Genomic DNA, 54,662 nt, shown 5'->3' with positions numbered 1-54,662 from the left:
ACGGGGATTTTTGACCAAAAACACCGCCGTTGCGTTAATTGTCGGCAGACCCTAATATCACTATAAAAAAATGCCCGTCTGAAAAAACTTTCAGACAGGCATTTATCCATTCAAATAAAAGCAATCAATCTTCCTGCGCAGCACTTTGCAGGTAGTTCATCAATCCCAAGCTTTCTACCAATTCCTGCTGGGTTTCCAGCCAATCGATATGCTCTTCATTGATGTCTTTCTGCTCGGCCAACAACTGGCGGGAAACATAATCCTGCTTCTCTTCGCACACTTGAATAGCTTTTACCAACGCAGCGTGTTTATCCTGCTCTTTGGTCAAATCGCATTTAATCGCTTCTTCCACGCTCTCGCCGATTAAAAGCTTGCCCAATTCCTGCAAGTTCGGCAAACCTTCAAGCAAAAGAATGCGCTCAATCAGTTTGTCGGCAGACTTCATTTCCACAATCGACTGTTTGTAAAAATGCTCGCCCAATTCTTCAAAGCCCCAGTTTTTCAGAATGCGCGCATGCAGAAAATACTGGTTGATTGTAATCAGCAGCAAACCCAGATTTTTGTTTAACTCGCTGATGACCAAACGATCGCCTTGCATAGCTATTCCTTTCAATCAGTGAATTACAGCTGGCTTTGCAGATAATTTTGCAAGCCTACCATCTCGATCAAGCGCAATTGCTGTTCCAGCCAGTGTGCATGATCCTCTTCGGTGTCTTTCAATTGCTCGACCATCAATTCGCGGGTTACATAGTCCTGTGCCTCTTCGCACAATTTGATGCCTTTTTGCAAAGCCGCACGCACTTCGTATTCGGTATTCAAATCGGCTTTCAGCATCGCCACCACATCGGCACCCACATTAATTTTGGCCGGAACCATATTGGGCGTACCGCCCAGCATCAAGATACGGCGGATAAACGCTTCGGCGTGGCCGGTTTCGTCTTCCACTTCATGAGCGATGCGCTCGAACAATTTGTTGTAACCCCATTCGGCATACATACGGGAATGGATAAAATATTGGTCGCGTGCCGCCAACTCGCCCGCTAACAATTCGTTCATATAGTCGAGTACCGCCTGGTTACCTTGCATGGTGATTTCCTTTCAAATTTTTAAGTATTGTCAAAGTAGTGGTTTGTATTTCTTTTACGTTGTTTATGTATATATTCTAGCAAATTTTTTCAATAACGCAATTTTTCCATTTAAAATACAAACAATTATCAAAAAAAATACTGCTGATTCGTTCAAATAAAAATTATCAATTGCTTGTTTTTTCTGTTATTTTATTGCACACGATTTTGATAAGCTCTCTCAATCGAATTTACAATTTACATAAATTAACTAAAACAATCCCTATCCACCCACCCAACAATTCAGCCGATATAGTGGATAGAATCATGTTATAATTCGCAGTTTTCCCAATTTACAAGCTTAAGCACAACCATGAAATCAATCCGCAATATTGCGATTATCGCCCACGTTGACCACGGTAAAACCACATTGGTCGACCAATTATTACGCCAGTCCGGCACCTTCCGCTCCAACCAACAGGTGGACGAGCGCGTGATGGACAGCAACGACCTCGAAAAAGAACGCGGCATCACCATTCTGGCCAAAAACACCGCCATCGAATACGAAGGCTACCACATCAACATCGTCGACACCCCCGGGCACGCCGACTTCGGCGGCGAAGTGGAACGCGTGTTGGGCATGGTCGATTGCGTCGTCTTGCTGGTCGACGCGCAAGAAGGCCCGATGCCGCAAACCCGTTTCGTAACCAAAAAAGCACTGGCCCAAGGCCTGCGCCCGATTGTCGTCATCAATAAAATCGACAAACCTTCCGCCCGCCCGAGCTGGGTAATCGACCAAACTTTCGAACTCTTTGATTCGCTGGGCGCCACCGACGAACAACTCGACTTCCCCATCGTTTACGCATCAGGCCTCTCCGGCTTTGCCAAACTGGAAGAGAGCGACGATAGCAGCGACATGCGCCCGCTGTTTGAAACCATTCTGAAACACACCCCGCCCCCGGCCGGCAGCGCCGACGAAACCTTGCAACTGCAAATTTCGCAACTCGACTACGACAACTACACCGGCCGCCTCGGCATCGGCCGCATTCTCAACGGCCGCATCAAACCCGGCCAAGTGGTTGCCGTAATGAATCACGAAGAACAAGTGGCGCAAGGCCGCATCAACCAGTTGTTGGGCTTCAAAGGCTTGGAGCGCGTACCTTTGGAAGAAGCGGAAGCCGGCGACATCGTGATTATTTCCGGTCTCGACGACATCGGCATCGGTGTTACCCTGTCTGAAAAAGACAACCCCAAAGGCCTGCCCATGCTCAGCGTGGACGAGCCTACCCTCACCATGGACTTTATGGTCAACACCAGCCCCTTGGCCGGCACCGAGGGCAAATTCGTTACCTCGCGCCAAATCCGCGACCGCCTGCAAAAAGAATTGCTCACCAACGTTGCCCTGCGCGTAGAAGACACCGACGATGCCGACGTTTTCCGCGTATCCGGCCGCGGCGAATTGCACCTGACCATCCTGTTGGAAAACATGCGCCGCGAAGGCTACGAATTGGCCGTCGGCAAACCGCGCGTGGTTTACCGCGACATCAATGGCGAAAAATGCGAGCCGTATGAAAACCTGACCGTCGACGTACCTGATGACAACCAAGGCGCAGTAATGGAAGAACTCGGCCGCCGCCGCGGCGAACTCACCAATATGGAAAGCGACGGCAACGGCCGCACCCGCCTCGAATACCACATTCCCGCCCGCGGCCTGATCGGTTTCCAAGGCGAATTCATGACCATGACCCGCGGCACCGGCCTGATGAGCCATGTGTTCGACGACTATGCCCCGGTGAAACCCGATATGCCCGGCCGCCACAACGGCGTATTGGTGTCACAAGAACAAGGCGATGCCGTGGCTTACGCGCTGTGGAATCTGGAAGACCGCGGCCGCATGTTCGTATCGCCCGGCGAAAAAATCTACGAAGGCATGATTATCGGCATCCATAGCCGCGACAACGACTTGGTGGTCAACCCCTTAAAAGGCAAAAAACTCACCAACGTGCGCGCCAGCGGCACCGACGAAGCCGTGCGCCTGACCACGCCGATTAAGCTGACTTTGGAAAGCGCGGTCGAGTTTATCGACGACGACGAGTTGGTGGAAATCACCCCGAAATCCATCCGCCTGCGCAAACGCTACCTGCAAGAACACGAGCGCCGCAAACACTTCAAAAAACTGGATTAATTTAGTTTTTCCGATGTAACAAACAAAATGCCTGTCTGAATGTTTCAGACAGGCATTTTTATAGCGGATTTAATTAACTTTCGATACAAGGCAGCAAGCCGCAGACAGTACAAGTAGTACGGAACCGATTCTGTTGCCGCTTCAGCGGCTTACAAAATCGTTCTCTTTGAGCTAAGGCGCAGCAACGCCGTAGCGAAAGTTAAGTTAATCCGCTATAGTTTACCGCTATGTTTTTTTAAGCCTTGCCGGTACTGCCGAAACCGCCTTCGCCGCGCTCGCTGGCGGCAAATTCGTCCACCACTTTAAACGCCGCCTGCACCACCGGCACAATCACCATTTGCGCGATACGCTCCATCGGCTCAACAGTAAACGGCTCGCTGCCGCGGTTCCACAACGACACCTTCAATTCCCCCTGATAATCCGAATCAATCAGACCGACCAAATTGCCCAGCACAATACCGTGTTTGTGTCCCAAGCCCGAGCGTGGCAGCAGCACGGCGGCATAGGCGGGATTGTTCAAATGAATAGCGAGGCCGGTGGGCACAAGATAGGTATCACCCGGTTGCAAGGTTATCGCTTCGCTCAAACAAGCACGCAGATCCAAGCCGGCGGAGCCGGGCGTGGCATAGGCCGGCAGTTGGTCCGCCATCAGCGGGTTAAGAATTTTCAATTCGACTTCGGTTTGCATCATCATTAATCTTTCATTTTTTCAGACAGGCTATTATAAAACAGTTCCCGCCAAGTTTCTGCCCGCACCTTTTCAGCTACCCACGAACTCTGCTAACATAAGCAGCTTGCTTATTCTCTCAAAAAGGATTTCAGTCATGACCAAAGCCATTATCCATACCGATAAAGCCCCCGCCGCCATCGGCGCTTACAGCCAAGCCGTGCGCGCCGGTAATACCGTTTATATGAGCGGCCAGATTCCGCTGGATCCCGAAAGCATGACCGTGGTCGGCGACGGCGACTTCCGCGCCGAAACCCACCAAGTCTTCAAAAACCTGCAAGCCGTGGCCGAAGCAGCCGGCGGTTCGCTGGACGACATCGTTAAAATCAACGCCTACCTCACCGACCTAGGCAACTTCGCCACCTTCAACGAAGTGATGGCCGAATACTTCGAGCAACCCTATCCGGCACGCGCCGCCGTCGGCGTAGCCAGCCTGCCCAAAGGCGTACAAGTAGAAGCCGAAGCGGTATTGGTATTGGATATTTAAACACCGCTTTTAACGCTTGCCGATAAAATGCCTGTCTGAAAACACCTGCAATATCGTTTTCAGACAGGCATCTGCGGTTTTATAGCAAAAAACTTTTGCCCCTTTACCCACTTATTGCCAATAATCCAACCCCAACACTCCCTCACCTTTTGACTATGGCACACTACGCAATCGGCGACCTGCAAGGCTGCTACGACGAATTACAACATCTATTGCACAAAATCGGCTTTAACCACGGCGTCGATACCCTATGGCTGGTCGGCGACATCGTCAACCGCGGCCCCAAATCATTAGAATGCCTGCAATTTTGCATGCGGCACGAGAGTAGCGTGCAAACCGTCTTGGGCAACCACGACCTGCACCTGCTCGCCCTGATGCACGGCTACGGACGCCTCAAACGCAGCGACACCCTCGCCCCCATCCTCAATCATCCTCAGCACACCGTTATGCGCGACTGGCTGCGCCGGCAAGCACTGATGCTGGAACACCCGCGCTACCTCACCGTACATGCCGGTTTGTTGCCGCAATGGAGCAGCGAGACGGCCACCGCGCTGGCCCAAGAAGTCGAACACGAATTACAAAGTCCTGCCGTCGCCGACTATTTTGCCAATATGTACGGCAACACTCCAAGCGGCTGGTCGCCCGATTTGAGCGGCTACGAACGACTGCGCCTGATTACCAACGTATTCACCCGCACCCGCGTGCTCACCCTCGATAACCAGCTCGACTACGATTACAAAGGCGGTTACGACGACATTCCGTCTGACCGCCGCGCCTGGTTCGACGCACCCGGTCCGCAATATACCGGCCGTTCGGTGATTTTCGGCCATTGGTCGGCACTGGGTTATTACGACAACGGCCAAGTCATCGGTCTGGACAGCGGCGCCTTGTGGGGCGGAAAACTAACCGCTCTGAATCTGGAAAACCGCCTGATCAGCCAAGTCGATTCGCTGGGCGGATTGGATTGGAAAAAAGCGCTGCGCTAAAGCTGCTTTATCACCCGACATAAACTCTGATAAAATAAAGCCTTACCCACAATGCCTGTCTGAAAAACAACCAATATACCGCACATACAAAGCCATGAACAAAAACACCTCCGAAGTCACTCCCGTTGACCGCCCCGTACTCACCCCGCCGGGCGGTGAGAAAAAAGTATTGCTGCACTCCTGCTGCGCCCCCTGCTCGGGCGAAGTGATGGAGGCCATGCTCGCCAGCGGCATCGACTTCACCATTTATTTCTACAATCCCAACATCCACCCGAAAAAAGAATACGAAATCCGCAAAAACGAAAACATCGCCTTTGCCGAAAAACACGGCATTCCGTTTATCGATGCCGATTACGATGTCGACAACTGGTTCGAACGCGCCAAAGGCATGGAGATGGACCCGGAACGCGGCCGCCGCTGTACCATGTGTTTCGACATGCGTTTCGAGCGCACCGCGCTTTACGCACACGAACACGGTTTTCCGGTGATTACCAGCAGCCTCGGCATTTCCCGCTGGAAAAACATGAACCAAATCAACGATTGCGGCGTGCGTGCAGCCGAAAAATACCCCGGCCTCACCTATTGGGAATACAACTGGCGCAAAGGCGGCGGCAGCGCGCGCATGATCGAAATCAGCAAACGCGAACACTTCTACCAGCAGGAATACTGTGGCTGCGCCTATTCGCTGCGCGACACCAACCACCACCGCAAATCACAAGGCCGCGCACCGATTAAAATCGGCGTGAAATATTACGGAGACGAAGAAGAGTAATTGAGTATTCTCCTGAATAAATATTTATTTGCCAAACCCAAAGGCCTGTCTGAAACAGCAACCGCATTGTTTTCAGACAGGCCGATATCTTTGCAAAATTCTTTTCGATCTCTGAAAACATTTGTGTCATGCTCGGGCTTGACCAGAGCATCTTTTCGTTTTGAAAGAAAAAGCAGATACTCGGGGCAAGCCCGAGTATGACGAGATATCCATAAATTCAGGATTAAAAAGTTTTTTGCAAAGGTCTCAGGCCGATATCTTTGCAAAAAACCGTTTTAATCCCGAATTGATTAATGTTTGTCATGCTCCGACTTGGTCCGAGCATCTATAGCGGATTAACTTAACTTTCGCGAAGGCTCTGCTGCGCCTTAGCTCAAAGAGAACGATTTTTGTAAGCCCGCTAAAGCGGCAACAGAATCGGTTCCGTACGTGTGTACTTTCTGCGACTTGCGGCCTTGTATTCGAAAAAGTGTGAATCCGCTATATTCTGAATTTAAGTCACCATACTTGATACACTACCATTGCTGTAAAACATTAAAAAAAGGGCCTGCAGATTGCAGACCCTTTTTTGCTAACCTAATTTAAATCAGATTAGAATTTGTGACGCAGACCAACACCACCGGCAACGGTATCGGTTTTGTCGTCGCCGCTACCAGCTTTCAACCAACCGGCTGAGATCATAGCAGTAGTGCGTTTAGAGAAGTCGTAGTCAGCGCCCAAAACTACTTGTTTGTATTGAGTGCCATCTACATCGCCGTTGTTTGATTTAGCTTTGAAGCCGTGAGCATAAGTCAAACGCGGGGTAACATTACCAAAGGTGTAAGCACCGGTTACAGCCAATTCGTGGGTTTTCAAGCCAGCGCTAGTATCGGTATTTGCATTGTAAGTATCATCAGAAGCCAAAGCTGCTTTATAGCTGTTTTCGCTATCCCAACCATTGGTGTATTGGTAGCCACCGACTACGAACAAGTTGTTGGCATCATAACCTACTTGTACTTGGTGAGCTTGACCAGATTTGCTGTCGCCGTCAGCTACATAAGCAGATTTTTTGTAACCGATACCATATTGAGCGAAGAAGCCGGCATTTTCATAGTTTACGCCGCCGTAGTAAGCAGAAGTGTCGCTGGCATCATCAGTACGGCCGCTAGTCGGGTTAGAAGGTACGTTACGTACAGTTGTGCCGTTGTCACGCGGGGTAAATTGCGCGTTGAAAGAGAAACCGCCCCAAACCGGAGAGTCGTAACGTACAGAAGTACGGCGCTCGCCAGTACGGGTAAACATACCCAAGCCTAAGGCATTGTTGCTGTATTCCCAAGGATCAACAGAATCCATATCTTTCAGTTGAGTGCTCAGTTTACCGGCACGTACTTTACCGAAGCCGCCTTCCAAACCGATGAAAGAATCACGGCCAGCCCATTCGCCACCGCCAGCCAATGATACGCTGTTTTCAACTTGCCAAATAGCATTCAGGCCAGAACCCAAGTGCTCGGTACCTTTGAAACCGATGCGTGAACCGTAGTCGGCGATTTGGGTAGTGGTGTCAGAACGGTCTGTTGTTACAGTGCCATCATCAGCGGTTGCCTTTACTTTAGTTCTAGAAATTTCAACGCCGGCTTTAGCTTGACCGTACAGGATAACTTCAGCAGAAGCAGCACCAGACAGAGCCACCAGAGACAGAGCAATCAGAGTTTTTTTCATTGCTGTATTCCTTTTCTATGTTAAGAAAAACAAACTCAAACGGAGTGGGAAAGTTCCATCCAAGTTTTGAAGCGCTCGCTGTAATCAGCGATTCCATGACTGCTAATATAAATGCTTCGTTTGGAAAAAACAAACTTTATCGGCTTTCATGCCACACACCACTTAGCCATACTGTATGTTTTCTCCCACAAAAATTTTAATTAATTCTTATTTTTCAATATATTAAAAATCGCAATACAAACCTGTGCATGATTACAACAAATTAATGCCACCTGTTGTTTTTCAGATACTATCAGAACTGCCAAGCACTATTTCTTCTGCTTTTCGGTTGATGTTTCAAACAAACGGTAGCAATTAACACTCCCATCAAGCCTTGGTACATCAGGCCATGGTGGCAACCAATACCGCTTTAATCGTGTGCATTCTGTTTTCTGCTTGATCAAAAACGATGCTGGCATCGCTTTCGAATACGTCTTCAGTCACTTCCACCCCATCCAAACCAAAGGTTTGATAAATCCATTCGCCTACCTTGGTCTCTCTATTGTGAAAAGACGGCAGGCAATGCATGAATTTCACCTGGGGGTTACCGGAAGCCGCCATCAGTTGGCTGTTCACTTGATAAGGCTTCAATAAATCTATTCTCTCCTGCCAGGCTGCTTCCGGTTCGCCCATCGATACCCAAACATCGGTATGGATATAATCGACATCTTTTACGGCTTCTTGCGGATTTTCGGTTAACAGAATACGCGCACCGGTTTGGGCTGCCAAATCACGGGCTTTCTGAATGATGCTAGGGTTGGGCCACAAATTTTGAGGCGCGCCGATGCGGACATCCATGCCCAGCAGCGCACCAATCAGCAATAAGGAATTGCCCATATTGGAACGCGCATCGCCGACATAGGCATACGCGATTTGCGACAAGTGTTTATTACTATGCTCTTTCATGGTCAGTACATCGGCCAGCATTTGAGTAGGATGAAATTCATCAGTTAAACCGTTAAATACCGGCACGCCGGCATATTGGGCAAGTTCTTCGGCTATCTTTTGGCCAAAACCTCGATATTCGATGCCGTCGTACATGCGCCCTAATACTCGGGCGGTGTCTTTCATGCTCTCTTTATGACCGATTTGCGAACCGCTGGGGCCGAGATAGGTAACGTTTGCGCCTTGATCGTAAGCTGCCACTTCAAATGCACATCGGGTACGTGTACTGGATTTTTCAAAAATTAAGGCAATGTTTTTTCCGTTTAAGCGGCGCTTTTCTTTGCCTGCTTTTTTCTCTGCCTTCAATTGGGAAGACAAATTCAGCAGGTAATCGATTTCTTCGCGGCTGAAGTCAATCAATTTCAGAAAGTTTCTGTTTTTCAGGTTGATACTCATGGTCGGTTCGCTTTCGGCATCTGTGCATCGGGTAAGAGTAAAAGGTTTATTCTATACTATTGCCGGATAACTGAAAAATGCCCTGTCTTTATAAGTACCCTATACAAATATACTGTTTGCAAGATTCTTATCAAAAACATGCGGTTTTCCGCTTGTTATGACACTTAACCGTTATCACGCCCTCCCGTGATGCATATCAGGGATTTTGAAATTAAAGTATGGTATAGTAATTTCGATATTCGGATACAAATGAAATTTCAGACAGGCATAGGGTGTAACGCTTTGATACCGATACGCTATTTAAAAGATACTCTTCCATTTCGGCGTATGAATCGAAGTTAGGCTTTTATCCGGCAGGTCGAAACGAATTTCCAATAAATTTCCGCTTCACAATCATTTCAACAAAGGAATCTACAATGAAAATCACCAGCTTCGGAGAAGTTTTATGGGATGACTTCCCCACCGGAAAAAAATTAGGCGGTGCCCCTCTCAACGTTGTTACCCGCCTGCAATCGTTAGGCGTTGATACTTCTATTATCAGCCGTATCGGGGATGATGAAGACGGCCGGACGATTTTAAAAGAAGTCGAACAACGTAAGGTGCCCCATACTTTTATCCAAACCGATCCCGAGCAGGCAACCAGCTTGGTCACGGTAACGCTTTCGGATAAAGGCAGCGCAAGCTATGAGATTGTGTATCCTTGTGCTTGGGACCGTATCGAAGCCACCCAAGAAGCTTGTGAACGTGTAGCCGAATCGGATGCTTTTGTTTTCGGCAGCTTGGCCACGCGCGACGAGGTATCGCGTGCGGCTTTGGAAAAGTTACTGGAACACGCGCGGTTTAAGATTTTTGACGTAAACCTGCGCCCGCCCCATTATGATTATGAGCGTATCCGCCATTTTCTGAATAAGGCCGATGTAGTGAAGCTTAATGATTGTGAGTTGTATGAACTGGCCGAGGCATTCGGTTCCCCCTATCACTCGCTTGAACAAAACATCGGCTTTTTGGTAGACAATTTTGATTGCCGCAACCTGTGTATCACCATGGGCGAGCACGGTGCCATTTTCTATGACGACGGTACCTTCTATTACCACGGCGGCTACCGCGTAAAAGTAGCGGATACGGTCGGCTCGGGCGATAACTTCTTGGCCGGCTTCATCTATAAATTAATGAACAACGCTCCTGCCGATGAAACCTTATCGTTTGCTTGTGCGCTGGGCGCGATGGTGGCGTCCCACCACGGAGCCAATCCGGAAATCTCTTTGCAGGATATTCAGGATTTTATGTATCCCGCCTAAGATACGAACGCCATAGGCGGCGTTGTTTCAAGAAATCCGTAAACCAAAAGCCGGCATCCGCCGGCTTTATATATGAATAGGTTAATCAGCCGTTTTCTTGGTACACTATAAAATATTTACAGTACCGCACTTGTGATGCCGCCTCTCATACGCCATTTGGCATCTGTAGAAATTGTGCAAACTTCATTAACGAGGAATATTTCCATGAGAAAACCCAACCGGGGCTATGCCCGCGTAGATCGTATAAAAGAACAAATCATGCGCGAATTGGCCGAGCTCGTGCGTACCGGCCTGAAAGATCCGCGCGCCGGTTTTATTACTATTAATGATGTCGAAGTTACCCGCGATTACAGCCACGCTACGGTTTACTATACCGTATTGGATGATGCCACCCGCGAAGTAACCGCCGAAGCTTTGGAACACGCCAAAGGCTATTTGCGCAGCGAATTGTCGAAACGCATTCATGTTTTCCGCACGCCAGAATTGCATTTTATTTACGACGAATCGGTCGAGCGCGGCATGAGCATTTCGCATTTGATTGATAAAGTAGCGGCAGAAAAGCCGGTGGAAGACTAGGGCCTGTCGACAATTAACCCTAAACAACCGTTTTCAGACAGGCATTGTTAAAAATGAAATGCCTGTCTGAAAAATAATCTGCTTTAAATAGGGTTTTAAAAGCACGTTAAAACAAAATTTTATCTTTATGACCGCATCTCAGAAACCTGCCAAACGCCCCTTAAGCGGTGTTCTCCTGCTCGACAAACCCTTAGGCGTTTCCAGCAACCACGCTTTGCAACAAGCGCGTCGGCTTTATCGTGCAGAAAAAGCCGGCCATACCGGCGTACTCGATCCTTTGGCCACGGGCTTGCTGCCTGTTTGCTTTGGGGAGGCCACCAAATTCGCCCAATACCTGCTGGATGCCGACAAAGCCTACACCGCCACCCTTTGCTTAGGAGAAGCGCGCAGCACCGGCGATGCGGAGGGAGAAACAGTCGCAACCGGCCGCAGCGATGTTTCTCTTGAAGAATTTACCGCCGCCTGCCAAGCTTTGAGCGGACACCAACGCCAAGTACCACCGATGTTTTCCGCATTGAAACACGATGGCAAACCATTATACGAATACGCCCGCAAAGGCATCACCATTGAGCGCAAACCGCGTGATATCCAGATTTATTCTATTAACATCACCCATTTTGCCGCTCCCGAAGCGGTGATTGACGTGCGTTGCAGCAAAGGCACTTACATTCGCACACTAAGCGAAGACATTGCCAAGCATTGCGGCACCTTTGCCTATCTGAACGCATTGCGCCGTACCGAAACCGCCGGTTTCAACATCCGGCAAAGCCATACGCTCGCTGCATTGGCCGCTTTGAACGAAGCCGAGCGCGATGCATTACTGCTTCCTTGCGAGGTTTTGGTACAACACCTGCCCAAAATCGAATTAAACGATGTAGCGGTACGCATGTTGCAACAAGGCCAGCGTCCGCAGTTTAATGAGGCGCTCCCGTCCGACCAACCTTACCGCATCTATAATATTGCCGGCGAGTTTATCGGCTTGGCCGAATACCAATCCGATATCCGCCGTCTGAAAGCCTTGCGGCTGATGCAAACGGAAACGGCTTGATATTCTTTGTGCATTGAGGCGGTTTTGTGGCATAATGACGTTTCGCCCGAGGGCGTACCCGGAGTTTGCACAGGTTGCCAAGCAACTCGGCAAACTTGTCCGAACCGCAAGGTTCTTTATTTTTTGGAGTTTCATCATGGCATTGACCGTTGAACAAAAAGCACAAATCGTTAAAGATTTCCAACGCAAAGAAGGCGATACCGGTTCTTCAGAAGTGCAAATCGCACTGCTGACTTTCCGCATCAACGACCTGACCCCGCACTTTAAAGCCAACCCGAAAGACCACCACAGCCGTCGCGGTTTGCTGAAAATGGTGAGCGCGCGCCGTCGTTTGCTGTCTTACTTGCGCCGTACCGATGCGGAAACCTACCGCAACGTGATTACCCGCTTGGGTCTGCGCAAATAATCTGATTCGCATTCGTGCAAAAAACCGCTTCGTATTTCACGCAGCGGTTTTTTATTGCCTGAAACGGCACGGTATATTCCGCTATAATGGTTTACCGTATTCTTTGTTACGAGGAACCACCATGAAACTCTACCTCAGCCACACTTCGCCCTACGGCCGCCTCTGCCTGACACGTGCCCGCCTGCTCAATTTAAACGATTTGGAACTGCATTTCCTCGATCCCTGGCAAAATCCCGGCGAGCTGGAAGCTTTAAATCCGTTCAGCCAGATTCCGCTGCTGCTTACCGATAGCGGCGAAGCCATCTACAACAGCCATTTAATCTGCCAATATCTGGCTCCCGAAGAAGTGCCGAGTGCCGCCGAGCTGGCCGTTACCGCCTATGCCACCACTTTACTCGATACCGCCGTACAGGCTTTTAAATTGGAGAAAAAGGCGGGCGAAAGCCGGGAACATTTTCTAGTAAAACGTTGCTTGGAAGCGCTGGCCCGCGCTTTGCCGTTGGCACCTGCCTTGCATCCGGCCGCACGCGAGAGCTGGCCGCAAATGATGCTCGGCGTCTGCCTGCTGACCGTTAAACTGCGTTATCCCGAAATTTTCACCGCACACGCACGCAGCGATACCCAGCAAGCCGTATCGGTATTCGAACAATGGGATTTCGTTCAACGCACCCAACCGGAAGCCCTACAGACCCAAGCGCCCGCTACGTTGGCAGACTTGCCTTGAATGGCGGAATTAATGATTAAGGATTAAACATGACATCCATCTATGACTTCACCCTTCCCGACGCTCAAAACCGGCCGGTTTCTTTCGAACAATACCGCGGCAAAGTGCTGCTGATTGTCAATACCGCCACCCGCTGCGGCTTAACTCCGCAATATCAAGAATTGCAGGATTTATACGCGCAATTTCACGCGCAAGGCTTGGAAATTTTGGATTTTCCCTGCAACCAGTTCCGCGAACAGGCGCCCGAGAGCAGCGAAGAAATTGCGCAAATCTGCCAAACCCGTTTTGGTACCGAATTTACCGTTTTCCAGAAAACCAAGGTCAACGGCCCGGACGAATCGCCGCTTTACACTTGGCTGAAACAACAAAAACCGGAAGACAAAGGCGGCCATGCCTTTAAAGAAATGCTGCTCAAGCTGGCGAGCTTGGGAGAAAAGCGCGAAGGCAGCGACATCAAATGGAATTTCACCAAATTTCTGGTGAACCGCAACGGCGAAGTGGTCGAACGCTTTGCACCCAGCGTAAAACCCGCCGAAATCGCCGACGATCTGGCTTTGCTGTTATCGTAAATCCCTGCGCATCCACTACTATCATGCCATTAGCCCTGTTTTTATGGCATAATTCAAGCTTCGTTTTTTCAGACAGGCATTCTTAAAATTCTTAAATGCCTGTCTGAAAAATTCATTGTAACCCGCTGCAAATCTGTTGAGACCCTAACCATGCACATTCACTCAACAGCAGTGTGCATCATTAGCGTTTTAGCGGTTTGCAGCGTCATTTAAGGAAATCCGATGTTTGACAAACATATCAAATCGTTCCAATACGGCAACCAAACCGTTACCTTGGAAACCGGCGAAGTCGCCCGCCAAGCCGCCGCCGCGGTAAAAGTATCGATGGGCGACACCGTGGTATTGGTCGCCGTTACCGCCAATAAAGAGGTAAAAGCCGGCCAAGACTTCTTCCCGCTCACCGTAGACTATCTCGAGCGTACCTACGCAGCCGGCAAAATCCCCGGCGGCTTCTTCAAACGCGAAGGCAAACAGAGCGAAAAAGAAATCCTCACCAGCCGCCTGATCGACCGCCCCATCCGCCCGCTGTTCCCCGAAGGTTTCTATCACGATATCCAAATCGTGGCGATGGTGGTGTCGCTGGATCCCGAAATCGATTCCGACATCCCCGCCATGATCGGTGCCTCCGCAGCGCTGGTATTGAGCGGCGTACCGTTTGCCGGCCCGATCGGCGCGGCGCGCGTGGGCTATGCAGACGGCCAATACCTGTTGAATCCGACCAAAACCCAACTCGAAACCTCGCAAATGGATCTGGTGGTGGCCGGTACCGCCAAAGCGGTATTGATGGTGGAATCCGAAGCGCAAATGCTGCCGGAAGACGTGATGTTGGGCGCAGTGGTGTACGGCCACGAGCAAATGCAGGCCGTTATCAGCGCGATTAATGAATTCGCCGACGAAGTGAACCCCGAAGTATGGGATTGGCAAGCGCCGGAAACCGACGGCGAGCTGGTGGCCAAAATCCGCGGCATCGCCGGCGAATCCATCGGCGAAGCGTTCAAAATCCGTCAGAAACAGGCACGCACCGCCAAGCTGGACGAAGCGTGGAGCGCGGTAAAAGAAGCGCTGATTACCGAAGAAACCGATACCTTGGCCGCCAACCAAATCAAAGGCATCTTCAAGCAATTGGAAGCCGATGTGGTCCGCAGCCAGATTCTCGAAGGCCAACCCCGTATCGACGGTCGCGACACCCGAACCGTGCGCCCGATTAACATTCAGACAGGCGTATTGCCGCGCACCCACGGTTCGGCTCTGTTTACCCGCGGCGAAACCCAAGCCTTGGCCGTTGCCACCTTGGGCACCTCGCGCGACGAGCAAATCATTGATGCTTTGAGCGGCGAATACACCGACCGCTTTATGCTGCATTACAACTTCCCGCCCTATTCCACCGGCGAAGTCGGCCGCATGGGTGCACCGAAACGCCGCGAAATCGGCCACGGCCGTTTGGCCAAACGCGCACTGGTAGCCGTATTGCCAGAGCCGGAAGATTTCAGCTACACCATGCGCGTGGTTTCCGAAATCACCGAATCCAACGGTTCCTCATCGATGGCTTCCGTATGCGGCGGCTGCTTAAGCCTGCTCTCTGCCGGCGTACCGTTGAAAGCACATGTGGCCGGCATCGCCATGGGCCTGATTCTGGAAGGCAACAAATTCGCCGTGTTAACCGACATTCTGGGCGACGAAGACCACTTGGGCGATATGGACTTCAAAGTTGCCGGTACCACCGAAGGCGTTACCGCGCTGCAAATGGACATCAAAATCCAAGGCATCACCAAAGAAATCATGCAGATCGCGCTGGCGCAAGCCAAAGAGGCACGCCTGCATATTCTGGCGCAGATGAAAGAAGCGGTGGAAGGCCCGCAAGAGCTGTCGCAACACGCGCCGCGCCTGTTCACCATGAAAATCAACCCCGATAAAATCCGCGACGTTATCGGCAAAGGCGGCGAAACCATCCGCGCGCTGACCGCCGAAACCGGTACCGAAATCAACATCGAAGACGACGGCACCGTAACCATCGCCGCGATTACCGGCGAAGCGGGCGAAGAAGCCAAACGCCGTATCGAAGCGATTACCGCCGAAGTGGAAGTGGGCAAGGTTTATCAAGGTACCGTGCTGAAACTGCTGGACAACAATGTCGGCGCCATCGTATCGGTAATGCCGGGCAAAGACGGCTTGGTACACATCAGCCAAATCGCTCACGAGCGGGTAAAAAATGTCAGCGATTATCTGCAAGTCGGCCAGAGCGTAAACGTGAAAGCGTTGGAGGTTGACGACCGCGGCCGCGTGCGTTTGTCCATCAAAGCGCTGCTGGAAGCGCCGGTTAAAGACGAGCCGGCTGCCGAGTAAATATAGCGGATTAACTTAACTTTCGCTACGGCGTTGCTGCGCCGCCTTGTCGTACTACTTGTACTGTCTGCGGCTTGCTGCCTTGTATCGAAGTAATTAAATCCGCTATAACAGATAGTTTACGATTGATACTCTTACAAATGCCTGTCTGAAAAGTTTTCAGACAGGCATTTTTCTGCTTGGATGCAAACCGCACACCATACGGCAATATAGCGGATTAACTTAACTTGCGCGAAGACGTTGTTGCGCCTTATCGAAAGTTAAGTTAATCCGCTATATCAGCCGCTGAAGGCGGGCAATTTGCCGAACATATGCAAAAAATGAAAAGCGGCAACAGCGATGCCGAAAATAAGGGTAACGATAATCAACAGGTTGCCGCCGGGAGTCACGAACCGGCCCGCACGGCCTTGCCGGCGCGTTTTCCAAGCGAGAAGCGCCGGGATCATGCATGTCCAAATGGTGGCGATTGCACCGGCATAACCGATGGCCACCAAGAAACCCAGCGGGAAAAGCAAAGAAAGGATGAGCGGCGGCAAAAAGGTAACGGCCCAAGTTTGACTGCGGCCGGAGCGGTTGTCGGCAAAACCGAACAGATCGGCCAGATAGTCGAACAGCCCCAGCCCCACGCCGATAAAGGATGAGATCACGGCCGCCGCAGCAAAAGCGTCAAGGGTGCGCTTGACCATGCCGGACTCCACCACGCTGCCCAAGGTTTGCAAAAGCACGCTTACCGCTCCGTCGGCAGCGATAACCGGGGCAAACTGATGGCGCGGCAGGTTGCCGAAGATGCTCCACAACCACAAGAGGTAGATCGACAACGCAATCAGCATGCCGAAAAAAATGGCATGCGAGGCCTTCTTCTCTTCGCCGTAGTAGGCACGCATGGAAGTGACTGAGTGGTGGTAGCCGAAAGAAGTGAGCGCGGCTGGCATAAACATCATGGCGTATGGCAGGTAGCTGCCTTGGTTATTGCCTTGGTCGAAAAGAGTGCCGATATTGATGTTCACGGTCAGGCCGGAGATGGCGAAAACGAAACTTAGCGCCATAAACAGGATGAGCACGACGGAAATGCGGTCTACCGCACGGGCGGAATGCCAAACAAAAGCGCCGAATGCAAGGCAGGAAAGGACGGACCAGATTTTCATGCTTACCGCCGGCATCATGCCGTGGAAGATACCGCCCAGGCTCGTGATATAAGCATAGAGCAGAATGCCGCCGACGAAATACACAGCGAGGTTGTTAATGATGTTGGCTACTGACCCGAGCACGTCGCGCGTGACGGTATTGAAGGAAGCCCGGTGATCGTAGTGCTGATAGCTTTCCAGAAGCAACCAGCCGGATAAGGTCATCACGATCATGGTGAGCACGAGAATGGCGGTAGACCATATCGTCCACGCACCCGCTCCGGCGCTGGGCAGAGCCAACATACCGGCGCCGACACAAACACCGGCAATAATGCAGGCGCCTCCGAATACGGAAGGTTGTTTTTTCATGTTTTTCCTTTAAATAGGCAAAGCAGCGCAAGAATCGCTGCTTTGCCAATGGTTCAGACCTCTTTGAGCCTCGCCGTAAAATGGCGCAGCACTTTGGGTTCGTAAGTAAAGGCTAGGCCTTTGATACTGGCTGCGTTTTCCTTCACTTTTTGGAAGGCTTCGATGATAAAGTCCATGTGGGTTTGCGTATAGGTGGCGCGCGGTATGGTCAAGCGCAACAGTTCTGCCGGGCTGATAAGCTGTTTGCCGGTTTTCGGATCCCGCCCAAGTAGGAATGAGCCGATTTCCACGGCGCGGATACCAGCCACTTTATACAGCTCGCAAGCAAGTGCCTGTGCCGGAAACTGTTCGGCAGGAATATGCGGCAGCAAACGGCCGGCATCGACAAAGGCCGCGTGCCCGCCTGCCTGCTGGCAATAAACACCAACCGCTTCCAAACCGTTAACAAGATATTCGATTTGCGTGATGCGATAATCCAACCATTCTTGACGCATGCCCTCATGCAAGCCGACGGCGAGGCGCTCTATGGCACCGCCCTCCAGGCCGCCGTAGGTGGGGAAACCTTCCTGAGCAACACACAAGGTGCGGCATTCGGTATAAACGTCAAACATATCTTTGTTTTTGAAACACAAAAGCCCGCCCATCGGCACCATGGCATCTTTCTTCGCCGACATCGCGAGCAAATCGGCATATTGGTAAGTTTCGCGGGTGATTTCTTCGATGCTCTTGTTGCGGTATCCCGGCTCGCGCTGCTGGATAAACCAAGCATTTTCCGCAAAACGCGCCGAATCCATGACCACCGGAATATCGTGCTTGCGCGCAATGGCATACATAGCCTTAAGATTGGCAAGGGAAACCGGCTGCCCGCCCGCAGAATTGCAGGTGATGGTAGCAACAATATAAGGCACGTTGGCCGCGCCCACTTCAGCAATGCCTTTTTCCAGCGCCTCAAGATCAAAGTTGCCTTTGAAGTCGGCTTTCACACTGGTATCAAATGCTTCCGAGGTATAAACGTTGCGCACCACGCAGCCGTTGATTTGCGTGTGCCCTTGGGTGGTATCGAAGAAATAATTGGAGAAGGCCACCATTTTTTCGCGGTTCAGCCCCTTTTCTTGTTCTCGTTTATTGATAAGCACCGGAATATAAATTTGTTCGGCTCCGCGCCCCTGATGGGTGGGTATGGTGTAATCGTAATCAAAAATATCTTTAACGGCTTTGCACAGCGCATAATAACTGCGGCTGCCGCTATAGGCTTCGTCGCCGCGCAACATCGCCGCCTGCATTTGCTGCGTAACGGCGCCGGTGCCGCTGTCGGTGAGCAAATCGATGAAAACATCCTCGCTGTCAAGCAAGAAAGGGTTCATGCCTGCTTCCAGAATAGCGGCATCACGGTGCTCGCGCGTGGTGCGTTTAACCGGCTCGATAACACGGATGCGGAAAGGTTCGGGCAAATGTTTGAAAGTGTTCATGTTGAAATCCTCTTTTATTCAAATAAAACCATGCCGCCGTTATGGCAAGGCAACAGCGGAAAACAACCAAAAAACTGCCTATAGGCGCGGGCAAAGAGGATGGGCGACTACGGAAAGAAAAAGGATAACTTGTGATCGATATTAAACCAGCGGGCGCGGGGAAGAAGTGCATATACCATAACCATTTCCTCATAACAAACAGCAATGGAATGAAAAGAGCCAACAAACATCATCGGCCGTGGCTTAAATGTAATACGGCTCATGCAAAGCCGCAAGAGTAATGGAGCGGATTAAGTTTCGACCGTGGCCTGTTACATTAGGGTCGGTTGACAATTGACCCTAGCAAAAATAAGTTACCGCTCAAGATAATCCTAATAAAATGCCTGTCTGAAAACTTTCAGACAGGCATTGTTCTATCTGGTAGACAATTCGTATATAGCGGATTAACTTAACTTTCGCTACGGCGTTGCTGCGCCTTAGCTCAAAGAGAACGATTTTGTAAGCCGCTGAAGCGGCAACAGAATCGGTTCCGTACTATTTGTACTGTCTGCGGCTTGCTGCCTTGTATCGAAAATTAATTGAATCCGCTATATCTATGAAGAAACGGCAATCTTCTATAGCGGATTTATTTAATGTGCGATACCAAGCCGCAATAAAAGCGCATTTTTTTACCTACGTTCACCCGTTTGCCTATGTCTTTCAATTTGGAGAACTCCTCCAGCAAACGCGGCCCGTCGTCCAATGCCATGGCAAACGTCCACAAATACGTCATCACTGCATAAATATGCCGCGCGCTTACCGTGCGGCTGCCCAACTGCACCACCGCCGTGCCGAACACCGCCGCCATCGCCACGCCTATCCATAAAAAGCCCCGCGCTTCCCGGTTAGACAAACGGATGCGCAAATGCGCCGTATGCCGGTAGTGCCGTTGCAGCTGCCGGTGGTTCGCCCCTTCAATCAGGCTCACTTCCTTTTCCAAGCGGTTGTTTAAGCGGGCATACAAACCGTCGTTGATTCGGGAATAGCGCGGCAGCATCAGGCCGAATACCAGCAACACGGCCGTAGCCGCCACCCCTGCCCAAAATTCCAAAACCAACAGCATAAACCCGCACCCACTAAAGAGAAACCGGACATAATCAACGTAGGCAAATGAATTTCAAAGAAATTGACCAATTCGCGCGACAGCATCACCCGCGCACTAATCGCCGAAGTATCGCTACCTTGCGCGCGTTGGCGCACAATCACGGGAACGGTCAAATCGGCATACATTTTGGCGAACACGCGCGTATCCACGCTGCGCCGCAACGCCCCCAAGCCCCATACAACCAACACAAACACACTGTATAACAATGCTTTAAGCACCTCCCCGCGCACCATTGCGTCGATGGCGAATGCGGAAAACAAGGGGTAGGTCAGATACAGGGTGTTTTCCGCCGCCACCAGGCCGAATGTGAACAGCAGGCGTTTTTGGTTGTGCCGGGCAAGATAGTTTGAGCGCCTGCCAGTTATCGCTTGCTCTGATTTCCATGATTCAATTTTGCCTGTCGGGTAAAAACAAGTTGCAAATGCTGCAATTGCTGGATTAATGAGTTGAGTTTTTCCAAACCGAACCATTCGGCCGTCTGCGCTTCCAGCGCGTGCAATTCGGCAACCATCGGCAAGGCATGGCTTGCGCCCGCCTCGCTTAAAAACAGCCGCTTGCCGCGCTTGTCGTACTCGTCGGCCTCGATGCGCAGCCAGCCTTTTTCCGCCAACTGCTTGCAGACAAACGACACGGTTTGCTTGGGCAAACACCATTCTTCGCCGATTTCCTTGGGCGTGGCCGAGCCGTGCCGGCCGATTTGGTACAACACGAAAAACTCATTGGCGCTCAAACCGCGCTGTTTCGCCCATTGGACGTAAATATCCAATAATGCGGCACAGGTTTCGGCAAGCTCGTCGAAGGGGGATATGTGCATGATGATTTGTATAAAGTACAATATAATACCATATTAGTCTTATATTGTACTTTATACAAGAAAAATCTATTGTCAGACCCCATAAAAAACGATGTAAATTTTTTTGAACGGATATCAATAAAAGGAAAATATCAGGCCGTCTGAAAACGTTTCAGACGGCCTGTTTGATTGGATACGCTATTTCAAATAATCCGGCAACAGCCCTGCTTGTTCAAACAATAAGCGGCCGGGCAGCAATTCAAACCGCCCGTCGCGTTCCGCCGCCAATTGCGGCACGCCCGATGCGCCCAGCCGCCGCGCCAGTTGTTGCCCGAAGTTTATTCTCGCCAATAACGCTTGTTCGGTTTGTGGCTCGTGCAATTTCGGCACCGCATCGCCCAAACCTTGCGATTGCATCACATCGTCAATCACGCCCCAATCGGCGTTATCGCGCCCGTCAACATAACGTGCGGTTTGCAAGGCGCCAAGCAGGGCCAGTTCCTTCTCCGGTGCGGTTTGGCGCACGGCGGTCAAGGCCAGCAGGCTGTTTTCGGAATCGAATCGCCCGCCGCCTTGCAACACATTTTCACGATAAGCGGTGCTGAATGGTTGCCCGGTTAAGCGTTCGATACGCTCATCGTTGCCCCATGCGTATTGGGCAAAATCCGCATCCATTACCCGGCCGCTGCGGTAAAACAGGCCGGTGGGCACGAGTTCCACAGGAAAACGGGCGGCAACGGCTTCAATGGCGGGTTTTGCTCCGTAACACCAGCCGCATAAAGGGTCAAACAGATAATACAATTTCATTTTTTACTCGCTTGTTCAATCAACCGCACCACCGCTTTGGGCCGGGACAACATAGACAGATGGCCGCTATTCACCGTTTGCGTTGTGGCGTTCATCATTTTGGCAAACGATTGTTGCACCTTAAACGGCAAGGCGTTGTCTTGCTCGGTTAATAAATAAAAACTCGGTTTGGATTGCCACGCAGGCGCCGCTACCGCTTGGCTAAACGCCACCGCATGAATAGGCGTTTGCGTTGCCCACAATACAGACGCTTTGTTCAGTGGCAAATCGTTTGCCATAATCTGTTGATAAACTTTGGCATTCGGCAACCAAATCACGCCTTTTTCATCAGGTGTTAAACCTTCGCTAGACGCACCATGACGGCTCAACGCTTGCCCTGCATTTTCATTGCTATCCGGCACAATCGCCGACAAATACACCAAGCGTTTTACTTTTTCATGCCTGCCCGCCTCGCTGATAACCACCCCGCCCCACGAATGCCCGACCAACACCACATCGCCATCTTGACGGTCTAACACCTGATTGACTGCCGACACATCAGCGTCCAGCGAAGCGAGCGGATTTTGTACCGCCGTAACCTGATAACCTTTTTTCTGCAAACGCTCAATGACCTTGTGATAGCTCGAGCCATCGGCAAATGCACCGTGTACCAATACAATATTTTTAATCATCGTTTCACCTGCTTGTGCAAAAGGTGCAAGGCTAATCAAAGCCAAACACGCTAATTTTTTCATAAAGTTAGACATTTTCTGTAAGATAAAAGTGATTGATTGGTGTATTATAATGGAATAATAACAAAGAAAAAGTGCGGTTTTAGAATAATATTGTTTCTTAAAATGAAATGATAAGTATTTAGAATACACAATAACACCGCCACACATTCGCCTTATATTTGGTAGATTGGCGGAAATTGGCGATATAGAAAATGCCGTTTGCATGTGGAGTTCAAACGGCATTTTTTATTTTCAGCCTGCCTGAAAATGCTTCAAATCGGCATGGCTCGCAATGGAATAATGTTTTTCATCACTAATGTAGAAGTAATCCCTGTAATATGCGGTAATTGCGTTAAACGGCGGTCATATAATTGCTGAAACGACTTCATGTCTTGGGTAACAATGTGCAAAATAAAATCAGGGTCGCCTAACAGACTTTGAGCTTGAATAATTTCAGGAATATCCATTAAAGCTTGTTCAAATTCACGGATATTATCGCCACTATTATTTTTCATTTTCACAAACACAATGGCAGAAAAATTCAAGCCAATCCGTTCGGGATTGACTTCGGCACGATAACCGCTAATCACGCCATCTTCTTCCAGTTGCTTTAATCGTCTTTGACAAGGCGAGATGCTCAACCCCACTTTATCTGACAATTCCGTGAGAGAAATTCGCCCATTTTCTTGAATATAAGCTAAAATTTTCTTATCCAAATTATCCATACGCAAAAATTTTCCAAAAATAAGATAAATTATAGCAAAAAAACGCAAACTTTTTTATGGCAAAACCGGTACAATTATCTTATCAATTTAAACAACTTCTTTGGAGAGAATGATGAATTTTGATACAAAAATCAAAGTGATTTTGCGTGATGATTTGGCAACGTGGCAAGCATTAAATGTAACCGCCTTTTTGATGAGTGGCTTGGGTGCAACGCAAAATATTGTGGGCAAACCTTATCAAGATGCAAGTGGCATTCAGTATTTACCGATGAGCCAACAGCCGATTATGGTACATCAGGCAGACCGTGCGACATTGTTGGAAATTTTGCAAAGTGCCAATCAAAAAGAAATGGCGGTGGCAATTTATACCGAAGAATTATTCAAAACATACAATGATGTAGATAATCGTGCAGAAGTTGCCAAACATGAAACAGGCAATTTGAATTTGGTGGGTATTGCCATTCGTGGCAAGAAAAATGCGGTGGATAAATTAACCAAAGGCATTGCATTACACCCTTAAATTATCATGAAAAATGCCGTTTGAATTTGAGTTCAAACGGCATTTTTTATTGCAATAACCCTTTCAACCTTCCTGAAATGATTTTTCGGACTGGTTCAATGCGTGATCCAATGAAAATTTGCCTGCCCCAGCATGCCACAACAATAAAAACACCATGCAAAACAACGCTGCCGCCTCGCCTTTATTGCCCATCGGATTAAAAATACCGCCCGATGCCGCATGAAACATAAAATACGCCACCGCCATTTGTCCTACCAAAACAAAGGCAGTCAAACGGGTAAACAAACCCAAAATCAACAAGATACCGCCCACAATTTCCAGCACCCCCGCCACACCAAACATAGAAAATAATGGCACAGAACCATTACCTTTGGTCATAGACACAGGGAACTCAAAAAATTTCGCCGTGCCGTGCAACAAAAACATATAGCCCACCGCCACACGCGTCAGCAACAAAACGAACGGGTTGAATTGATGGGCTAATTTTTCAAATAAAGCATTCATGATGAATCCTAAAAAAGTTAAAAATAAAGAATGTATGCATTATAATGAAATAAAATCAGCGAAAAATACCGATTTTCGAATATCATTATTTCCTAATCTAAAACAATCCGGAAAAGCGTATGGACAAATTAACCGCCATCAAAGTGTTTTTATCGGTTGCCGAAACCGGCAGTTTTACCGCCGCCGCCGACCGTTTGGATATGTCCAAACCGATGATTACGCGCCACATTGCCCTGATGGAAGAATGGCTCAACGCCCGCTTGTTCCAACGCACCACACGGCAAGTCAGGCTCACGGATGCCGGCGAACAAGCCTTGGTGTTTTGCCAAAAAATGCTGGCCTTAAGCGGCGAAATGGAACAGGAATTGGCGGCACAGCAAGGCGATTTGCGCGGCAATATCCGTTTGAGCAGCAGCGGTTCGTTTGGGGCGGTGCATTTGACGCAAGCGGTCAATGTGTTTTTGCGCGAACATCCGAATTTAAGCATTCATTTGGAATTAAGCGACAAATTGCTGGATTTGGTGGCTGAGCGCATTGATCTGGCGGTGCGCATTACCAACCACCCCGATCCGAATTTAGTGGCGCGCAAATTGGCCCCCTGCCGCTCGCTGATTGTGGCTACGCCCGAGTATTTGGCTCGCTTCGGCACGCCCAAGCACCCCGAAGATTTGCGGCACCATCGCTATTTGACCCACGCCAACATTAACCGCAAAGAATGGTATTTTTATCAAGAAAATCAGGAATTGGTATTGGAATTAACCAGCCAGTTAACCACCAATGAAACCACCGTGCTGCTCAACAGTGTGTTGTCGCACAGCGGCGTGGCGATGCTGCCGAAATATTTGCTTGAAGATTATCTGCAAAACGGGCAACTGCAAGCGGTGCTCACCGATTGGCAGTTGCCCGAGTTTACGATTTATCTGCTTTATCCCTCCCGGCATAAATTGCCGTTGGCGGTGCGGGCGCTGGTGGATTTTTTGGCGGGGTATTTTGCAGATAGGGATTGGTAGAATGCTTTCAGACAGGCATAAAACTGCCTGAGGCTGCCTGAAACAAAAAAGCATTTCGCCACAAGGTTGAGCGTGCCGATGGATCGTATCTTTAATTCTTTCCACACCGTAAATCGCAAAATGCACGGTATGGCCGTTTCGGACACCAAAAAGTAGGCTTTTGGCGGAAGCCGTTTTTGGCTCACCAAAGCAACCAAAGGATTTCATCATGCGTTGCGTACCGCTTGAGTTATACCCAAATTTGATCCAAGTATCTTGCATTCACCAAATTACTGATAAATAAAAATAATTAATAAATATCGAGTATCAAGTTGTATCATGTTTTTAAATTTGATTGGCTATCGCGAATCCGGCGCCGGTTAACAAAATGCCTGTCTGAAAACATTTTCAGACAGGCATTTCTCTATAGCGGATTCAATTACTTCGATACAAGGCAGCAAGCCGCAGCAACGACGTAGCGAAAATTAAGTTAATCCGCTATGAATAAAAACATCCATCAAAAGCGGAATATCCGCTTATTTCCACACCAGCAAAGCATGGTTGCGTTTACCGCGGCGCAGAATGGTGTATTTGCCGAAGCGTTTGTGCGCATCGGTTAACAGATAGGCATCGTCGGGTTTTTCCGGTGCATGATCAGGGTTGTTTAACGCCACCGCGCCGCCGTTGGCCAGCACCGCCTTGCTGTTGACAAAGCCGCGCGCTTCTTTGTTCGACTGCGCCAAACCCGACAACACCAGCGCTTCCACCACGTTTACGCTGCCGGACACTTCAAACGCAGGCAAACCGTCGAGCGCGAGCTGCCCGAAATCGGATTCGGTAAGGCTGCTCTGATCTTCGGCAAACAGGCTCTCCGAAATACGCTGCGCCGCCTGTAAAGCCGCTTCGCCGTGAATCAGGCGGGTCATTTCTTCGGCCAAAATACGTTGCGCTTCGGGTTTGGTGCCGCTCTCTTTATCTTTCGCTTCGATGGCATCAATCTCCTCAACCGATAAGAAAGTAAAATATTTCAGAAATTTATACACATCGGCATCGGCCACTTTCAGCCAGAACTGGTAAAACTGATAGGGCGAGGTTTTTTCCGCGCTCAGCCACACCGCGCCGCCTTCGGTTTTGCCGAATTTGGTGCCGTCGGATTTGGTAACCAGCGGCAGGGTCAGGCCGTACACCGTGGCTTTGTTGAGGCGGCGGGCAAGGTCGATGCCGCCGGTGATGTTGCCCCATTGGTCGGAGCCGCCGATTTGCAGCCGCACGCCGTGGCGCTTGTTTAACTCGGCAAAATCATAGCCCTGCAACAGCGCATAGGCGAACTCGGTAAACGAAATGCCCGCATCGTCGCGCTCAATGCGCTGCTTCACCGATTCTTTGTTCAGCATCGCGTTCACCGAAAAATGCTTGCCGATGTCGCGCAGAAAATCCAGGCAGTTCATGCCGCCGAACCAATCGTAATTGTTGGCCATAACGGCGGGGTTTTCGCCTTCGAAACTTAAAAACGGCTGCAACTGGCCGCGGATTTTTTCCACCCAGCCCGCCACCGTTTCCGCCGTGTTCAGGCTGCGCTCGGCGGCTTTGAAGCTCGGATCGCCGATCATGCCGGTTGCTCCGCCCACCAGCGCAACCGGCGTGTGGCCGGCCAGTTGGAAACGGCGCAAAGCCAACACCGGCAGCAGATGGCCGATATGCAGGCTGTCGGCGGTGGGGTCGAAACCGCAATAGAGCGCGATTTTTTCTTCGTTTAACAAAGCGTCTAAGGCTTCGGCATCGGTGGTCTGCGCGATCAGGCCGCGCGCTTGGAGGTCTTGGATAACTGAGGTCATGTGGTTTCCGTTGTTAAGCTGCTGCCGGCCTAAGATGGCCGAATCGATAAAAATAAACGCGTATTTTACACCAAGCTCTATATAAACGGGCAGCGCCACCGACAAACATCAAGCCAAATATTGCCTGAGACCTTTGCAAAAAAGTTTTTAATCCTGAATTTATTGATATCTCGTCATACTCGAGCTTGAGGCCAGTGTTTTCAGGTATCGAAAAGAATTTTGCAAAGGTCTCTGCCTATCAAGAATTTAATCCGGCAAAAAAGAGAGCCTAAGCTCTCTTTTTCTGCAAAACATATCGCCCGCCTATTAATGACGGCCATGCCCTCGACCGCCACCGCGACGCTCCTCGTAACGAGCATGTCGTTGTACGCCACGGCGGTTATCGTACCGCGCTTGCTGACGCGCACCGTCTCTGCCACCATGGCCGATATAGTAGCGGTTATTATTATTGCGCTTGCTGGCGTGTTCGCGACGGTAATCCCGATAATTGGCATAACGGCGCGCTTCTTTGCCGCGCAGCATATCGCGGTTCACCGCTTCGCGGTAGGCTTCGTAGTCCTTACGGTTACGGAATTCGCGGCCGCCGTAGTAATAGCGGTTGTTGTGATAGCCTTCGCGGGTGTAATTGGCGTTGTTTTTCGCCAGCAGATTACCCAGCAGGCCGCCGGCTGCCGCGCCCAACAAAGTCGATTCCAAATTATTGCCAATCATGCTGCCGGCCACGCCGCCCACCGCCGCGCCCACGATGGTACCTTGGGTACGGTTCATTTCCGCCATCGCCATCGGGCTGGCTACCAATGCAACCGCTGTTAATAAGCCGGTTAAGCGAGTACTGATTTTCATTGTGTCTGCTCCTTTTTTGGTTTTAATGTTTATGCGCCGGTAGCCGAAGCCGCCTGACGATGGCTTGATTATGCGGCGGAACCTGAAAATCCGCCCCGCTCTTAGCATAAGTTTAATTTTGGTTTACGCAAAAAATGGCTTGTACGTTGCATTTTACCTACAACCATGAATGTAAATATTTCAGACAGGCATTAATAAAGCCGGCAATTGCCGGCTATTTGAAAATATCCTTTCACAGTTGATGCTACAAAGTCAGTGCTAGCTATAAATAACTGATTGCACACAACGATCGAAAAAAACACAATAGAGCCTGATCTTTTATTCATTTGATAAAACACAGCTAAGGCTTAAGCGCTAGTGGCTTGCAAGATTAAGCCGCGCGACTGGGGGTTTTGGAGAACGGTCATTTCTATCTTCCTTTACACATTACGCTTTTATAATCTTTGGTATTTTTCAAGTTTGATTTTGTTGGCTTTTATCTATCAGCCATTGCATCATAGAGGTACAATCAATTACTTGCTTTTTGTATTTATTCCAATTGCCGACATACTTGTTTCCGTGAAACATATTATTTCGATAACGGATAATGACGCAAAATGTAAACTTAATGACGTCAGATGGAGTTGACTTGAATTGATTAAAATCATTTTCCAAAAAGCATCGAAATAAATATTCTTCAGAGCTTTTTCGATTACCGTGAAAAAGAGCTTTTACGTATTTGTCATTACCTTTGTATCGGTCAAAAAAGGTTTGAACTGTTTCGGTAAACTCATCATCGATAAACCCAGATAATCGATTGATTTTATCATTATTTAAAGCACTTCTTAACTGGCAATTTTTTTCAAATAGGCAAATTTCAAAGATGTTCCAAGTCATAAGGAAGTATAAAGCGAAATCATATTTAATGATTTCCTCCATATCAGCATCATTTGCTTTGAATCTAGATTTTAACCAATCTTTGACTTGTTCGAGTGATTCTGTATTTTCCATTTTTTAGGTAACGGTTCATGAAATAAAACCATTTTTCAGACGGCCTTTCTTTTATTAATAGCAGGCCGTCTGAAAGTGATTACACATTAAACAAGAAATGAATCACATCGCCGTCCTGCACCACATATTCCTTGCCTTCGGCGCGCATTTTGCCGGCTTCTTTGGCTTTGGCTTCGCCGCCGAGACTAACGAAATCGTCGTAGGCAATCACTTGGGCGCGGATAAAGCCGCGTTCGAAATCGGTGTGGATCACGCCGGCGGCTTGCGGGGCGGTGTCGCCTTTGTGAATCGTCCACGCGCGCACTTCTTTTACGCCGGCGGTGAAATAGGTTTGCAGGCCGAGCAAATCGTAGCCGGCGCGGATTAAGCGGTTCAAGCCCGGCTCTTCCAAGCCCATTTCGGCGAGGAATTCGGCTTTTTCTTCGTCTTCGAGTTCGGCGATTTCGCTCTCCAACGCGGCGCACACGGCCACCACGGGGGCGTTTTCTTTGGCGGCCAATTCTTTCAGGCGGTCCAAGTGCGGGTTGTTTTCAAAGCCGTCTTCGGCGACGTTGCCGACATACATGGCGGGCTTGGCGGTAAGCAGGAACAGCGGGCGCAACATGGCCAGATCTTCGGCATCGAGGCCGAACGAGCGCACGGGTTTGCCTTCGTTGAGGTGCGGCAGCAGTTTTTCGCACAGGGCAACCAGTTTTTGCGCATCTTTGTCGCCGGATTTGGCGCGTTTGCCTTCGCGCACGATGGCTTTTTCCACACTGGCCAAGTCCGCCAGCGCCAGCTCGGTGCCGATGGTTTCGATGTCGGCAATGGGATCGACTTTGCCGGAAACGTGCACGATGTTGTCGTCGTCGAAACAGCGCACCACGTTCACGATGGCATCGGTTTCGCGGATATTGGCGAGAAACTGGTTGCCCAAGCCTTCGCCTTTGCTGGCGCCGGCCACTAAGCCTGCGATGTCAACGAATTCGACGATGGCGGGCTGCATTTTCTGCGGGTTGACGATTTTCGCCAGCGCATCCATGCGCGGGTCGGGCACTTCGACGATGCCGACGTTGGGTTCGATGGTGCAGAAGGGGTAGTTGGCCGCTTCGATGCCCGATTGGGTGAGCGCGTTGAAGAGGGTGGATTTGCCGACGTTGGGCAGGCCGACGATGCCGCATTTTAAGCTCATGGGTATTCCTGAAATAGGTGAAATTTAACGCGCGATTGTAGCATATTTCGATTCCCTTTTGCTGGCATGCCGCCCTCTCCTATCCGCTATTCAATCTGTTAAAAAGCCTGTCTGAAAATCATGTTTTTTCAGACAGGCATTATCCGTGAGCCGATTATTCGCGCGTTATTTCACCAAGCGGTTTTTTCTTTTTCCTCATTAATAAGAAGCAACCGATCAATAACTGTATCCATGTTGAAATCAAAGACATGTATTGATCTTGCAAAACTTGGGTCATTAACGGGTAAGCGGAAATCGCATAAAGAATAATATAGAACTCATTGCCTCGGCATGCTTTTTTGTATAAATACCAATGTATGGGTAAAAACAATACGGGAATAAAAAAGCCGGCTATGGCAAAGTCTCGAACGTATACTTCATAAACGGTATAGAGATTGGTGGGAACCGGCGTAAATTCGTAGCCCCGAACCAGCGATATGGGCGGATTGGTCAGCCCGAAAGCGGAAAGTACGCTGAAGAAAAAGCGCAAAGAATAATCACCGAAAGCCGGCGAATTAAAATCACTCATCTGAAGCGATAGCGCAACAAAAGGGGCAATTAAATAGTTATGCACACTATCGATAAAACTCAAGATATTATCGCCGAATGATGCATCGGCCGAAGCTCCTTTGGAAGTTAACAAGGCCACCAGTAAAAACATACTCAATAATCCTCCGCTTAACACCAGCAAACTTTTTGCCTTTATCTTGCCCAACAAAGCCAAAGGAATAACGGTGAAAAGGAAAATCATCAAAAAGAATGTACGCCCGGTAGTCAGAAAAGCATAAAACAATGCAAGCAGTACCGCCAATACCGCTTGCCATTTATTTAATTGTTTTTTCGCCGCATAAAACACGCCGATGGCCGCACTCAAAAACGCAAAGGTAAACAGATAACCCAATCTGCCCATATCTTTGCCCTCATTATTAAAGGCATAGCGTAATCGTGTATAACCGGTGCTGGTAAAAATATTCTGCCCCGCATAGCCGACCACCATTTGGTAAAACTCAGGCAATGCCAGAATCAAAATAATTTGCACCAACGTAAACAGCTTTTTATTCAATACATATTCGTAAGGCAGCTCTTGCGACTTGGCGATCGGCTTACCTAACTGAGTCGCGACCATAATGCAAAAGGCAAATAGATGCACACATATCTGGATCAGCAGGTATTCTTCCGAAACGGCATAATAAACATCTTGAAAGAGCATATAGATGATAAAAATAGCCGCCCACACACCGAAATACAGCGTGAAAGGGTTGAAGGGGCCATACCTGCCTAATTTGGCTACAAATAAGCCAAATAGAGTAATTGCAATCAGAATACAAAGTATAAAAATCGTTAGCATATTGCGTACTTATCAAAGTCAAATCGAGTAAACCAAATCTAATATTTGGTTGCATTATAAAACTCAATTCACTTAATTGTAAGCAAAATAGCTATTTTATGTAATGATTTGTTCATGCCAAATTCATTATTACCGCCGTTATTAAATTATTTAAACAGCAAAATCAACACCAGCGCCACCGCAATCACGGCCAGCCACAGGCTTTGCCGCTGTTGGATTTTCACCAGATGCAGATAGGCGTCGCGCATTTCCTGCTGGCGGGTTTCATCAACCAGCGCGTTGATTTTGCGCGGCAGCGCGGGCAGGATTTGCGCCCAGTCGGGCGCTTCGTTTTTCAGTTGTTGGATAAACGCTTTGGGGCCGACCTGCTCGTTCATCCATTTGGTTAAAAACGGCTTGGCGGTGTCCCACAAATCCAAATCGGGGTCGAGCTGGCGGCCCAAACCTTCGATATTGAGCAGGGTTTTCTGCAACAACACGAGCTGCGGCTGGATTTCGACATTAAAGCGACGGCTCACTTCAAACAGGCGCATCAGCACCAGGCCGAACGATATTTGCGACAGCGGCTTGTTGAAAATCGGTTCGCACACCGAGCGCACGGCGGCTTCCAGCTCTTCGGCGCGGGTGTCGGGCGGCACCCAGCCCGATTCGATGTGGGCGGTGGCCACGCGGTGGTAGTCGCGGTTGAAAAAGGCGAGGAAATTGATTGCCAGATAACGTTTGTCGTAATCGGTGAGGCTGCCGACAATGCCGAAATCGAGCGCGATATAGCGGCCGTCGTCGGCCACCAAAATATTGCCGGGGTGCATATCGGCATGGAAAAAGCCGTTGCGGAACACTTGGGTAAAGAAAATTTCCACGCCGTAACGGGCGAGTTGCCGCAAGTCGATGCCTTTGGCTTTCAAAGCGGCAATATCGGCTACCGGCGTGCCATCCATCCATTCGATGGTGAGCACGTCGCGGCTGCAATAGTCGTAATACACTTTGGGCACGATCAGCATGGTGCTGTCTTTAAAATTGCGACCGAGTTGGCTGGCGTTGGCCGCTTCGCGCATCAGATCGAGTTCGTCGTGCAGGTATTTGTCGAATTCGGCCACCACTTCGCGCGGCTTTAAGCGCTTGCCGTCGGCAAACAGCCGCTCCACCCAGCCCGCGCCGAAGCGCAGCAGCGCCAAATCCTGCTCGATTACCGGCACCAAATTGGGGCGCAGCACTTTCACCGCCACCTCTTCGCCGCTGTGCAAACGGGCTTTGTGCACCTGCGCAATCGAGGCGCTGGCCACCGGCACGGTTTCAAATTCGGCATACAGCGCCTCAATCGGCTGCCCCAGCGAGGCTTCGATCTGGCGGCGCGACAATTCGGCATCAAACGGCGGCACGCGGTCTTGCAGCTTGGCCAACTCCTGCGCGTAATCGTGCGGAATCAGGTCGGGGCGGGTGGAGAGTACCTGTCCGAACTTCACGAATATCGGCCCCAAACTCTCCAGCGCTTCGCGCAGGCGAACCGGCAAAGCCTTATCACGCTCCTGTTGCGATTGCGGTAATTTCTGAATCAGCGCGCGCAGCCAGCCTTGGCGGATGTGGCCGGCAAAAATATCCGTCAACCCATAGCGGTAGACGGTTTTGGCAATCACGGTAGAGCGTTTGAGCCATTTCATGGTAAGTAATCTGTAACAATCGGAAAAGCCGTATTATAGTATAAAGTCACCAACGGCATGCCTACTTACTGTTTGCCGTTTGGCCGAATATGCCTGTCTGAAAGTGATCAGACCTATTTTCCGCCAAACAAAAATTTTCCTTTTAAATCAAAATACAGCAATATTATTCATAAAGAAAAAGAATATTTTTCACAAAATAAATCATTTTTCATCTTGATTTCAATAGCTTAAGCACATACCCTATATCAAACTCATTCATATTTTTTCAGACAGGCATCCATCCGTGCCTGCCAAACCGTTTTCCGAGACCGCTTTCATGATTGCCCCGCAAAAAAAACTCAGCTTCGAATTCTTCCCCACCCGCACCCCGGAAGGCCGCGCCAAACAAATCATCACCCGCAAGCAACTTAGCCAATACAATCCCGAATTTTTCTCCTGCACCTCCGGTGCCGGCGGCTCCACCAAAGAAGGCACCATGCAGGCGATTACCGATATTCTGAACGAAGGCATCGCCGCCGCCCCTCACCTGCCCTGTATCGGCGAAACCCCCGAAGAAATCAAAGAATTGCTCAACACCTATAAAGACATGGGCGTACGCCATATCGTGGCACTGCGCGGCGATATACCCTCCGGCGTCGGCGTCGGCATGAGCGGCTTGCGTTATGCCAACGAATTGGTCGAGCTGATTAAAAACGAATACGGCGACTACTTCCATATCGAAGTGGCCGCCTATCCCGAATACCACCCGCAATCGCGCAGCGCAGAAGACGATTTGAACAATTTCGTACGCAAAGCCAAAGCCGGTGCCGATTCGGCGATTACCCAATATTTCTACAACCCGGACGCTTATTTCCGCTTTGTGGACGACGTGCAGGGCCGCGGCGTCGACATCCCGATTATCCCCGGCATCATGCCGATTGCGAGCTTTTCCAAACTGGCCCGCTTCTCCGACACCTGCGGCGCGGAAATCCCGCGCTGGCTGCGCCTGAAGCTGCAATCCTATGCCGACGACACCGCTTCCATCAAAGCGTTGGCACTCGATGTGGTTACCGAAATGTGCGAACGCCTGCTGCGCGAAGGTGCGCCCAGCCTGCATTTCTATACCCTAAACCAAGCCGGCTTGGTATCCACGATTTGCCAGCGCCTAGGGTATTAAGCAGCGGTCCGAATGGTTTTTTATCCATTCTTTTCCCTATGCCTGTCTGAACAAATGCCTGTCTGAACTATTTTTCAGACAGGCATTACCGTTTGCCAAACATAGGCCTAAAAACGATTCTCCATCCGCCCTATTCAATCCCCGCCCATTTATGCGTCTGCACACTCAATTGCCAATGCACGGCGGCATCGGGGCGGCTGTTTAACAGGCCGATTTGGCGGATAGTGTCGTAGATATTCATTTCACCGTTTCGTTCGCAAGGCGAAAGATAATAATGTTCGGCGCGGATTTTCTGCTCCATCGTCGCGCAAAACGCCAGCACATCGCCGTCGGCCACGATGCGCACTTCGTCTGCCGTTTCAATGCACTGCTGTTCATACTTGGCCGCGTAGCAGGCTTTCGGGCTGGCGGCCACATAATCGATTTGCGGCGGCGCGGGATTCAACCCATTGGTTTCCAAATAAAGGCGGTAGCCGGCCGATTTCAAGGCATCGAGCAACACTGCCAAATGAGGCTGTATGGTCGGTTCGCCGCCGGTGATGATGATGTTGCGGGCGGTATAACTTTTCAGACGGCCTAAAATGTCCGCTAGGTTCATCATCGTGAACGTGAGGTAATCGGTGTCGCACCAAGCGCAGGCGAGATTGCATTTGCCCAAGCGGATAAACACGGCGCTCATGCCGGTGTTGTAGCCTTCGCCTTGCAGGCTCTCGAAAATTTCGACGATGCGGTATGCGGGGTTTTCGGGGCGGATTTCGGTCATGCTGCGCCCCACACGGCCAAAAACGCCAACAGCGCGGGCAAGCCCTGTTTGATGAGAATCCCTTTGTTTGAGGTAACGGCCCCCCAAAGGGCGGCGGTTATCACGAAGCCGAGAAACAGCAAGGTGGCTTCGGTGCCGGTGTTTTCCGGCGCGAAAAACTGCGCCCATACGATGCCGGCGGCCAGAAAACCGTTATACAACCCCTGGTTGCTGAACATCACCTGCACGCGCTTTTGCTGCATAAATTCTTCGGGCAGACCGAAAATGCGGGCGGCCTGCGGGCTGGGGATTTTGCACATTTCGAGATACATAATATAAAAATGTTCGGCGGCCACGATTAAGGCCAATATGGTTGCTAAGGTTTGCATGGTTTAGTTTCCTTCATATTCGGCGCACGAGGTGGGTGTTTCCCACAGTTTGACGCTGCACACGGGCAGTCCGGCGCTTTTCAGACGGCCAAAGATTTCCACACTCAGGTTTTCGGCGGTGGTGCGGCGGTTTAGGCGCAGGGTTTTCATCTGCCAGCCCTCCAGCAAGGCGGCGATTTGGCTTTCGCGCGCGTTGCCGCCGTGGTAGATGAAGGCGTGGTCGAACGGCTCGATAACGGTTTGTTTGACAATGGTTTTCAAGTCGGCAAAGTCCATCACCATGCCCGCTTTGGCGCCTGCTTCGATCAGGCCGTCTGAAACGGTGATTTCGAGCGAATACGTGTGGCCGTGCAGGTTTTGGCATTTGCCGTCGTGGCCGTCGAGCATATGGGAGGAATCGAAGGTGAAGATTTTGGTGATTTTCATGCTGTTTTGCCCGCCAAGTATTCTGTTAAACCGCGCTCGCGCAGCACGCAGCTCGGGCATTCGCCGCAGCCGCCCGCCACGCCGTGGTAGCAGGTGTGGGTGTGTTCGCGGATATAGTCCAAACAGCCTAATTCGTCGGCCAGTGCCCAGGTTTGCGCTTTGGTGAGGTACATCAGCGGCGTGTGGATTTGGAAATCGTAGTCCATCGCCAGATTGAGGGTGACGTTCATCGATTTGATGAAGATGTCGCGGCAGTCGGGGTAGCCGGAAAAGTCGGTTTCGCACACGCCGGTAATGAGGTGGCGGGCGTTACGGCTTTTGGCGTAGATGGCGGCGTACAGCAGAAACAGGGCGTTGCGGCCGTCGACGAAGGTGTTGGGCACACCGCCTGCGGGGGCTTGGATTTCGGCGGTTTCGTCCATTAGCGCGTTATGGGTGATTTGCTGCATCAGGCTCAAATCGAGCACGGTTTGGCGTACGCCCAAATCTTGGGCGATCCAGCGGGCGCGTTCCAGCTCGATGGCGTGGCGCTGGCCGTATTGGAAGGTGATGGCTTCAACGTTGTCGTTGCCGTATCGGCGGATGGCCTGAATCAGGCAGGTGGTGGAATCCTGGCCGCCTGAAAAGACGACCACGGCTTTTTGAGGGTTCATGGCGGGTTCCTAGTTTTGTTGTCGCGGGATGGATTGCGAACCGCGTATTGATTGAAGCGGCGATTATACAGGATTTGCGTACAACGGTTTCCCTGCTGCTTATGCCTGTCTGAAAACTTTCAGACAGGCATTTTCCATTGTATTTCGACCATAAAAAGCTTGTGAATTCATGACAATAAAATAAAACAGCTCACCCTTTATCACCTTAGCCAAACAATTAATCCAGCCTCTATTGCCAATATCGTAAATTTATGTAAGATTCACGTTTGAAAACTATTTTAAACACATTAAAAAAACTCAAACTACTCATTATGACCAACACCACTTCGGGGCCTGCCGACCATCCTTCGCGTTTCCAGCGCTTTATCCGCTGGCTAAGCCAGAGCGAGCGTATCCTGCCTTACCAGCTCATCTGGCTGGACATTATTTTCTCCGCCTGCGGCGCTTATCTGCTGATACACAGCCAAGAAAGCATCGCGCTGATCGGTTGCGCGTTATTGATTCAATTGCGTTTGTTTTGCAATTTGCTGGAAAACGGCATCCGCCGCGAGCAACAACTGTTTACCCCGCTATCAGAGGTGTGGCGTGATTTAACCGACCGCTTCTGCGACAGTGTGTTAATCGTTGCCTTGGGGCATGCCATCGGCCAGGCGTGGCTGGGTTGGCTGGCGGCATTGCTGACCTTGTTTTCATCCTACGCCCGCCTGCTGCTTCACAATTCCGGCTTGGCCGACAACAGCAACCACCTGCGCGATACCTACCCGCGCCTGCTGCTGCTTACCGCCACCTGCCTGCTGGGCGCTGTCGAACATCACTTTATGGCTACCAATTTCCTGCTCGGCATGGCCTTGGTGCTGATTACCCTCGACAGCCTGTGGACTTTCTGCCGCCGCATCCGTCATTTGGTCAAATCCTTGCAAACTTAATATCCTCTTTATCGTGTTCAACGTTTTCTTACCCACCGTATGCCTGTCTGAAAACCGCATACGGCCGCGTTCGTTTTTCCGACCGTTTTCCGCTAAAATAGTATTCTTTTGATTTTCATTTTTCGAGTATTTTCATGTTAGTCCTCGGCATCGAATCCTCCTGCGATGAAACCGGCGTCGCGCTTTACGATACCGCACGCGGCCTCATCGGCAACCAGTTGCATACCCAAATGGCCATGCACGCCGAATACGGCGGTGTGGTGCCGGAATTGGCCAGCCGCGACCACATCCGCCGGCTGGTACCGCTAACCGAAGCCTGTCTGAAAGAAGCCGGCGTTTCCTATGGCGACATCGATGCGGTGGCGTTTACCCAAGGCCCCGGCCTCGGCGGAGCCTTACTGGCCGGCTCCAGCTATGCCAATGCACTGGCGTTTGCCTTGGGCAAACCGGTGGTGCCGGTGCACCATCTCGAAGGCCACCTGCTCTCGCCGCTGCTGGCCGACGAGCAACCGCCCTTCCCCTTTGTCGCCCTGCTGGTTTCCGGCGGCCATACCCAATTGATGGCGGTACGCGGTATCGGCGACTACACCCTGTTGGGCGAAAGCGTGGACGATGCCGCCGGCGAAGCCTTCGATAAAACCGCCAAACTGCTCGGTCTGCCCTATCCCGGCGGCGCACGCTTATCCGAGCTGGCCAAACTCGGTCGTCCCGATGCCTTCAACTTTCCGCGCCCGATGCTGCATTCGCACGATTTGCAAATGAGCTTTTCCGGTTTGAAAACCTCGGTATTAACCACCGTACAGAAAACGCGCGAGGCCCACGGCGGCGAGTTGCCCGATTCCGTCCGCAACGACATCTGCCGCGCCTTTCAAGATGCTGTGGTCGACGTATTGGCCGCCAAAGCCGCCAAAGCGATGCAACAAACCGGTTTTGGCACTTTGGTGGTCGCCGGCGGCGTCGGCGCCAACTGGAAGCTGCGCGAAACGCTCGGCAAACTGCACATCCGCCGCAGCCCGCGCGCCAAGCCGGAGCCGGTAAAGGTTTACTTTCCGCCGCTGCCGCTGTGTACCGACAACGGCGCCATGATTGCCTTCGCCGGCGCCATGCGTCTCGACGGTGCACAAACAGCCGGCGCTTTTAACGTACGGCCGCGCTGGCCGCTGGCCGAAATCGTACGCAGCGGCGATACGCCGGTATCAGCCGTTTAACCATCGTTTTCAAGCCATCGCGTTTGCTGCGATTGGTTTCCATGTGAAAAGTCCAACAAAAATGCCTGTCTGAAAATCTTTTCAGACAGGCATACTTTATATAACAACAGCGTTATTCCTTAATCAAACGCTTGGACAACTCTTCCAAAGGCACGCCTTTGGTTTCCGGCATCATAAATTTCACGAACAACAGCTGCAACACCATCATACCGGTAAAGATCATAAAGACCGAGCTGGCGCCGATGGTATCAAACAAAAACGGAATCATCGCCGGAATCGCCGCCGCCAATACCCAGTGGGTACTGCTGCCCAAAGCCTGCCCTTGCGCGCGCAGGTGGCTGGGGAAAATTTCCGAAATAAACACCCAAATCACCGCCCCTTGGCCAACCGCGTGCGCCGCGATAAACAGGAAGAACAGGAAAGGTACGATGGTACCGCTCCAGCTTTGCAAAAACGCCAACGAAATCAGGCCGAGCGAAATAATATAGCCGAAAGAGCCGATATACATCAAAGTACGGCGCCCCAATTTATCGATCAGCAACAGGCCCAGCAGCGTGAAGACCAAATTCACCACGCCCACGCCTACGCTGCTGAACAAAGCGGCGTCCTTTTCCAAACCGGCGATTTCGAAAATCCGCGGTGCATAATAAAGGAAAGCATTGATACCGGAGAACTGGTTGAAAAACGCCACCAAAACCGCCAACCACACCAGCAAACGGTATTTGCCCAGCCAGATGCTTTCGCTGCCGTGGCTCGCATCTTCTTTGCCCGCTTCGATCAACTCATTCAAATCGCGGGTAGGGTCAATCTGGCGCAACACCGCACGCGCCTCGTCGTAACGACCTTTCATCATCAGCCAACGCGGCGACATCGGCACCGTCATCACCATCAAGGTGTAAATAAAGGCCGGCAGTGCCTCGATACCGATCATCCAACGCCAAGCCATATCACCCAAACCGGCATTGGCAAACAGATAATTCGACAAGAAAGCGATCAGAATACCGAAAACGATATTGAACTGATACATCGCCACCAAGCGGCCGCGGCGCTCGGCAGGCGCAATTTCCGAAACATACGCCGGTGCCGCAATCGTCGACGCGCCTACGCCCAAGCCGCCGATAAAGCGGAAAAAGGCAAACGACCAAGGATCCGACACCACCGCCGAACCGACCGCCGAAACGGTATACAGCACGCCGATAATAATCAGCGTTTTTTTACGGCCCAGCGCATCGGTGGGCCAGCCACCGAACATCGCACCGATTACCGTCCCCCATAGCGCGGAAGACATCACCACCACACCATGGAACAAACTGGCACTGCCAAAGAGCGTATAGTGCCCCCACATTTCGGAAAGCGATTTCTCGGCACCGGAAATCACCACCGTATCGAAGCCGAACAGAAAGCCGGCCAGCGCGACCGTAATCGACCAAAACAGGATTTTAGACTGATTCATTATGAAGCGACCTTTTGGTTCATTAGAGACAAACCGGCACAGGCGTAGCCAACCGGTCGGAAACCGAGCAGACATCTTACGATTGTAGGTGCTTGAAGAGAAAGGCCGGGCATCACTAAGTTGAGGCTGCTCAACCCGGGCAGATGGAAAAACAGTGCCGGTTTTTTTAACCTGCTTATTATGGTCGGGAAAACGCATACGGCTGCTTATCCCGTTAAATATTCTAGGGTCTGTCGACAATTAACCGGCGAAGCGGTTTTTTGAGACAAAAACCGCGTATGCAAGGCAAAAAGCACAGCAAGGTTGAACACCTTGCGAGCATTTTTAACGCCGCAGACGGGTTTTTTTGACCCAAAACACCGCCGTTGCGTTAATTGTCGACAGACCCTAGTGTCTTTACACTACGCTAAAATTCGCAACACTTCCTTACCCAATCGATTATTCGGTTACATTTCAAGATATCCGGTAGCTAATCATGCCCTTATTCTGGTTTCTGCAAAATTGCCGATAAATGGGGAAACTTTGCCAATGCCTGTCTGAAAACAAATCTGCCTCTTTTCAGACAGGCCTGCCCCTTTTTGTAACGGCCCAAGCGCTTATGATAAAATAGCGCACTTCGTACCGCCGTTTGTTGCGCTTTGCACAGCCGCCGTACCCGTTTTTGAGTATCCGGCGCCCGCTGCGGCGTACCGGATAGCGCACACCCACCCCGTTAATAGACTGTTAAGGAAATCACATGGCCGGCCATAGTAAATGGGCGAATATCCAACACAAAAAAGCCCGAGTCGATGCCAAACGCGGCAAAATCTTCACCCGTCTGATCAAAGAAATCACCGTCGCCGCCCGCTTGGGCGGCGGCGATCCCGCCTCCAACCCACGCCTGCGCCTGGCGATGGACAAAGCCTGGGATGCCAATATGCCCAAAGACAACGTACAACGCGCCATCGACAAAGGCACCGGCAATTTGGAAGGTGCCGACTACATCGAGCTGCGTTACGAAGGCTACGGCATCGGCGGCGCGGCGCTGATGGTCGACTGCATGACCGACAACAAAACCCGCACCGTCGCCGATGTGCGCCATGCGTTCAACAAAAACGGCGGCAACTTGGGCACCGACGGCTGCGTGGCCTTCCAGTTCCAACACCAAGGCTATCTGGTGTTTACCGGCGCTGATGAAGACGCACTGATGGAAGCGGCGCTGGAAGCCGGCGCGGAAGACGTATTGGTCGACGACGAAGGCATCATCGAAGTGATTACCGCCCCTGCCGACTGGGCGGGCGTAAAAGCCGCGCTGGAAACGGCCGGTTTCCGTTCCGAAGACGGCGACGTCACCATGCGCGCGCAAAACGAAACCGTATTAAGCGGCGAGGATGCGGTCAAAATGCAAAAACTGATCGATGCGCTGGAAGATTTGGACGACGTACAAAACGTTTACACCTCTGCGGTACTTGAGTTACCCGAATAAACCCCTTATCTTATCCGCAGCGGCAAACCGCCCGATAACTTCGCAAAAAGGATACCCCATGACCCGTATGGTTCACTGCATCAAATTGGGCAAAGAAGCCCCCGGCATGAAATTCGCGCCGCTGCCCAACGAATTGGGCAAACGCATTTTCGAAAATGTTTCCCAAGAAGCCTGGGATGCTTGGACGCGTCACCAAACCATGTTGATTAACGAAAACCGCCTAAGCCTGGCCGATCCGCGTGCGCGCCAGTATCTGGCGCAACAAATGGAAAATTATTTCTTTGGCGACGGTGCCGACAGCGTACAAGGTTATACGCCCGAAAATTAAGCCGCACCATTTGCTTTTCAGACAGGCATATGCCTGTCTGAAATCATATTGATTAGAACATATTGCACAGTATGTACCTTTTATTTCCCCTGGCAACACTTTAACGGCGGATTAACATTCTTCGGCCGTCCAACTGATATACTGCTTATTCCTCAACCATGCAGAAAGCTTCCATGGAGCAAAACCGCTTCAACCAAACGCCGCCCACCATCGGTATCAGCGTGCGTCTTGCAGAAACACCCGACGAAATCCGTGCCGCACAAAAACTGCGTTACCAAGTATTTGCCCAAGAGCTCGGCGCCGATATTCAAAGCGAAGACGGCCTCGACACCGACGCTTACGATGCCCATTGCCGCCACCTGCTTGCCTTCGATATGGCCACCGGCGAAGTGATCGGCTGCTACCGCCTGCTAACCGCCGAAGGAGCCGCCGCCGTCGGCAACTGGTACAGCGCCTCCGAATTCGACCTTACGCCCCTCAAAGACATTCTGCCGCAAACAGTGGAGCTTGGCCGTGCCTGCATTCATCCCGATTACCGCAACGGCGGTACCGTCATGCTGCTGTGGGCCGGTTTGGTAAAATTTATGCGCGATACCGACCTGCGCTTTATGACCGGCTGCGGCAGCATCAGCACCCGCGACGGCGGCCACGAAGCAGCGGGGCTGTACCAGATGCTGAAGAAAAAACACCTCTGCCCGCCCGAATGGCGCGTACGCCCGCTTCATCCACTCAACTGGCCTGCCCTTACGCCGAAAGAAAACCCCGAGTGCCCGAGTCTGATCAAAGGCTATCTCAAAGCCGGTGCCTGGATTTGCGGCGAGCCTTGCCTAGACGAAGCCTTCAACTGCGCCGACGTATTGATCCTGATGGACATCACCCGCCTGAACGACCGTTATCTGCAACGCTTTATCCACGATTAACCGCGCACACTTAAATTCATGATGAACAATCCTTTGCGCTTTCCCCTACGCTTGGCCGGCATCGGCGGCTGCCTGATTTACGGTGCGCTAGAAATTTTCTTCCTGTTTCCGCTCTACAGCAAAACACGCAAACTGCGCGCCATCCAGCTGTGGTCGCACCGCGTACTGGCCGCCTGCGGGCTGCGCCTGCAAACCTACGGCCGCTTACCCGATCGCAGCCGCGGCCAAATGATGATCTGCAACCATATCTCCTGGCTCGACATCATGGCCATCAACGCCGCCTTTCCCGGCCGTTTCGTCGCCAAAGACGACGTGGCCAAATGGCCGCTGATCGGCTATCTGGCCACCCAGGCGCAAACCGTTTATGTGGCGCGCAACAGAGGTACCGGCAACAACCAGCAAAAAATTTCACAGGTTACCGAAGCGCTGAAAAACGGCGATACCGTTACCCTGTTCCCCGAAGGCACCAGCACCGAAGGACGCGATATTCTGCCGTTTAAAACCAGCTTTTTTCAGGCACCGCACGAAGCCGGCGTACCCATCATTCCGGTACTCTGCCGCTATCCCAACCCCGACGGCTCCAGCCCCAACCCGCACATGGCTTATTACGGCGACATCTCGCTGTGGCAATCCATCTGCATGATTGCCCGCCAACCCAAAGGCGTGGCCGAACTGCATTTTCTCGAACCGGTCGCAGCCTCCGAAGACCGCCGCCAATCCGCCGAAAACGTACGCCGGCTGTTGCAGGAAAAACAGGCGCAGCTGGAAAATGCATCACCCTAAACCCGTTCCCACACGGCCCCTAACGCCGCTGGGACTGTTGTTTTGCAAAACATTCAATAAACAATCCTCTGTACACGATGCCTGTCTGAAAAAACAACATGGTAAGATACAGATAAACTTCCCATAAATATAGTGATTTAAATTCAGAATCGGACAAGGCGCCGAGCCGCAGACAGTACAAAACAGTACGGCAAAGAGAGGCAACGCTGTACTATTCTGAATTTAAGTCACTATATGATAAAGCTTCACACATCAAAAGAAAGAACATCCCCATGTATTACGATACCGTGATTATCGGCGGCGGCGCCGGCGGTTTGGAACTGGCCTCCAAACTCGGCCGTGCACTCGGGCGCAAAAACGGCCCGGAAAAAGTGCTGCTCATCGACCGCTCTCCCTTTCATATTTGGAAGCCCACCCTGCACGAAGTAGCCGCCGGCACCCTCAATCCGCAGCAGGAAGGCCTCTCTTACAGCATTTTGGCGCGCGCCAACCATTTCAGCTTCGTACTCGGCGAATTGGTAAAATTCCAGCCCGAAAACAAAACCCTCAGCCTACAGGCGGTTTACCACGAAAACGGCGAAATGATCATTCCCGAGCGCCTTATCAGCTTTAACCGCTGTGTATTGGCACTGGGCAGCGGTTCCAACTTCTTCGGCACGCCCGGCAGCGAACACGCTTATGTATTGGAAAACGCACAAGATGCGCAAAACTTCCACACCCACCTGCTCAACCTGTTTGCCAAAGCCGCTTATTCGGCAGACAAAAGCCTGAATGTCGTGATTGTCGGCGGCGGCGCAACCGGCGTTGAGCTTTCCGCCGAAATGATGGAGGCCTACCACGAAATCCAAAACAATGTCGGCACCGAGCAACGCTTCCGCATCCAAATCACCCTGATCGAAGCCGCCCCGCGCATACTGGCCGGCTTGCCGAAAAAAGTATCCGAACAAGCCACGCAAGCCTTGCGGCAAAAGCAAATCAAAGTATTATCCGGCACCAAAGTCTCCGAGATCCTGCCCGATAAAGTGGAAACCGACCAAGGCAGCATTCCCGCCGATGTGGTGGTATGGGCGGCCGGCATCAAAGCAGCCGACCGTAACCGCGAATACGGCCTGCCGGTCAACCGCATCAACCAGTTTGAAGTGAACGATCAGCTGCAAACCCCTTTCGACGGTGTTTACGCACTGGGCGACTGCGCGGCCTGCCCATGGGAAGAGGGCAAACTGGTGCCTGCCCGCGCACAAGCCGCCCACCAGCAAGCTGATTTTTTGTGCAAACTGCTGCTGGCCCAAATTGCGGGCAAACCGTTCGACCAAACCTTCCGCTACAAAGATTCCGGCTCACTGGTTTCCTTGGGCAACAATCACGGCGTCGGCAACCTGATGGGCAGCCTCTCCGGCGGCAGCTTCTTTATCGAAGGGCTGATCGCCAAATATATGTATATGTCGCTGCACCTGTTGCATCACAAAACCATATTGGGCTACGGCAAAACCGTATTACTGGCGCTGGCGCGCATCATGCAAAAACGCGTCTCCGGCCGCTTGAAACTGCATTAAACTTTCCGCATTTCCGGGTTATTTTATGAGCAAACACATCCTTCTGGGCATTAGCGGCGGCATTGCCGCCTATAAATCCTGCGAACTCGTGCGCCTGTTGAAAAAGCAGGGTCACAGCGTAACCGTGGCAATGAGCCGCGCCGCAACAGAATTCGTTTCGCCGCTCACCTTTCAAGCCTTAAGCGGCAACCCCGTGCTGACCGAAACCCACAGCGGCGGGGCCGGCGGCAACGGTATGGCGCACATCAACCTCACCCGCGAGGCCGACGTGTTTCTGATTGCGCCCGCCAGTGCCAATACCATCGCCAAAATCGCGTGCGGCATCGCCGACAACCTGCTCACCAATCTGGCCGCCGCGCGCAAATGCCCGCTGACCGTGGCACCCGCCATGAATGTGGAAATGTGGTTCAATCCCGCCAACCAGCGCAATATCGCCCAACTGATTTCAGACGGCATCACCGTGTTCCAGCCTGCTGAAGGCGAGCAGGCCTGCGGCGAAACCGGCGTGGGCCGCATGCCCGAAGCCGCCGAGCTGGCAGATTTGCTGCCCGATATGTGGACCGACAAATTATTGCAGGGCAAAAAAGTGCTGATAACGGCAGGCGCAACGTTTGAAGCCATCGACCCCGTGCGCGGCATCACCAATATTTCCAGCGGCCAAATGGGCATGGCGCTCGCCCGCGCCTGCCGCGCCGCCGGAGCGGAAGTCAGCCTGGTTTACGGCCAGATTCAGACAGGCATTCCCGCCGGTTTGGCGCACACCGAGCAGGCCGTGAGCGCCGAAGCCATGTACCGTGCGGTGATGAACCGCATCGGCGGCCAAGACGTTTTCATTTCGGTGGCCGCCGTGGCCGACTACAAAGTGAAAAACAGCAGCCTGCAAAAAATTAAAAAAGACAGCAACGGCACCCCGCCGGTTATCGAATTAACCGAAAACCCCGACATTCTGGCCTCAGTGGCCAAGCTGGCTCACCCTCCGTTCTGCGTAGGTTTTGCCGCAGAGAGCGAAAACGTGGCGGAATACGGCCGTGCCAAACGGATTAAAAAAGGTATCCCGATGCTGGTGGCCAACGATGTGGCGGTGGCGATGGGCAAAGCCGTCAACCGCATCACCGTCATCACCGAAGCAGGTGAAACCGCCTTTCCCGAAACCAATAAAAACCAAGCGGCCGCCGAGATTGTCACCCTGCTGGCCGCTCAATTGGTTAAATAATTGGATTGTATCGCCGCTCTTATTTATTCTCAGGCATGGCCGAAGAATGATGCTGGCTGATCAACCAGTTTTTACCGTCCCACTGATAATTAAAGCTGTAACGCGCACGTACTTTCTGGCCGGTTTTGCCGAAAGTGAAAGTATAAATACCGGCATCGGAAGCGGTGTTACAACCAATATCGATGTGGCTGTAATCAATTTTACCGACAGGTTGGTTTTCCAAGAAATGATGGAAATAATCTTCTCTCTGCGCGTGAGTAACTCGCAATTGATTGGAAACCGTCGGCAGCAGAATGGAATTTTCCATATAATTGGCCGCTACTTTAGCCGGATCACCGGTTTGCAAGGATTGGTTCCAGCGGTCGAACAATTTCGCCACTTCTTCTTTAGAAATCTTTTGGCAAGTTGCCTGGCCTGGCTTGCGCAGCCTGATTAGCAGAGACACTCGAACAAGCAGCCAATAACAAAACCATAGGGAAAATAGAGAATCTTGTGATATTCATGATATAAACCTCCAATATTAATTACTATTGCCTTACCCTTGCCCAATCTTAAAAAAAGCGTTGTGGCTGCTAACTTGGTTAAAACCATGCGCACCACAACATATTATTAATTGAGTAACAAAATAAATTCTCAATCATATTTTTGATTTAAGTTATTATTCTAACACGAAATGCCAAATGAAACCCCTTTACCGTCAATCAAACTAAGCCATTGTTAATAAAAAATAAATTAAATCTTCACTAATTGCCGATTCAAACCCGTTTTTGCCTAGGGTCTGTTGGCAATCCCTAACACAAATCTATTTTTCAATCTTTTCAGACAGGCATTCTCCCATGGAACCGCGCAAAATCATCCACATCGATATGGACGCGTTCTACGCCTCGGTCGAACTGCGCGAACAGCCGCACCTGAAAAATCTGCCGGTAGTCGTAGCTTGGGACGGCCCGCGCTCGGTCATTTGCGCCGCCTCTTACCCGGCCCGCCGCTTCGGCCTGCATTCGGCGATGCCGGTGGCCACCGCCAAACGTTTATGTCCGCAAGCGGTGTATATTCCGCCGCATTTTGCCCTTTACCGCGAAATATCGCAGCAAATCCACACGATTTTCCGGCGCTATACCGATTTAATCGAGCCTTTGTCGCTAGATGAGGCCTATCTCGACGTTACCCGCAATTTCCGAAACATTCCCTACGCCAGCCAAGTCGCCAAAGCCATTCGTGCCGATATTCTGGCCGAAACCGGCTTAACCGCCTCCGCCGGCGTAGCGCCCAATAAATTTCTCGCCAAGATCGCTTCCGATTGGAACAAGCCCGACGGCCAGTTCGTGCTGCCGCCGGAAAAAGTCGCCGCCTTTCTCGCCACTCTACCCGCCGGCAAAATCCCCGGCGTCGGTAAAGTTACCCAGCAGAAAATGCAGCGCTTGAGCGTGCACACCGTCGGCGATTTATTGCGTTTCGAACGCGGAGAATTGGTGAATTTATTCGGCAAATGGGGTTACCGCCTCTATGATCTGGCGCGCGGCATCGACAACCGCAGCGTCAAACCCAGCCGCGAGCGCCTGCAGATTTCCACCGAAATCACCCTGCCCGAAGATTTGCCGCTGGCCGGCATCCTGCAACAACTGCCGCATCTGGCGGAAGACTTATGGCAACAGGCCGAGCGCAAAAAAATGCAGTTCCGCAGCATTACCCTCAAGCTGAAAACCGCCGACTTCCGCATTCTCACCCGTTCGCAAACCTTCTCCTCCGCCCTGCCCGACGCCGCCGCACTGCTGGCCGCCGCCCGTCAAACCGCCATCCGCATGCCCGCCGGCGACGCCACCTACCGCCTGATCGGTTTGGGCATAAGCCATCTGGAACCGATCGGGCAACAGATTGCCTTGTGGCAAGAAAACGAATAGTCTCGAACAGTATATGCCTGTCTGAAAAAACCTGAGACCTTTCAGACAGGCATATAAGAAATAATGTTATGCCCGGGCATGAACCGGGCATCTCGATACTTTTCAAAGCCGACTGTGTTTCATCCGTTCACCAACAGCAACACGATGCGCACTCCAGCACAATATAGCGGATTCACTTAACTTTCGCTACGGCGTTGCTGCACCTTGCCGTACTACTTGTACTGTCTACGGCTTGCTGCCTTGTATCGAAAATTAATTAAATCCGCTATAACAACTCTCTTGTGCTTGCCGCAACCAAAATGCCTGTCTGAAAAAAGCTTTTCAGACAGGCATTCCCGACCTCCCTACTACTTGCGCAATCGCAAAGCATTAGCCAATACCAGCAGCGAACTTAGGCTCATACCCAATACCGCCACCCAAGGGTTAACAAAACCGGCGGCGGCCAGCGGCACCGCAATCAGGTTGTACACGGTAGACCAAATCAGGTTTTCGCGGATGATGGTGTGCGTACGGCGGGCTTGCGCCACCGCCATCGGTACCACAGCCAAACTGTCGTTCAGCAACACCACATCTGCGCCCTCGCGCGCCACGTCGGCGCCTCCGGCCACCGCCATCGACACCTCGGCCGCAGCCAATACCGGCGCATCGTTGATGCCGTCGCCGATCATCAACACCTTCGCACCCTGCCGTTGCAGGGTTTCCACATAAGCCAGCTTGTCTTCCGGCGTCGCCTCGGCGCGCGCGGCGTCCAAGCCCAGCGATTGGACCAAGGCCGACACCGCCGCCTGCCTGTCGCCGCTCAACACATGCAGGCGCAAACCGGCTGTGCGCAACTGTGCCAGCATCTCGGCCACCCCTTCTTTGACCTGGTCTTGCAACACAAACAATGCGGCAAAACCCTGTTGGTTGCCCAAAGCAATCACACTGCCTTCGCCTACCGCATCCCGCCAAGCATCCGGTAGTTCGCCGGCAATTTCGGCGACAAACTCCGGCCGCCCGATGGCCCACAACATTTCTTGTCCGCCAATGCTCAAACGAGCACTGACGCCGTGGCCGACCCGGTTAATCCGCTGTTCGCTTGTGATGTTTCCATCCGATACCGAGGGCAGATTGAGAATGGCGCGCGCAATCGGATGTTCCGACTGCCGCTCCAAAACCTGCGCCACCGCCACCGCCTGCGCTTCAGTAATCCCACCGTGCAACAGCATACGCTGCACCGCCAGCTTGCCCTCGGTGAGCGTACCTGTTTTGTCGAACACCACATCGGTGATTTCCGCCAGCGTTTCCAGCGCATGGCCGGCGGAAATCAATACCCCTTCGGAAGCCAATTTGCCGGTAGAAGCTGCCAACGCGGTCGGTGTGGCCAGCGACAACGCGCAAGGACAGGTAATCACCAACAGCGCCACGGTAATCCACAAGGCCTTATGCACATCTGCATACCACCACCAACCGAGAAACACCGGAACGGCGAAAACAATCAACCCCAACACAAACGAAGAAGCATAGCGATCGGCCAACACCGCCAAGCGCGGTTTTTGCGACAGTGCGCGGTCGAGCAATTTCACGATGTGCGACAGCCGCGTGTTCTTACCCACCTCTTCCACCTGCACCACCAACGGGCTGGCTGTGTTCAAAGTACCGGCAGTCACTTTATCGCCCGCCGCTTTGGGCACCGGCAAATTCTCACCGGTCAGCATCGCCTCGTCCACTTCGCTTTCACCCGCCAGCACTTGGCCGTCTACCGGCAACACTTCGCCGGCACGCACGGCAATCACATCACCCGGCTGTAGCTGCACCACCGCCGCTTCTTCACTGGTTTCGTCGGGATAATGCGGCAAACGGTGGCAGAATGCCGGCACCAGCTTCACCAACTGCTCGGCCGCATCGCCGGCTTTGCGCCGCGCACTCTGCTCCATAAAACGCCCCAACAGCAGCAAAAACACCAGCATGGCGATGCCTTCGAAATACATACCCTCGCCGGCATGGGTCAGCAAAGCGTACAAACCGGCTACAAAAGAGAGCACGATTCCCAGCGAAATCGGCGTGTCCATGCCGGTGCGGCGGTTTTTCAAATCGCGCCAGGCACCACGGTAAAAAGGCACTGCCGAATAAAACATCACCGGCAGCACCAATAAAAACGAAGCCCAATGCAGAATGTTCAGAAACTGCGGCTCGATGTCGTCGTAAAGATAAGTCGGCGCGATAAACATCATGGTCTGCATCATCGCCAAACCGGCCACCGCCAGCCGGATCAGCGCCTGCTTGCGCTCTTTCTGCGCCTGCACTTCAACCTTCTGCGCATCATAAGGCGCAGCGGTATAACCACTCTGGCGGATGCGCAACAAGATATCGGAAAGCTTGGCGCGGCCGTCATCCCAGCTTACCCGGGCGCGGCGGGTACTGTAATTCAAATCCACCGACAACACGCCGTCCAAACGCAACAATTGCTGTTCAATCAGCCACACGCAGGCCGCACAGGTAATGCCGCCGAGCATCAAAACCGCTTCGCGCCGGTTTTCCGACAAAGTTTCCACAAATTCGGCCTGCACCTGCGGCAGATCGTAGAGTTTGAGCTGATCGAGAATTTCCGGCGGCGGCAGGCCGGCTTTTTCCGCCTCGGCGGTACGCTGCTTGTAATAGCTGCCCAGCCCGGCATCGATAATACTTTGCGCCACTGCCTGACAACCGGCGCAACAGGCAGGCTCGTCGCGGTTTTCATAGTGGATGGTAAGCTTGAGGTCCGCCGGCACCGGCAGACCGCAATGGAAACAAGAGGATTCGTTTTTCATGCTCTGGATTTTACGCGCAATCCGAGAGGCAATAAATAGGCTCAACAGAAGCGGCTCGGAAAAGCAGAATGCCTGTCTAAAAGATCTTTCAGACAGGCATTTCACGCGCCTACGGTATTGCTGGCGCTGTAAGCGGTTTACACCCGCAACAAACAAAAAAAACCATTCATACCAAGGGAGTAGTATGAATGGCCAATACATTGCGGGAAAACGTCTTACTCACTACTTCAGTCACTCAGAAAGCAACCTCTGTCAGTGGTTCGTATTGTAGCCTTCTTTTGGTTAAATAACTTTAAGAATTGCAATCTTTGCATTAATTTCAAAATAGAAATGTTTCCATATTTATTAATATTACTCGCAACTAATTGTATTCCATATAATTAATGAAAAAATCATAAATATCCATATTATTCAAAAATCATTATGATTTTTGTACCTTACTGATTATTGCGTATCCAAGTTAACCATTTTTCAAATAACACCGGATGCAACGCCGCAATTACCGAGCGTTTGAAAACATGTTCGCCGCTCCAGAAGTCATCGCCTTCCAGCGTCGCCAGTTGGCCGCCCGCCTCTTCGAAAATCAAAGCGCCGGCCGCGTAATCCCACAATTTCTGGCCGCCGTGTACATAAACATCATAACGGCCGGAAGCCAGATAACACCAATCGAGCGTACTGCTGCCGAGGCTGCGGATGGTGCCGAAGGGCGAGAGCGTGTTCATACGGCTCGAAAGTTTGCCCGAACGTAAATATTTGATTTCCACACCGGCCACCGCCTGATTCAGCCTTTTATCCACCTTGCGCAAAGGCAAGTGGCGACCGTTTAAATAAGCACCCCGGCCCCGTTCGGCATAAAAACATTCATCGATCACCGGGTTGTAAACCACACCCAATTGGGTACGTCCGTGCTTCACATAAGCCACCGACAAGGCAAAATGCGGAATGCCGTTGATAAAATTATTGGTACCGTCGATCGGGTCGACCACCCACAAGCCTTCTTCCTCCCCCTGTTCCCACAATTCGTATTGCCTCTCAGAAGTCATCTCCTCACCCAGCATCGGGCTGTCGATAATGGCCGGCAAGCGGTGCGCAAACGCCGCCTGCGCCGCCAAATCCGCTTCGGAAAGCATGCTGCCGTCTTCTTTTTCGCTGATGTCCACATTCAGGAACCGGGGCATCACTTCGGCGCGAGCCACCTCTCTCACCAGATTCTGCAATTGATTCAATAACACATTCATTCCTCATAAGGATGACGATAGGGAACCGCCCGAAAGCGGCTATATCGGCCGAACAGCAGGATTCCAAGCATGGCGAAACCGGTTTGTTGCGATATTATTTTTCAACGCTTGCAACTACCGCCCTCCACACAATGCCTGTCTGAAAAGACAAAAACTTTAAAAACAACCGAAGCTTAATCTGTTTACGATATAATTCAGACCACGAATATTAACCTATTTTAGCCAACATAAAAATGCCTCGTTTCTATCTTGCCGCCCCCCTCACTTCCGGGCAAAGCCTTGAGCTGCCGGAAAACGTGGTCCGACACCTCCATGTACTGCGCCTGCGCGAAGGTGAGGAAATCACCTTATTTAACGGCAACGGCTTATCTTACCCTGCCCGGTTACTTTCAATCGCCAAGCGGCAGGCTGTCGCCGAAGTAATGGCGGAGCAAACTTGCGAAAACGAATCACCGCTCGCCATTCAGCTGATTCAGGCCGTATCCAGCGGCGAGCGCATGGATTTCACCCTGCAAAAAAGTGTAGAGTTGGGTGTTACCGATATTTTTCCGGTATCCAGCAGCCGCAGCATCGTCAAACTCAGCGGCGAGCGCGCGGAGAAACGGATAGAACGCTGGCAGGAAATCGTGATCGCCGCCTGCGAACAAAGCGGCCGCAACCGCATTCCCACCGTGCACCCCCTATTGCCTCTTACACAAAGGCTGCAACAACTGCCCGACAGCGATGTCCGCCTGCTGATGGGCTTGCACCATCCCCAAAGCCTAAAAGATATCGCGCCGCCACCGCAACGTATCACGCTCATGATAGGCCCGGAAGGCGGCTGGTCGCAGGAGGAAGAGCAAACCGCTTTTCAGACAGGCTTCCGGTCTATCTTATTAGGCAAACGGGTATTACGTACCGAAACTGCCGCGCTGGCTGCCATTGCAGCAATGCAAACCTTATGGGGCGATTTCTGAATCAGACGTTATTTGCCGACATCATAACTTGCCAAATGCTGTTATTCCGTTACAATCAGGTTCCGCCCTCAACCAGAAAAGGCCTGTCTGAACATGAACACCAACACCATCGATATCTGGCAAACCATCCGTACCGAAACCGCCGCCGCTGCCGAAGAAGAGCCGATGCTGGCCAGCTTTCTGCACCTGACCGTATTGCGCCACAACAGCCTAGACCGCGTTCTGGCCTTCCATCTTTCCAGCAAACTGAGCAGCTCCATCATGGATGCCCGCGCTTTATACGAAGTCTTCATGCGTGTTCTGGAAAAATATCCTTCGATTACCGATGCGGTCAAAGCCGACATCACTGCCTACTACGAGCGAGATCCCGCCTGCGACGAATACTGCCTGCCGCTTTTATATTACAAAGGTTTCCACGCCATTCAAGCACACCGCATCAACCACCATTTATGGCTGGACGGCCGCAAAACGCTCGCCTATTTCCTGCAAAACCGCAGTTCGGAAATTTTCGGCGTCGACATCCACCCTGCCGCCCAATTCGGGCAGGGCATCATGATTGATCACGGCACCGGCGTTGTGATCGGTGAAACCGCCGTTCTGGGCGATGATATCTCACTGCTGCATGGTGTGACACTGGGCGGTTCTGGCAAAGAATCGGGCGATCGCCACCCCAAAGTCGGTAACGGCGTAATGATCGGCGCCAATGCTTCCGTTTTAGGCAATATCCGCATCGGTGACGGTGCCAAAATCGGGGCCGGTAGTGTGGTCGTTCGCGATGTAGAAGCACACACCACCGTAGTCGGCGTACCGGCCAAACCGGTTGGAAAACTGCAAAACATGCCGTCTGCCGACATGGATCAGAACATCATGTTCAATATTTGAATTGTCAAAAAACCGCCCCCCATGCAAAAAGCAGCCGTTCCGGCTGCTTTTTCATATCGATTAAACACGACTCATGCAGATCACCAGTAAAAAATAATTTCCTTTGAAAACCGCACTCTGTAAAAAGCGTAGAAAAAAAACCGATAAAACACTTGCGCCGACGAGCCAATTTTGGTTTAATCACTTCTTCGCAGCAAGCCTGCTGTAAAAAAATCGGGTGATTAGCTCAGTTGGTAGAGCGTCTGCCTTACAAGCAGAATGTCGGCGGTTCGACTCCGTCATCACCCACCAAGTTTTCCTTCATTGTTTAATAAACAGTGAATGCGCGGTGGTAGCTCAGTTGGTTAGAGTATCGGCCTGTCACGCCGAGGGTCGCG

At 51.4% G+C, this 54,662-nt stretch carries 52 protein-coding genes, 1 tRNA gene and 1 pseudogene; 26 read left to right on the top strand and 28 right to left on the bottom strand.

Going from position 1 to position 54,662, the window contains the following annotated elements:
• Positions 1-124: 124 nt before the first annotated feature.
• Positions 125-598 (bottom strand): bacterioferritin, encoded by a 474-nt coding sequence (bfr, locus tag Q4C79_RS04850; RefSeq protein WP_303089898.1) that lies wholly within the window; start codon positions 596-598, stop codon positions 125-127.
• A 23-nt stretch (positions 599-621) separates the two neighbouring features.
• The gene (gene bfr, locus Q4C79_RS04845; protein WP_303089897.1) at positions 622-1,086 is read right to left on the bottom strand and encodes a bacterioferritin; all 465 of its coding nucleotides are present in this window, start codon (positions 1,084-1,086) and stop codon (positions 622-624) included.
• A gap of 351 nt (positions 1,087-1,437) precedes the next feature.
• Here bfr (Q4C79_RS04845) and typA point away from each other — a divergent pair, with 351 nt between their 5' ends.
• Positions 1,438-3,249, top strand: coding sequence for a translational GTPase TypA (typA, locus tag Q4C79_RS04840; RefSeq protein ID WP_303089896.1), 1,812 nt, complete (start codon positions 1,438-1,440; stop codon positions 3,247-3,249).
• Positions 3,250-3,484: 235 nt separating this feature from the next.
• Here typA and dut read toward each other — a convergent pair whose 3' ends face one another.
• Positions 3,485-3,937 carry a dUTP diphosphatase gene (dut, locus tag Q4C79_RS04835; protein ID WP_303089901.1) on the bottom strand — a complete coding sequence of 151 codons (453 nt, stop codon included), beginning with the start codon at positions 3,935-3,937 and terminating at the stop codon, positions 3,485-3,487.
• A gap of 136 nt (positions 3,938-4,073) precedes the next feature.
• Here dut and Q4C79_RS04830 point away from each other — a divergent pair, with 136 nt between their 5' ends.
• From Q4C79_RS04830 to Q4C79_RS04820, 3 genes are all read left to right on the top strand, one after another.
• Entirely contained in the window at positions 4,074-4,463 is a 390-nt protein-coding gene (locus Q4C79_RS04830; protein ID WP_303089895.1) for a RidA family protein, read from the top strand.
• Between the two features lie 155 nt (positions 4,464-4,618).
• Positions 4,619-5,449 (top strand): symmetrical bis(5'-nucleosyl)-tetraphosphatase, encoded by an 831-nt coding sequence (locus Q4C79_RS04825; protein ID WP_303089894.1) that lies wholly within the window; start codon positions 4,619-4,621, stop codon positions 5,447-5,449.
• Between the two features lie 94 nt (positions 5,450-5,543).
• Positions 5,544-6,221 carry an epoxyqueuosine reductase QueH gene (locus tag Q4C79_RS04820; RefSeq protein ID WP_303089893.1) on the top strand — a complete coding sequence of 226 codons (678 nt, stop codon included), beginning with the start codon at positions 5,544-5,546 and terminating at the stop codon, positions 6,219-6,221.
• Positions 6,222-6,812: 591 nt separating this feature from the next.
• Here the strand turns inward: Q4C79_RS04820 and porB are convergent.
• Positions 6,813-7,919: a trimeric porin PorB gene (gene porB / locus Q4C79_RS04815; RefSeq protein ID WP_303089892.1), complete on the bottom strand. Its 1,107-nt coding sequence runs from the start codon at positions 7,917-7,919 to the stop codon at positions 6,813-6,815.
• Positions 7,920-8,300: 381 nt separating this feature from the next.
• Positions 8,301-9,293 (bottom strand): ornithine carbamoyltransferase, encoded by a 993-nt coding sequence (argF, locus tag Q4C79_RS04810; protein ID WP_303089900.1) that lies wholly within the window; start codon positions 9,291-9,293, stop codon positions 8,301-8,303.
• A gap of 422 nt (positions 9,294-9,715) precedes the next feature.
• Between argF and Q4C79_RS04805 the strand changes: the two genes are divergently transcribed.
• The 7 genes from Q4C79_RS04805 to pnp all read left to right on the top strand — a co-directional run bounded on the left by Q4C79_RS04805 (position 9,716) and on the right by pnp (position 16,263).
• Positions 9,716-10,597, top strand: coding sequence for a carbohydrate kinase (locus Q4C79_RS04805; RefSeq protein ID WP_303089891.1), 882 nt, complete (start codon positions 9,716-9,718; stop codon positions 10,595-10,597).
• A gap of 204 nt (positions 10,598-10,801) precedes the next feature.
• A complete protein-coding gene (rbfA, locus tag Q4C79_RS04800; RefSeq protein ID WP_303089890.1) occupies positions 10,802-11,173 on the top strand; it encodes a 30S ribosome-binding factor RbfA in 372 nt (123 codons plus the stop codon).
• Positions 11,174-11,300: 127 nt separating this feature from the next.
• Entirely contained in the window at positions 11,301-12,221 is a 921-nt protein-coding gene (gene truB, locus Q4C79_RS04795) for a tRNA pseudouridine(55) synthase TruB (RefSeq protein WP_303089889.1), read from the top strand.
• 136 nt (positions 12,222-12,357) lie between these two features.
• Positions 12,358-12,627, top strand: coding sequence for a 30S ribosomal protein S15 (rpsO, locus tag Q4C79_RS04790; protein ID WP_303089888.1), 270 nt, complete (start codon positions 12,358-12,360; stop codon positions 12,625-12,627).
• 121 nt (positions 12,628-12,748) lie between these two features.
• A complete protein-coding gene (locus Q4C79_RS04785; protein WP_303089887.1) occupies positions 12,749-13,351 on the top strand; it encodes a glutathione S-transferase N-terminal domain-containing protein in 603 nt (200 codons plus the stop codon).
• Positions 13,352-13,380: 29 nt separating this feature from the next.
• Positions 13,381-13,920: a glutathione peroxidase gene (locus Q4C79_RS04780; RefSeq protein ID WP_303089886.1), complete on the top strand. Its 540-nt coding sequence runs from the start codon at positions 13,381-13,383 to the stop codon at positions 13,918-13,920.
• Between the two features lie 222 nt (positions 13,921-14,142).
• A complete protein-coding gene (gene pnp / locus Q4C79_RS04775) occupies positions 14,143-16,263 on the top strand; it encodes a polyribonucleotide nucleotidyltransferase (RefSeq protein WP_303089885.1) in 2,121 nt (706 codons plus the stop codon).
• Between the two features lie 278 nt (positions 16,264-16,541).
• Here pnp and Q4C79_RS04770 read toward each other — a convergent pair whose 3' ends face one another.
• The 8 genes and pseudogenes from Q4C79_RS04770 to Q4C79_RS04740 form a co-directional block, all read right to left on the bottom strand.
• Positions 16,542-17,756 (bottom strand): aromatic amino acid transporter, encoded by a 1,215-nt coding sequence (locus tag Q4C79_RS04770; protein WP_303089884.1) that lies wholly within the window; start codon positions 17,754-17,756, stop codon positions 16,542-16,544.
• A gap of 53 nt (positions 17,757-17,809) precedes the next feature.
• Positions 17,810-19,225 (bottom strand): tryptophanase, encoded by a 1,416-nt coding sequence (gene tnaA / locus Q4C79_RS04765; protein WP_303089883.1) that lies wholly within the window; start codon positions 19,223-19,225, stop codon positions 17,810-17,812.
• Between the two features lie 107 nt (positions 19,226-19,332).
• A complete protein-coding gene (gene tnaC / locus Q4C79_RS13190; RefSeq protein ID WP_368492206.1) occupies positions 19,333-19,404 on the bottom strand; it encodes a tryptophanase leader peptide in 72 nt (23 codons plus the stop codon).
• Between the two features lie 446 nt (positions 19,405-19,850).
• A pseudogene (locus tag Q4C79_RS04760) lies at positions 19,851-20,839 on the bottom strand (ABC transporter six-transmembrane domain-containing protein).
• Positions 20,731-21,183: a MarR family transcriptional regulator gene (locus tag Q4C79_RS04755; protein ID WP_303089882.1), complete on the bottom strand. Its 453-nt coding sequence runs from the start codon at positions 21,181-21,183 to the stop codon at positions 20,731-20,733. Before Q4C79_RS04755 ends, Q4C79_RS04760 begins: the two are co-directional and overlap by 109 nt.
• 177 nt (positions 21,184-21,360) lie before the next feature.
• The gene (locus Q4C79_RS04750) at positions 21,361-21,969 is read right to left on the bottom strand and encodes a DsbA family protein (RefSeq protein ID WP_303089881.1); all 609 of its coding nucleotides are present in this window, start codon (positions 21,967-21,969) and stop codon (positions 21,361-21,363) included.
• Entirely contained in the window at positions 21,966-22,640 is a 675-nt protein-coding gene (locus tag Q4C79_RS04745) for an alpha/beta fold hydrolase (protein ID WP_303089880.1), read from the bottom strand. Before Q4C79_RS04745 ends, Q4C79_RS04750 begins: the two co-directional genes overlap by 4 nt.
• Before the next feature lie 314 nt (positions 22,641-22,954).
• Positions 22,955-23,407 (bottom strand): Lrp/AsnC family transcriptional regulator, encoded by a 453-nt coding sequence (locus tag Q4C79_RS04740; protein ID WP_303089879.1) that lies wholly within the window; start codon positions 23,405-23,407, stop codon positions 22,955-22,957.
• A 109-nt stretch (positions 23,408-23,516) separates the two neighbouring features.
• Here Q4C79_RS04740 and Q4C79_RS04735 point away from each other — a divergent pair, with 109 nt between their 5' ends.
• Complete coding sequence (locus tag Q4C79_RS04735) at positions 23,517-23,927, top strand: DUF2000 domain-containing protein (protein ID WP_303089878.1); 411 nt, start codon at positions 23,517-23,519, stop codon at positions 23,925-23,927.
• Between the two features lie 63 nt (positions 23,928-23,990).
• Here Q4C79_RS04735 and Q4C79_RS04730 read toward each other — a convergent pair whose 3' ends face one another.
• Positions 23,991-24,431, bottom strand: a complete 441-nt coding sequence (locus tag Q4C79_RS04730; protein WP_303089877.1) for a DoxX family protein — start codon at positions 24,429-24,431, stop codon at positions 23,991-23,993.
• A 119-nt stretch (positions 24,432-24,550) separates the two neighbouring features.
• Here Q4C79_RS04730 and Q4C79_RS04725 point away from each other — a divergent pair, with 119 nt between their 5' ends.
• Complete coding sequence (locus Q4C79_RS04725) at positions 24,551-25,441, top strand: LysR family transcriptional regulator (protein ID WP_303089876.1); 891 nt, start codon at positions 24,551-24,553, stop codon at positions 25,439-25,441.
• A gap of 515 nt (positions 25,442-25,956) precedes the next feature.
• Here Q4C79_RS04725 and tyrS read toward each other — a convergent pair.
• The 6 genes from tyrS to ubiB form a co-directional block, all read right to left on the bottom strand.
• Positions 25,957-27,255 carry a tyrosine--tRNA ligase gene (gene tyrS, locus Q4C79_RS04720; RefSeq protein ID WP_303089875.1) on the bottom strand — a complete coding sequence of 433 codons (1,299 nt, stop codon included), beginning with the start codon at positions 27,253-27,255 and terminating at the stop codon, positions 25,957-25,959.
• A 306-nt stretch (positions 27,256-27,561) separates the two neighbouring features.
• Positions 27,562-28,098, bottom strand: coding sequence for a glycine zipper 2TM domain-containing protein (locus Q4C79_RS04715; RefSeq protein WP_303089874.1), 537 nt, complete (start codon positions 28,096-28,098; stop codon positions 27,562-27,564).
• Positions 28,099-28,551: 453 nt separating this feature from the next.
• On the bottom strand, positions 28,552-29,088 hold the full coding sequence (locus Q4C79_RS04710; protein ID WP_303089873.1) for a hypothetical protein: 537 nt from the start codon (positions 29,086-29,088) through the stop codon (positions 28,552-28,554).
• 79 nt (positions 29,089-29,167) lie between these two features.
• On the bottom strand, positions 29,168-30,259 hold the full coding sequence (gene ychF / locus Q4C79_RS04705) for a redox-regulated ATPase YchF (RefSeq protein ID WP_303089872.1): 1,092 nt from the start codon (positions 30,257-30,259) through the stop codon (positions 29,168-29,170).
• 154 nt (positions 30,260-30,413) lie between these two features.
• Positions 30,414-31,646 (bottom strand): O-antigen polymerase, encoded by a 1,233-nt coding sequence (locus Q4C79_RS04700; protein WP_303089871.1) that lies wholly within the window; start codon positions 31,644-31,646, stop codon positions 30,414-30,416.
• Between the two features lie 146 nt (positions 31,647-31,792).
• Positions 31,793-33,304, bottom strand: a complete 1,512-nt coding sequence (gene ubiB, locus Q4C79_RS04695) for a ubiquinone biosynthesis regulatory protein kinase UbiB (RefSeq protein WP_303089870.1) — start codon at positions 33,302-33,304, stop codon at positions 31,793-31,795.
• Between the two features lie 316 nt (positions 33,305-33,620).
• Here ubiB and metF point away from each other — a divergent pair, with 316 nt between their 5' ends.
• A complete protein-coding gene (gene metF / locus Q4C79_RS04690) occupies positions 33,621-34,460 on the top strand; it encodes a methylenetetrahydrofolate reductase [NAD(P)H] (RefSeq protein WP_303089869.1) in 840 nt (279 codons plus the stop codon).
• A 130-nt stretch (positions 34,461-34,590) separates the two neighbouring features.
• Here metF and Q4C79_RS04685 read toward each other — a convergent pair whose 3' ends face one another.
• From Q4C79_RS04685 to queC, 4 genes are read right to left on the bottom strand one after another with little or no spacing between them, the layout of a single operon-like run.
• Positions 34,591-35,223 carry a 7-carboxy-7-deazaguanine synthase QueE gene (locus Q4C79_RS04685; RefSeq protein ID WP_303089868.1) on the bottom strand — a complete coding sequence of 211 codons (633 nt, stop codon included), beginning with the start codon at positions 35,221-35,223 and terminating at the stop codon, positions 34,591-34,593.
• Positions 35,220-35,591, bottom strand: a complete 372-nt coding sequence (locus Q4C79_RS04680) for a DUF1304 domain-containing protein (RefSeq protein WP_303089867.1) — start codon at positions 35,589-35,591, stop codon at positions 35,220-35,222. The genes Q4C79_RS04685 and Q4C79_RS04680 overlap by 4 nt, the downstream gene beginning before the upstream one ends.
• A gap of 3 nt (positions 35,592-35,594) precedes the next feature.
• Entirely contained in the window at positions 35,595-36,017 is a 423-nt protein-coding gene (gene queD / locus Q4C79_RS04675) for a 6-carboxytetrahydropterin synthase QueD (RefSeq protein ID WP_085365053.1), read from the bottom strand.
• Positions 36,014-36,670, bottom strand: coding sequence for a 7-cyano-7-deazaguanine synthase QueC (queC, locus tag Q4C79_RS04670; protein ID WP_303089866.1), 657 nt, complete (start codon positions 36,668-36,670; stop codon positions 36,014-36,016). The genes queD and queC overlap by 4 nt, the downstream gene beginning before the upstream one ends.
• Positions 36,671-36,936: 266 nt before the next feature.
• Between queC and Q4C79_RS04665 the strand changes: the two genes are divergently transcribed.
• Both Q4C79_RS04665 and tsaD read left to right on the top strand, forming a co-directional pair.
• A complete protein-coding gene (locus Q4C79_RS04665; RefSeq protein WP_303089865.1) occupies positions 36,937-37,596 on the top strand; it encodes a CDP-alcohol phosphatidyltransferase family protein in 660 nt (219 codons plus the stop codon).
• Positions 37,597-37,730: 134 nt separating this feature from the next.
• Positions 37,731-38,804: a tRNA (adenosine(37)-N6)-threonylcarbamoyltransferase complex transferase subunit TsaD gene (tsaD, locus tag Q4C79_RS04660; protein WP_303089864.1), complete on the top strand. Its 1,074-nt coding sequence runs from the start codon at positions 37,731-37,733 to the stop codon at positions 38,802-38,804.
• Positions 38,805-38,916: 112 nt separating this feature from the next.
• On the opposite strand, the gene Q4C79_RS04655 is transcribed toward tsaD, so the two are convergent.
• Positions 38,917-40,257: a sugar porter family MFS transporter gene (locus Q4C79_RS04655; RefSeq protein ID WP_303089863.1), complete on the bottom strand. Its 1,341-nt coding sequence runs from the start codon at positions 40,255-40,257 to the stop codon at positions 38,917-38,919.
• 736 nt (positions 40,258-40,993) lie between these two features.
• Between Q4C79_RS04655 and Q4C79_RS04650 the strand changes: the two genes are divergently transcribed.
• The 6 genes from Q4C79_RS04650 (at position 40,994) to coaBC (ending at position 46,519) form a co-directional block, all read left to right on the top strand.
• The gene (locus tag Q4C79_RS04650) at positions 40,994-41,722 is read left to right on the top strand and encodes a YebC/PmpR family DNA-binding transcriptional regulator (RefSeq protein ID WP_303089862.1); all 729 of its coding nucleotides are present in this window, start codon (positions 40,994-40,996) and stop codon (positions 41,720-41,722) included.
• Positions 41,723-41,780: 58 nt separating this feature from the next.
• Positions 41,781-42,050: an oxidative damage protection protein gene (locus tag Q4C79_RS04645; protein WP_303089861.1), complete on the top strand. Its 270-nt coding sequence runs from the start codon at positions 41,781-41,783 to the stop codon at positions 42,048-42,050.
• 173 nt (positions 42,051-42,223) lie between these two features.
• On the top strand, positions 42,224-42,970 hold the full coding sequence (locus Q4C79_RS04640; protein ID WP_303089860.1) for a GNAT family N-acetyltransferase: 747 nt from the start codon (positions 42,224-42,226) through the stop codon (positions 42,968-42,970).
• Between the two features lie 21 nt (positions 42,971-42,991).
• The gene (locus Q4C79_RS04635) at positions 42,992-43,753 is read left to right on the top strand and encodes a 1-acyl-sn-glycerol-3-phosphate acyltransferase (protein ID WP_303089899.1); all 762 of its coding nucleotides are present in this window, start codon (positions 42,992-42,994) and stop codon (positions 43,751-43,753) included.
• A gap of 272 nt (positions 43,754-44,025) precedes the next feature.
• A complete protein-coding gene (locus Q4C79_RS04630; protein WP_303089859.1) occupies positions 44,026-45,306 on the top strand; it encodes an NAD(P)/FAD-dependent oxidoreductase in 1,281 nt (426 codons plus the stop codon).
• A 25-nt stretch (positions 45,307-45,331) separates the two neighbouring features.
• Complete coding sequence (gene coaBC / locus Q4C79_RS04625) at positions 45,332-46,519, top strand: bifunctional phosphopantothenoylcysteine decarboxylase/phosphopantothenate--cysteine ligase CoaBC (protein ID WP_303089858.1); 1,188 nt, start codon at positions 45,332-45,334, stop codon at positions 46,517-46,519.
• Between the two features lie 19 nt (positions 46,520-46,538).
• Here coaBC and Q4C79_RS04620 read toward each other — a convergent pair whose 3' ends face one another.
• Positions 46,539-46,898, bottom strand: a complete 360-nt coding sequence (locus tag Q4C79_RS04620) for a nuclear transport factor 2 family protein (protein ID WP_303089857.1) — start codon at positions 46,896-46,898, stop codon at positions 46,539-46,541.
• 457 nt (positions 46,899-47,355) lie between these two features.
• On the opposite strand from Q4C79_RS04620, the gene dinB reads away from it, so the two are divergent.
• Entirely contained in the window at positions 47,356-48,420 is a 1,065-nt protein-coding gene (dinB, locus tag Q4C79_RS04615; RefSeq protein WP_303089856.1) for a DNA polymerase IV, read from the top strand.
• Between the two features lie 347 nt (positions 48,421-48,767).
• On the opposite strand, the gene Q4C79_RS04610 is transcribed toward dinB, so the two are convergent.
• Complete coding sequence (locus tag Q4C79_RS04610) at positions 48,768-51,209, bottom strand: heavy metal translocating P-type ATPase (protein ID WP_303089855.1); 2,442 nt, start codon at positions 51,207-51,209, stop codon at positions 48,768-48,770.
• A 437-nt stretch (positions 51,210-51,646) separates the two neighbouring features.
• The gene (locus tag Q4C79_RS04605) at positions 51,647-52,441 is read right to left on the bottom strand and encodes an inositol monophosphatase family protein (protein WP_303089854.1); all 795 of its coding nucleotides are present in this window, start codon (positions 52,439-52,441) and stop codon (positions 51,647-51,649) included.
• Positions 52,442-52,680: 239 nt separating this feature from the next.
• On the opposite strand from Q4C79_RS04605, the gene Q4C79_RS04600 reads away from it, so the two are divergent.
• The 3 genes from Q4C79_RS04600 to Q4C79_RS04590 all read left to right on the top strand — a co-directional run bounded on the left by Q4C79_RS04600 (position 52,681) and on the right by Q4C79_RS04590 (position 54,576).
• Complete coding sequence (locus tag Q4C79_RS04600; protein ID WP_303089853.1) at positions 52,681-53,403, top strand: 16S rRNA (uracil(1498)-N(3))-methyltransferase; 723 nt, start codon at positions 52,681-52,683, stop codon at positions 53,401-53,403.
• 93 nt (positions 53,404-53,496) lie between these two features.
• Entirely contained in the window at positions 53,497-54,285 is a 789-nt protein-coding gene (gene cysE, locus Q4C79_RS04595) for a serine O-acetyltransferase (RefSeq protein WP_303089852.1), read from the top strand.
• Between the two features lie 215 nt (positions 54,286-54,500).
• Positions 54,501-54,576, top strand: a tRNA-Val gene (locus Q4C79_RS04590).
• Positions 54,577-54,662 lie beyond the last annotated feature (86 nt).

It is taken from the genome of Neisseria sp. (genome assembly GCF_030523955.1).
In the GTDB taxonomy this organism is placed as follows: Bacteria; Pseudomonadota; Gammaproteobacteria; order Burkholderiales; family Neisseriaceae; genus Neisseria.
Note: the sequence above shows the minus strand (reverse complement) of the source record. Positions and strands in the feature narration are given on the sequence as shown.

Coding starts and splice junctions, on each gene's coding strand:
- rpsO (WP_303089888.1), top strand. CDS start 12,358: ATGGCATTGACCGTTGAACAAAAAGCACAAATCGTTAAAGATTTCCAA.
- cysE (WP_303089852.1), top strand. CDS start 53,497: ATGAACACCAACACCATCGATATCTGGCAAACCATCCGTACCGAAACC.
- Q4C79_RS04655 (WP_303089863.1), bottom strand. CDS start 40,257: ATGAATCAGTCTAAAATCCTGTTTTGGTCGATTACGGTCGCGCTGGCC.
- tnaA (WP_303089883.1), bottom strand. CDS start 19,225: ATGAACACTTTCAAACATTTGCCCGAACCTTTCCGCATCCGTGTTATC.
- Q4C79_RS04610 (WP_303089855.1), bottom strand. CDS start 51,209: ATGAAAAACGAATCCTCTTGTTTCCATTGCGGTCTGCCGGTGCCGGCG.
- Q4C79_RS04830 (WP_303089895.1), top strand. CDS start 4,074: ATGACCAAAGCCATTATCCATACCGATAAAGCCCCCGCCGCCATCGGC.
- Q4C79_RS04630 (WP_303089859.1), top strand. CDS start 44,026: ATGTATTACGATACCGTGATTATCGGCGGCGGCGCCGGCGGTTTGGAA.
- Q4C79_RS04805 (WP_303089891.1), top strand. CDS start 9,716: ATGAAAATCACCAGCTTCGGAGAAGTTTTATGGGATGACTTCCCCACC.
- metF (WP_303089869.1), top strand. CDS start 33,621: ATGATTGCCCCGCAAAAAAAACTCAGCTTCGAATTCTTCCCCACCCGC.
- queC (WP_303089866.1), bottom strand. CDS start 36,670: ATGAACCCTCAAAAAGCCGTGGTCGTCTTTTCAGGCGGCCAGGATTCC.
- Q4C79_RS04715 (WP_303089874.1), bottom strand. CDS start 28,098: ATGAAAATCAGTACTCGCTTAACCGGCTTATTAACAGCGGTTGCATTG.
- Q4C79_RS04700 (WP_303089871.1), bottom strand. CDS start 31,646: ATGCTAACGATTTTTATACTTTGTATTCTGATTGCAATTACTCTATTT.
- Q4C79_RS04825 (WP_303089894.1), top strand. CDS start 4,619: ATGGCACACTACGCAATCGGCGACCTGCAAGGCTGCTACGACGAATTA.
- queD (WP_085365053.1), bottom strand. CDS start 36,017: ATGAAAATCACCAAAATCTTCACCTTCGATTCCTCCCATATGCTCGAC.
- Q4C79_RS04645 (WP_303089861.1), top strand. CDS start 41,781: ATGACCCGTATGGTTCACTGCATCAAATTGGGCAAAGAAGCCCCCGGC.
- Q4C79_RS04745 (WP_303089880.1), bottom strand. CDS start 22,640: ATGATTAAAAATATTGTATTGGTACACGGTGCATTTGCCGATGGCTCG.
- pnp (WP_303089885.1), top strand. CDS start 14,143: ATGTTTGACAAACATATCAAATCGTTCCAATACGGCAACCAAACCGTT.
- Q4C79_RS04780 (WP_303089886.1), top strand. CDS start 13,381: ATGACATCCATCTATGACTTCACCCTTCCCGACGCTCAAAACCGGCCG.
- bfr (WP_303089898.1), bottom strand. CDS start 598: ATGCAAGGCGATCGTTTGGTCATCAGCGAGTTAAACAAAAATCTGGGT.
- Q4C79_RS04685 (WP_303089868.1), bottom strand. CDS start 35,223: ATGACCGAAATCCGCCCCGAAAACCCCGCATACCGCATCGTCGAAATT.
- Q4C79_RS04755 (WP_303089882.1), bottom strand. CDS start 21,183: ATGCACATATCCCCCTTCGACGAGCTTGCCGAAACCTGTGCCGCATTA.
- tsaD (WP_303089864.1), top strand. CDS start 37,731: ATGTTAGTCCTCGGCATCGAATCCTCCTGCGATGAAACCGGCGTCGCG.
- Q4C79_RS04730 (WP_303089877.1), bottom strand. CDS start 24,431: ATGAATGCTTTATTTGAAAAATTAGCCCATCAATTCAACCCGTTCGTT.
- Q4C79_RS04640 (WP_303089860.1), top strand. CDS start 42,224: ATGGAGCAAAACCGCTTCAACCAAACGCCGCCCACCATCGGTATCAGC.
- ubiB (WP_303089870.1), bottom strand. CDS start 33,304: ATGAAATGGCTCAAACGCTCTACCGTGATTGCCAAAACCGTCTACCGC.
- Q4C79_RS04600 (WP_303089853.1), top strand. CDS start 52,681: ATGCCTCGTTTCTATCTTGCCGCCCCCCTCACTTCCGGGCAAAGCCTT.
- Q4C79_RS04710 (WP_303089873.1), bottom strand. CDS start 29,088: ATGGAAAATACAGAATCACTCGAACAAGTCAAAGATTGGTTAAAATCT.
- Q4C79_RS04650 (WP_303089862.1), top strand. CDS start 40,994: ATGGCCGGCCATAGTAAATGGGCGAATATCCAACACAAAAAAGCCCGA.
- Q4C79_RS04680 (WP_303089867.1), bottom strand. CDS start 35,591: ATGCAAACCTTAGCAACCATATTGGCCTTAATCGTGGCCGCCGAACAT.
- coaBC (WP_303089858.1), top strand. CDS start 45,332: ATGAGCAAACACATCCTTCTGGGCATTAGCGGCGGCATTGCCGCCTAT.
- dinB (WP_303089856.1), top strand. CDS start 47,356: ATGGAACCGCGCAAAATCATCCACATCGATATGGACGCGTTCTACGCC.
- Q4C79_RS04750 (WP_303089881.1), bottom strand. CDS start 21,969: ATGAAATTGTATTATCTGTTTGACCCTTTATGCGGCTGGTGTTACGGA.
- Q4C79_RS04635 (WP_303089899.1), top strand. CDS start 42,992: ATGAACAATCCTTTGCGCTTTCCCCTACGCTTGGCCGGCATCGGCGGC.
- Q4C79_RS04735 (WP_303089878.1), top strand. CDS start 23,517: ATGATGAATTTTGATACAAAAATCAAAGTGATTTTGCGTGATGATTTG.
- bfr (WP_303089897.1), bottom strand. CDS start 1,086: ATGCAAGGTAACCAGGCGGTACTCGACTATATGAACGAATTGTTAGCG.
- rbfA (WP_303089890.1), top strand. CDS start 10,802: ATGAGAAAACCCAACCGGGGCTATGCCCGCGTAGATCGTATAAAAGAA.
- ychF (WP_303089872.1), bottom strand. CDS start 30,259: ATGAGCTTAAAATGCGGCATCGTCGGCCTGCCCAACGTCGGCAAATCC.
- truB (WP_303089889.1), top strand. CDS start 11,301: ATGACCGCATCTCAGAAACCTGCCAAACGCCCCTTAAGCGGTGTTCTC.
- dut (WP_303089901.1), bottom strand. CDS start 3,937: ATGCAAACCGAAGTCGAATTGAAAATTCTTAACCCGCTGATGGCGGAC.
- Q4C79_RS04740 (WP_303089879.1), bottom strand. CDS start 23,407: ATGGATAATTTGGATAAGAAAATTTTAGCTTATATTCAAGAAAATGGG.
- Q4C79_RS04785 (WP_303089887.1), top strand. CDS start 12,749: ATGAAACTCTACCTCAGCCACACTTCGCCCTACGGCCGCCTCTGCCTG.
- Q4C79_RS04725 (WP_303089876.1), top strand. CDS start 24,551: ATGGACAAATTAACCGCCATCAAAGTGTTTTTATCGGTTGCCGAAACC.
- typA (WP_303089896.1), top strand. CDS start 1,438: ATGAAATCAATCCGCAATATTGCGATTATCGCCCACGTTGACCACGGT.
- Q4C79_RS04770 (WP_303089884.1), bottom strand. CDS start 17,756: ATGAAAAAACAACCTTCCGTATTCGGAGGCGCCTGCATTATTGCCGGT.
- Q4C79_RS04820 (WP_303089893.1), top strand. CDS start 5,544: ATGAACAAAAACACCTCCGAAGTCACTCCCGTTGACCGCCCCGTACTC.
- porB (WP_303089892.1), bottom strand. CDS start 7,919: ATGAAAAAAACTCTGATTGCTCTGTCTCTGGTGGCTCTGTCTGGTGCT.
- tyrS (WP_303089875.1), bottom strand. CDS start 27,255: ATGACCTCAGTTATCCAAGACCTCCAAGCGCGCGGCCTGATCGCGCAG.